Source organism: Streptomyces mangrovisoli (genome assembly GCF_000974985.2).
GTDB lineage: Bacteria > Actinomycetota > Actinomycetes > Streptomycetales > Streptomycetaceae > Streptomyces > Streptomyces mangrovisoli.
Genome location: NZ_LAVA02000088.1, coordinates 1 through 54,802, shown reverse-complemented (window position 1 = coordinate 54,802; position 54,802 = coordinate 1). Strand labels below are relative to the sequence as shown.

The window sequence follows — 54,802 nt, the reverse complement described above, 5'->3', positions numbered from 1 at the left end:
CCCCGACCCGCACCCGCACCGGCCGACACCCGAAAGGAACCCCTGATCACCGTGACGGCGATTCCGAGCTTCACCGGCGACGCGAGCCCCTACGGCGGCGGCGACCCCTACGCGGACTACCGCACCGCCGACTTCCCCTTCACTCGCCTGCCCGACCTCGCCGACCGGCGGCTGGGCGCCGGGGTGGTCGCCGCCAACGACGAGTTCTTCGCCCAGCGGGAGAACCTCCTGGTGCCGGGGCGGGCCGCGTTCGACCCCGAGCACTTCGGGCACAAGGGCAAGGTCATGGACGGCTGGGAGACCCGGCGCCGGCGCGGCGCCTCGGCCGGCCGGCCCTGGCCGACGGCGGACGACCACGACTGGGCGCTGGTCCGGCTCGGCGCGCCGGGCGTGATCCGCGGCATCGTCGTCGACACGGCCCACTTCCGCGGCAATTACCCGCAGGCCGTGTCGGTCGAGGGCACGTCCGTGCCCGGCTCCCCGTCCCCGGAGGAGCTGCTGTCCGGCGAGGTGAAGTGGACGACCCTCGTGCCGCGCACCCCGGTCGGCGGCCACGCGGCGAACGGTTTCGTCGTGGCGGTGGAGCAGCGCTTCACCCACCTCCGGGTGAACCAGCACCCCGACGGCGGCATCGCGCGCCTGCGGGTGCACGGCGAGATCGTGCCCGACCCGGCGTGGCTGGCGGCGCTCGGTACGTTCGACGTGGTCGCCCTGGAGAACGGCGGCGCGGTCGAGGACGCCTCCGACCTCTTCTACTCGCCCGCCACCAACACCATCCAGCCGGGCCGCTCGCGGAAGATGGACGACGGCTGGGAGACGCGCCGCCGCCGCGACCAGGGCCACGACTGGATCCGCTACCGGCTGGCGGCCCGGTCCGTCATCCGTGCGGTGGAGATCGACACGGCGTATCTGAAGGGCAACAGCGCGGGCTGGGCGTCGGTCTCGGTACGGGACGGCGACGAAGGCGGGGCGGAGGAGGGCGGCTGGCTCGAGATCCTGCCCCGCACCCGCCTCCAGCCCGACACGAACCACCGCTTCGTGCTCCCTGAACCGGCCGTCGGCAGCCACGCGCGCGTGGACATCTTCCCGGACGGCGGCATCTCCCGCCTGCGCCTGTACGGCACCCCGACCGAGGAGGGCGCGGCACGCCTCACGGCCCGCCACCGGGAACTGGGCGGCTGAGCCGGGAATCACACGATCGGGGCGGTCCGGCCGGAACTCTCCGGCCGGTTTCCCGCGTTCCCCTGCCGTGACCCTTCAGCAAGAGATCGTCGGCAACGCCATGCAGATGGCGGTCGTCAACCTGAACCCCGGCCAGAGCGTGTACTGCGAGGCGGGCAAGTTCCTGTTCAAGACGACGAACGTGACCATGGAGACCCGGCTGAGCAGCCCCTCGGGCAACGGCGGGCAGCCGCAGGGCAGCGGCGTCGGCGGAATGCTGCGCCAGGCCATGGGCACCGCCATGCAGGTCGGTCAGCGCATGCTCGCGGGAGAGTCGGCGGCGTTCCAGTACTTCTCGGCCCAGGGCGGCCAGGGCACGGTCGGCTTCGCGGGGGTGCTCCCGGGCGAGATGCGCGCGCTGGAACTGAACGGCACGCGCGCGTGGTTCGCCGAGAAGGACGCCTTCGTCGCGGCCGAGTCCTCGGTCGAGTTCGGCATCGCGTTCCAGGGCGGCCGCACCGGCATGAGCGGCGGCGAGGGCTTCATCCTGGAGAAGTTCACCGGGTACGGCACGGTGATCATCGCCGGCGCGGGCAACTTCATCGACCTCAACCCGGCCGACTTCGGCGGTCGCATAGAGGTCGACACGGGCTGCGTGGTCGCCTTCGAGGAGGGCATCCAGTACGGCGTCCAGCGCGTCGGCGGCCTCAACCGGCAGGGCCTGATGAACGCCGTGTTCGGCGGCGAGGGCCTCTCCCTGGCCACCCTGGAGGGCAACGGACGGGTGATCCTCCAGTCGCTCACCATCGAGAGCCTCGCCAACGCCCTGCGGAAGGCCCAGGGCGGCGACAAGCAGGGCCCGACGGGCGGGCTGTTCTCCACGCACGCGGGGTGACGCCGGCCCCCGGGCCGCCCCCGCGCACCACCGCCGCGCCGCCCGGCGGACCGATGAGTTGCGGGTGCCGACGGGGTCTGAGCTGATGGCAGTAGACCCCTTCCCGAGACGAGGCACCGCCATGGGCAAGCTCACCTCCACGATCTTCGTCACCCTCGACGGCGTGTACCAGGCCCCCGGCGGCCCGCAGGAGGACACCCGGGGCGGGTTCACCCACGGCGGCTGGAGCTTCACCTACGGCGACGAGGACTTCGGGCGCTTCGTCGGCGAGGTGTTCCGCCGGGCCGGCGCCTTCCTGCTCGGCCGCCGCACCTATGACATCTTCGCCGGGTACTGGCCGGGGATGACCGACCCCGCCGACCCGATCGCCGGACCGCTCAACGCGCTCCCCAAGTACGTCCCCTCGTCCACCCTGACCGACCCCGCCTGGAACGGCACCACCGTGCTCGGCGGCGACCTGGCCAAGGAGGTCGCCGCGGTCAAGGAGCGCACGGACGGCGAGCTCCAGCTGCACGGCAGCGGAGCCCTGCTCCGCTCCCTGCTGGAGCTGGGCCTGGTGGACACGGTGCACCTGATCACCTTCCCGGTGGTGCTCGGCACCGGGCTGCGGCTGTTCCCGGAGGGCACGGCCCCGATGGCGTTCCGGCACACCGGCGGACGGATCACCTCGGCGGGCGTCTCCATCCAGTCGTACGACCGCGCGGGGCGCCCGGAGTACGGGGACTACTCGGCGCCGGACGCGTCGTAGGAAGGCGGACCGGCCCCGGAGCCGACCGCAGGTTAACTTCCCGAGAACTCATCGGGCGGGACGGAAAAAGCGCTCGTTTTGTCATTGACATGCCATCGTCTACGCGCGTCATCATAGGGCCATGAGATTCCCCCCACGTATCTCCCGCATCGGCGCGGCCGCCGCGCTCCTCTCGGCCCTCGTGGTCGGCGGCACCGTCACGGTCACCACGGCGAACGCGGCCGTGAGCTCGGTGGGCAGCATCTGTTACAGCGACCTGCCGACCCAGGCGTACGACACCCTCGATCTGATCGCGTCGGGAGGCCCGTTCCCGTACTCGGAGGACGGCGAGGTCTTCCAGAACCGCGAGGGCGTCCTGCCGAAGCAGTCCACCGGGTACTACCACGAGTACACGGTCAAGACCCCCGGCTCCTCCACCCGCGGCGCCCGCCGCATCGTCACCGGTGAGGAGTACGAGGAGGACTACTACACGGCGGACCACTACGTCACGTTCGACCTGATCGACTTCGGCTGCTGATCCCACGCCGCCGAGGACGTCCTTCGAGCGCACCTCCGGAACGACTCGCCCCGCGGACACCCCCACACCGTCCGCGGGGCGAGTCGTGTCCGCGTGCGGCGCGAGCGACGTCGCCCGCGCCGCGACCGAAGTCGCGGGCGGTGCGACTTTCGTCGCCGGGGGCGCCTCCTCGGTCGCCGGTCCGCTCCGGAGGGAGGTGCCGACGACGTCCGCCGCATAGATTTGTCGACTGTGAGTGACCACGACACGGCACGGATCCCACCGGTCTTCCCGCACCGGCGGTGGCTGCTGCCGTCCGCGGTGGTGGCCGAGCTCGACGCCGGGGCGGACGGCGGAGCCGGACCCGGCGGGCGCCCCCGGCGCACCGCCCGCGACTGGGTCGTCGACTTCTCCTGCTTCGCGCTGGCCGTCGTGGCGGGCCTGCTCGCCGCCGACTCGCTGGCGCGGGAACCGCGCGTGCCGCACGCCCTCGCCGTCGCCGACCAGGCCCTCGGCGGGCTCGCCTGCCTCGCGCTGTGGCTGCGCCGCAGCCGGCCGGTCCAGCTCGCCGTCGCGCTGCTCCCGGTCGGCCTCGTCTCGACCACCGCGGGCGGCGCGAGCCTGATCGCGCTCTTCACGCTCGCCGTGCACCGGCCCTTCCGGTACGTCGCCTGGATCGGCGGCTGCTCGCTCGCGCTGATCCCCGTCTTCTTCTGGCTGCGCCCCGACCCCGACCTGCCGTACCTGGGCGCCGTGCTGTTCACGGAGCTGTTCACGCTCTCGGCCATCGGCTGGGGCATGTTCGTCCGGTCCAAGCGGCAGCTCATGCTCAGCCTGCGCGACCGGGCCCGGCGCGCCGAGACGGAGGCGCTGCTGCGGGCCGAGCGGGCGCAGCGGCTCGCGCGGGAGGCCATCGCCCGCGAGATGCACGACGTGCTGGCGCACCGGCTGACCCTGCTCAGCGTGCACGCCGGGGCCCTGGAGTTCCGGCCGGACGCGCCCCGCGAGGAGATCGAGCGCGCCGCCGGTGTCATCCGGGAGAGCGCGCACGAGGCCCTCCAGGACCTGAGGGAGATCATCGGCGTCCTGCGCGCGGGCGAGGGCGACGAGGCGGGCCGCCCGCAGCCCACGCTCGGCGCGCTGGACGCGCTGGTCGCCGAGTCCCGCGAGGCCGGCATGAAGGTCACCCTGGACAGCCGGGTCGCCGACGCCGCCGCGGTCCCCGCCTCCGTCGGCCGCACCGCCTACCGCATCGCCCAGGAGGCCCTGACCAACGCCCGCAAGCACGCCCCGGGCACGGAGGTCACGGTCACGGTGAGCGGAGCATCCGGCTCCGGTCTGGACATCGCGGTCCGCAACCCGGCCCCCGAGGGCGAGGTCCCGCCCGTGCCCGGTTCCGGCCAAGGCCTGATCGGCCTGACCGAGCGCGCCCACCTGGCCGGCGGCCGGCTCGACCACGGTCCGACGGCGGACGGGGGGTACGAAGTCCGGGGACGGCTGCCGTGGGGGTGAGCGCGGTGGGCGAGGGCGGGGGCGGGTCGGGGGCGCGGACGGGGGCGCTGATCGGGGTGGCCGCGGCCAGGGGCGCGGGCCCGGGCGGGGGCGCTGATCGCGGCGGTCGCCTCCGCCGCTCCGGGCCGGCGTGGTTTCGTAGGCCCATGGCCGACACCCGACCCGAGAGCGGATCCGAGTCCCGATCCGAGAGCGGATCCGAGTCCCGATCCGAGAGCGGATCCGAGTCCCGATCCGCGGCCGTATCCGAGTCGCGATCCGAGAGCGGATCCGAGTCCCGATCCGAGATCAGACTGCTGCTCGTCGACGACGACCCACTGGTGCGGGCCGGGCTGTCCCTGATGCTGGGCGGCGCGGGGGACGTCGAGATCGTCGGCGAGGCGGGCGACGGCGCGGAGGTGCCGGAGCTGGTCGACCGCACCCGGCCGGACGTCGTCCTGATGGACATCCGGATGCCCGGTACGGACGGCCTGACCGCCACCGAGCGGCTCCGAGCCCGCCCGGACGCCCCGCAGGTCGTGGTGCTGACCACCTTCCACGCCGACGAGCAGGTGCTGCGGGCGCTGCGCGTGGGCGCCGCCGGGTTCGTGCTCAAGGACACCCCGCCGGCCGAGATCCTCGACGCCGTGCGCCGGGTCGCGGCCGGGGACCCGGTGCTGTCGCCCGCGGTCACCCGCCGGCTGATGGCGCACGTCGCGGACGGCGCGGCCGACACGCGCCGCTCCCGCGCCCGTGAGCGGCTGTCCGTCCTGAGCGACTGCGAACGCGAGGTCGCCGTCCGTGTCGGCCGGGGCCTCACCAACGCCGAGATCGCGGCGGAGGTCTACCTGAGCGTGGCCGGCGTCAAGACCCATGTCTCCCGCGTCCTCGCCAAGCTGGACCTGGGCAACCGTGTCCAGATAGCGCTGCTGACGTACGACGCGGGACTTCTGGAGGACGAGAGCGGGCACTGATCCCGTGCGCGGCTCGTTGCAGAGGAGAACGTCCGGGACCGGGGACGCATCGGGACCGGGCCGGCAGCGGGACCGGGCGGTTTTCAGGACCGTGCAGGCATCGTGACCAGGGGGCAGGGACAGATGACCGACGTGATCGACCTCGCCGAGTTCGGCGACGCGTTACGCAACGACCCGCATCCGGTGTACGCCCGGCTGCGGCGCCTCGGACCGGTGCACCGCGTCCGGCTGGCCGACGTCGACCAGCTCGGCGAGACCTGGCTGGTCGTGGGGTACGAGGAGGCGCGCGCCGCGCTCACCGACCCGCGGCTCGCCAAGGACACCCGCAAGCTCGGCGTGCTCTCGCGCGACGACGAGCTGCTCGGCCGCCACATGCTGCTGTCCGACCCGCCCGAGCACACCCGGCTGCGCGCGCTGGTGGCGCGCGAGTTCACCATGCGCCGGGTGGAGGCGCTGCGGCCGCGGATCGAGCGCATCACGGACGACCTCCTCGACGCCATGCTGCCGCGCGGCCGGGGCGACCTCGTGGAGGAGTTCGCCTACCCGCTGCCGATCACCGTGATCTGCGAGCTGCTCGGGGTCCCCGAGTTCGACCGCGCCGAGTTCCGCACGCTGTCCACGGAGGTGGTGGCGCCGACCAGCGCGCAGAACGCGACGGAGGCCTTCACCCGGCTCGCGGAGTATCTGAGCGAGCTGATCGAGGACAAGCGGTGCTCCGGGCCGCGCGACGACCTGCTCAGCGATCTGATCCGCACCACGACGCAGGACGGCGACCGGCTCTCCGCGGAGGAGCTGCGCGGCATGGCCTTCCTGTTGCTGATCGCGGGCCACGAGACCACGGTCAACCTGATCACCAACGGCGTCCACGACCTGCTGTCCCACCCGGACCAGCTCGCCGCGGTGCGGGCCGATCCGCGGCTGCTCGGCCCGGCGGTGGAGGAGACGCTGCGCCACGAGGGCCCGGTGGAGAACGCGACCTTCCGCTTCGCCGCCGAGCCGCTGGAGATAGCGGGCACCAAGATCGGGCAGGGCGAGATGGTGATGATCGGGCTCGCCGCGGCCGACCGGGACGCGGCCCGTTTCCCGGACCCCGACCGCTTCGACGTCCACCGCGACCCCCGCGGCCACCTCGCCTTCGGCCACGGCCTCCACTTCTGCCTCGGCGCGCCGCTCGCCCGCCTGGAGGCCCGTACGGCGATCGGCGCCCTGCTGCACCGCGCCCCGGACCTCGCCCTCGACGGCCCGCCCGGCGCATGGCTCCCCGGAATGCTGATGCGGGGCCTGCGGGCGTTGCCGGTGCGGTGGTAGCCCTCACGGCGGGGAGCGGGGAGCGGGGAGCGGGGAGCGGTGGCCCGAGCCGGCCGGGTCGACGAAGTGGCCCCGCCATGAGGTGGGGCCAGAGCCCGGCATCACCCGAACGCCCAGACCCCCGCCCCCGGCACCGCGGCCCCCGGGACCTCCGCCAGGGCGATCGCCCTGCGTTCCCGGCGGGACATCTCGCAGGCCTCGGCGACCCGCAGGGCCTGGAGCGCCTCGCGGCCGTCGCACGGGTTGGCCCGCTCACCGCAGACCACCTCGACGAAGGCCGCCATCTCGGCCTCGTAGGCCGGGGCGAACCGCTCCAGGAAGCCGGTCCAGGGCTTGTCCGCGGCGGGCGGCCCGGCCGGCTCGGTGGAGGCGATCGGCGTGCGGTCGTCGAGGCCGACCACGATCTGGTCCAGCTCGCCCGCGAGTTCCATGCGGACGTCGTACCCGGCGCCGTTCAACCGGGTCGCGGTCGCGGTCGCGATCGTGCCGTCGTCGAGGGTGAGGACGGCCGCGCCGGTGTCGACGTCGCCCGCGTCGCGGAACATCAGCGGCCCCGCGTCCGACCCGGTGGCGTACACGTCGACGATCTCGCGGCCGGTGATCCAGCGCACCGCGTCGAAGTCGTGGATCAGCGAGTCCCGGAACAGCCCGCCGGACAGTGTCAGCCACGCGCGCGTCGGCGGCGACTGGTCGGAGGTCGTCGCCCGGACCGTGTGCAGCCGGCCGAGCCGCCCGGCCCGCACGGCCTCCCGGGCGCCCATGTGACCCACGTCGAAGCGCCGCTGGAACCCCATCTGAAGGATCGTTCCCGCGCTCTCGACCTCGGCAAGAGCCTGCAACGTGCCCGGCAGGTCCAGCGCGATGGGCTTCTCGCAGAAGACCGGCAGCCCCGACCGCGCGGCCCGGCCGATCAGTTCCGCGTGCGCCGACGTCGCCGTGGTGATCACCACGGCGTCCACCCCCCAGGCGAAGATCTCCTCGACACTGGGTGCCGCCGTCTCCCCGAGACGGTGGGCGAGTTCCTGGGCGCGTCCCTGGTCCGCGTCCGTGAGAATCAGCGAACCCACGTCCCGGTGACGGCTCAGTGTGTTCGCATGAATGGTGCCGATGCGGCCCGTACCGATGACCCCGATGCGCATGAAGACAAAGTGAGGTCCGAGGACACGCCCTGTCAATGCGTATGTCCGGACAATCGAACTACACAACTTCCCGTCAACCGGCCACGGGGCTACGCTCGGCCCGTGGTGAAACCAGAAGTGGACCCGGTCGTGCAGCTCGATCTCAGCGTGGACCGCAGCTCGCCGGTGCCGCTGTACTTCCAGCTGTCGCAGCAGCTCGAGGCCGCGATCGAACACGGTGCGCTCACCCCGGGCAGTCTGCTCGGCAACGAGATCGAGCTGGCCGCCCGCCTCGGCCTGTCCCGCCCGACCGTCCGCCAGGCGATCCAGTCACTGGTGGACAAGGGCCTCCTGGTGCGCCGCCGCGGCGTCGGCACCCAGGTCGTGCACAGCCAGGTCAAGCGCCCCCTGGAGCTCAGCAGCCTCTACGACGACCTGGAGGCGGCCGGCCAGCGCCCCGCCACCAAGGTCCTCGTCAACACCGCGGTCGCCGCCTCCGCGGAGGTCGCCGCCGCGCTCGGCGTGCCGGAGGGCGGCGAGGTGCACCGGATCGAGCGGCTGCGGCTCGCCCACGGCGAACCGATGGCGTATCTCTGCAACCATCTGCCGCCCGGTCTGCTCGACCTGGACACCGCGCAACTGGAGTCCACTGGCCTCTACCGCATGATGCGCGCCGCCGGAATCACCCTGCACAGCGCCCGCCAGTCCATCGGCGCCCGCGGGGCCGGCCCGGCCGAGGCCGAGCGGCTCGGCGAGACCGAGGGCGCCCCGCTGCTGACCATGCGGCGCACGACGTTCGACGACACCGGCCGCGCGGTGGAGCACGGCGACCACACCTACCGCCCGACGCGCTACTCCTTCGAGTTCCAGCTGCTCGTACGGCCTTGACGCGCGCCGTGTGAATCTTGGCCGAAACCCGCCGTTCACCAAACGGTGTAAGTCTCAATGTCAGGACAACCGAACCGGGGTCCGCGGGCGCCCCGAAGACCCTCCGGAGGATCTCCGCAGGCCCTCCGGAGATCCTGCGACGACCTGCCGTACGACCCGCCGTACGACCGCTCCGCGGCCTTTGACCACGCCCGTACTTATCTCGCCCGTACGCCACCCGACGCGAGGGTGAGGCACAATCGGGGCTTGATGAGCACCTACCGCGACCTCACCGCCCCCATAGGCTCCCGACGGGCCCCCGTGCTGCGAACGGTGGGAACGAGGGAACGCCGGTCACACCTGACGGCACCCCGTGTCCCGACCGTCGGCATCGACATCGGCGGCACCAAGGTCATGGCGGGCGTCGTCGACGCCGACGGCAACATCCTGGAGAAGCTCCGCACGGAGACCCCGGACAAGTCCAAGAGCCCCAAGGTCGTCGAGGACACCATCGTCGAACTGGTCCTGGACCTCTCCGACCGGCACGACGTGCACGCGGTGGGCATCGGGGCGGCCGGCTGGGTCGACGCGGAGCGCAACCGCGTGCTCTTCGCCCCGCACCTGTCCTGGCGCAACGAACCCCTGCGCGACCGCCTCTCCGAGCGCCTGTCGGTCCCGGTCCTCGTCGACAACGACGCCAACGCCGCCGCCTGGGCGGAGTGGCGCTTCGGCGCGGGCCGCGGCGAGGACCACCTCGTCATGATCACCCTGGGCACCGGCATCGGCGGCGCGATCCTCGAGGACGGCCAGGTCAAGCGCGGCAAGTTCGGCGTCGCGGGCGAGTTCGGGCACATGCAGGTCGTGCCCGGCGGCCACCGCTGCCCGTGCGGCAACCGCGGCTGCTGGGAGCAGTACAGCTCAGGCAACGCGCTGGTGCGCGAGGCCAGGGAGCTGGCGGCCGCCGACTCCCCGGTGGCGTACGGGATCATCGAGCACGTCAAGGGCAACGTCGCCGAGATCACCGGCCCGATGATCACCGAGCTGGCCCGCGACGGCGACGCGATGTGCGTGGAGCTGCTCCAGGACATCGGCCAGTGGCTCGGCGTCGGCATCGCCAACCTCGCCGCGGCCCTCGACCCCTCGTGCTTCGTCATCGGCGGCGGTGTCAGCGCCGCCGACGACCTGCTCATCGGCCCCGCCCGGGACGCCTTCAAGCGCCAGCTCACCGGGCGCGGCTACCGTCCGGAGGCCCGCATAGTGCGCGCCCAGCTCGGCCCCGAGGCCGGCATGGTGGGCGCCGCCGACCTGGCGCGCCTGGTCGCTCGCCGCTTCCGCCGCGCCAAGCGGCGCCGGGTGGAACGGATCGAGCGCTACGAACGCTACGCCGAGGCGCGCCGCAGGAGCCGGGACACCGCATGACCGCATCACTTCCCCACCAGTCCGTCCACGTCAACGGCCCGCACCGGCCCGCCGAGGGCCGCCGCCACCGCAACCGGCGCAGGGCGCTCACCCTGCTCATCATCGGGCTGCTGATCGGCGTGCCCGCGGGCTATCTGGTCATCTCCGGCTACCAGAGCCGCAACAGCGGCAAGGACAAGGAGTCGGCGTACTCGGCGACCGGCCTCACCGCGGGCTGGCCCTCGAAGGTGCAGCGCCGGCTCTACCAGGTGCCGATCCCGCACCCGGCCGACCCGGTCGCCTACTACGAGACCAACAACTGGAAGACCAGCCGCCTCTACGTCCAGTTCCAGACCTCGCAGGCCGGACTGGACAGCTTCCTCGAAGGGCTGAACCTCGACCGGGACGACCTGAAGAAGGGCCACGTCACCATCAGCGCCCGCGACCAGAAGATCACCGGCTGGGCGTTCCCCGTGCCCAGCACCTGGTACGGCCTGGTCAAGCACGGCAAGAACCCGGCGCCCACCGAGGACATCGTGGTCAACCAGTCCGACCCGGCCAACCCGACGGTGTACGTCGTCTCCCGCACCGTCCCCTGACGGAGCGCGCGAGCCGCCCCGTCCGGGAGGCCTCGCGCGCGGCCGGCGGCGGCCGTGACACCGTCGCCGCGACCGATTGTCAGACCCCGCCCGTAGAGTCGAGGACGACTGGACCCACGAGAGGGCGGGAGGTGACAGAACGTATGAACGGCACGACGGGATGGCTGCCGCGCGCACAGGCGGCGGGCGCGGCGGGGACGGCCACGCGGACGCCGGGGGAGGCCCCCGCGACGGCCGCACGGGCGCCGGGAGAGGCCCCCGCGCGCGCCGTCGCGCAGGACGTCCCGGTGCGGCTCGCCGCCGTCTTCCTGCCCGCGCCGCTGCCGCGTGAGGGGCGGATCGCCTTCTGGGATCCCGACGGCGACCCCCTGCCCGCCACGCCGGGCACCCCGTCCGCCTCCCTCACCGTCGTACGACCGCACGGCGCGGGTGTCCGTCGTCGCGAGGCCCCCGCGCTGACCCTGCCCGTCGGTGACGCGCTCCCCCTCCTCGTCCGCGCCCGGCACGACCCGGCCGCCCACCCCGCCACCGCCTGCTGGGGCGCCGCCGCCCTGCACGCGCTGCGCCTGACCGCGCGCGGCCGCCTGCTGCCCGGCCTGACCCCCGCGGGCACCGACGCCTGGCGCGCCGGCCCGCTCGACCGCGACGACATCGCCCATCTGCGCGCCGTCGCCGCCGCCCTCCCGCCCGAGGGGCACGCCGTCCCGCTGCCCGGCCCCGGACCGCTGCGGCTGCCCGCGCCCGAAGCGCTCGTGCGCGCCTTCCTGGACGCGGTCGCCGACACCCTGCCCCGCACCCCCGCGGCGCCGTACACCTGCGGAAAGCCCTTCGCGGCCGTCCCGGCGCAGCGGCTGCCCGACGCCGCGGCCTGGGCCGCGGAGGTCGCCGCGGGCATGGACGCGGGGGTCCGCGTCTCGCTCCGCCTCGACCTCACGGCGTACGACCTCTTCGACGACGACCCCGACGACGGCGCCGTGCGCTCCGCGGGCGCCGCGATCGTCCAGGTGCACAGCCTCGCCGACCCGACCCTGGTCGCCGACGCGAGCTCGCTGTGGGCCGGGGAGGCCGACGCCGCGTTCGGGCCCCGCGCCCGGGTGGACGCCGCCCTCGCGGTACGGCGCGCGGCCCGGGTCTGGCCGCCGCTGGACCGGCTCGCCGACCAGGACGTCCCGGACGTGCTCGCGCTCTCCGGCGCCGAGCTCGGCGAGCTGCTCGGCGTCGCCGCCACCCGGCTCGCCGCGGCCGGCGTCGCCGTGCACTGGCCCCGCGACCTCGCCCAGGACCTCACCGCCGCCGCCGTGGTCCGGCCCGCGCCCGGCTCCGCCACGGACGGCACCGGCTTCCTCGACAGCGAGGAGCTGCTCCGGTTCCGCTGGCAGCTCGCCCTCGGCGGCGACCCCCTCACCGAGGCCGAGATGGACGTGCTCGCCGAGGCCCACCGGCCCGTCGTGCGGCTGCGCGACCAGTGGGTGCTGGTCGACCCCGCGCTGGTCCGCAAGGCCCGCAGGCGCGACCTCGGGCTGCTGGACCCCGTCGACGCGCTCTCGGTCGCCCTCACCGGCACCGCGGACGTCGACGGCGAGAGCGTCGAGGCCGTGCCGACCGGCGCGCTGGCCGCGCTGCGCGACCGGCTCACGGCCGGACTACGCCCCGCCGAACCCCCCGCCGGCCTGCGCGCGACCCTGCGCGACTACCAGCTCCGCGGCCTGGCCTGGCTCGACCTCATGACCTCCCTCGGCCTCGGCGGCTGCCTCGCCGACGACATGGGCCTCGGCAAGACGGTCACCCTCATCGCGCTGCACCTCAAGCGGGCCAGGACCGAGCCGACGCTCGTCGTCTGCCCCGCCTCCCTGCTCGGCAACTGGCAGCGGGAGATCCGGCGCTTCGCCCCCGAACTGCCCGTGCGCCGCTACCACGGCGCCGAGCGCAGCCTGGACGACGTCGAGGGCGGCTTCGTCCTCACCACCTACGGCACCATGCGCTCCGCCGCGCCCACCCTCGCCGCACACTCCTGGGGCCTGGTCGTCGCGGACGAGGCCCAGCACGTCAAGAACCCCTACTCCGCGACCGCGAAGGCGCTGCGCACCCTCCCGGCACCCGCGCGCGTGGCGCTCACCGGCACCCCGGTCGAGAACAACCTCTCCGAACTGTGGGCCCTGCTCGACTGGACCACCCCGGGGCTGCTCGGCCCGCTCAAGTCCTTCCGCGCCCGGCACGCCCGCGCGGTGGAGAACGGCGAGGACGCGGAGGCCGTCGAGCGCCTGTCCCGCCTGGTCCGCCCGTTCCTGCTGCGCCGCAAGAAGTCCGACCCCGGCATCGTCCCCGAACTCCCGCCGAAGACCGAGACCGACCACCCGGTCGCCCTGACCCGCGAACAGGCCGCGCTCTACGAGGCGATGGTGCGCGAGTCGATGCTCGCCATCGGCACCGCGGAGGGGATCGCGCGCCGCGGGCTGGTGCTCAAGCTGCTCGGCGCCCTGAAGCAGATCTGCGACCACCCCGCGCTGTACCTCAAGGAGGAGCCCGGCACGGGCGGCGGAGCGGACCGGCAGGCGGCCCGCTCCGGCAAGCTCGCCCTGCTCGACGAACTGCTGGACACGGTGCTGGCGGAGGACGGCTCGGTGCTCGTCTTCACGCAGTACGTCCGCATGGCCCGGCTGATCACCGCGCACCTGACGGAGCGCGCGATCCCCGTCGACCTGCTGCACGGCGGCACGCCCGTCCCGGAGCGGGAGCGCATGGTGGACCGCTTCCAGGACGGCGCCACCCCGGTCCTGGTGCTCTCCCTGAAGGCCGCGGGCACCGGCCTGAACCTCACCCGCGCCGGGCATGTCGTCCACTACGACCGCTGGTGGAACCCGGCGGTCGAGGAGCAGGCGACCGACCGCGCGTACCGCATCGGCCAGACCCAGCCGGTGCAGGTCCACCGCCTGGTCACCGAGGGCACGGTCGAGGACCGCATCGCCGAGATGCTCGTCGCGAAGCGCGCCCTGTCGGAGGCGGTCCTCGGCTCCGGCGAGGCGGCCCTCACGGAGCTGACGGACCGTGACCTCGCGGACCTGGTCTCCCTGCGGAGGCCGACATGACCGAGGCCCCCACCCCGGCCTCCCACCCGGAGGAGGCCCCCGGCACCCCCGGCGACCCCTCGTCCCGCCCTGCGGACGCGGCCCGCCGCGCCCTACGAGCAGCCCGCGCACGGTCCGCGGGAGAACGCCGCGCCACCGACGCGGACACCTCGGCGGCGCCGGGCGAGGCTCAGTGGGCGCCCGACGCGGGGGAGTGGCTGCCCCGGTCGGATGAGCGTCCCGAGAGCGTCGCCGAGGCGGCCGAGGACGCCACCGGTGAGTTGGGTGAGGGGAGTTCGCGGGCGGGCGGCGGCGCGGGCCCGTCCGACGAGGACGCGCACGCGTCCCCGCGGCAGCGCCCCGGGGACGCGGCCCGCGCCGCACTGGCCGCCGCGGCGGCCGGCCTCGCCGACGTCACGCGCCCGGCGCCGGACCGTGCCCCTGCCGGACCGCGTCCCGGACCGGACCGTGCCCCCGCCGGACCGCGTCCCGCCGACCTCGCGCGCGCGGCGCTCGGTTCCGCCGGCGCGGCCGCCGCTCGCAAACGCGACGCCGCGTACGTGCCACCGGATCCCGCCGAGCAGCCCGCCGGCGGATCCGCCGTGCCGCTCGCGCCGGACGCGGGGGCCGCGGGCACCGCGCCGAGCTCTGCCGCCCCTGCCGCCGCTCCCGGCCCTGCCGACTCCGCCCACATGCCCCCGGCTCCCGCCGCGCGAGAATCCGCCGAGACCGAGACCGAGACCGAGACCGAGACCGAGACCGAGACCGAGACCGAAGCCGAGACCGAGACCGAGACCGAAGCCGACTCCGGGACCGAAGACGGGACCGAAGCCGGGGCCGACATCGTGAGCGCGTCGGCGCGACCCGCCGACGCGGCCCGTGCCGCGTTGCGGCGGGCCGTGGCCGGGCGGCGTGAAGTGGTCCACGAGGCGCGCGCCGACGGTCCGGCCCCGGCCCTCCGGAAGGCAGCCGGGACCGGCTCGCCCGCGCCTCGGGGAACGGCCGACTCCGGTGCGCCTGAAGGGAGTTCCCGCTCGGCCACGGGCGGTTCCCGGTCAGGTCGCCACGGTGCCCCCCGTCGCGACCGCGCGAACGCCGTCGGCCCCGCGCCCGCGGGTGAACCGTCCGCGTCCGCCGCCGCGCGGGCGGCGATCGACCGGGGGCCCGGTGGGAAGTCGGCGGGCGGTGCCTCGGTGGTTGCGGCGGTCGGCTCCGTCCCCGAGCCGCCCGCGTCGGGCACCCTCGGCGACCGCGACCGCGACCGTGACCGTGACCGCGACCGCGACCGCGACCGACACCGCGACCGCGACCGCGACCGACACCGTGACCGCGACCGCGACCCCGGTGACGCGGCCGGGGATGTCGCCCATGACCGGTCCGCCCCCGTCGGCGCCCCCGCCCGCTCCCTCTCCATGGCCTCACCCCGTCGCGACGGGGATCTTCGGCGTACCTTCCCCGCGTTCCCGGGGCGGCCGGCCCGGAAGGGGGCCTTCGCCGAGAGCTGGTGGGGCAACGCGTGGGTGGAGGCGCTCGAACAGGGAGCCCTGGACGTCAAACGGCTGGCGCGCGGGCGGGGGTACGCGGAGGGCGGGCGGGTGGACGCCATCACCGTGACGCCGGGGCTCGTGCTCGCCTACGTGCAGGGCAGCCGCGCCCGGCCGTACCGCGTACAGGTGCGCCTGCGCACGCTCGGGGACGGCGACTGGGAGCGGTTCCTGGACGCCGTCGCCGACCGGCCCGCGGACATCGCCGCGCTGCTCGACAAGGACATGCCCCGCACCCTCGCCGACAGCAAGGTCTCCCTGCTCCCCGGCCCCGGCGACCTCGCGCCGCAGTGCAGCTGTCCCGACTCGGGCCACCCCTGCAAGCACGCGGCGGCCCTCTGCTACCAGACCGCCCGCCTGCTCGACGCCGACCCCTTCGTGCTGTTCCTGCTCCGCGGCCGCGGCGAGCGCGAGCTGCTCGACGCGCTGTCCCGGCGCAACGCCTCCCGGCAGGCCCGCGCCGCCCAGGAACAGCGGCCCGCCGAACTGCCCGGCGTACGGGCGAGCGAGGTCCTCGCGGCGCGCCGACTGCCGCCGCTGCCGCCGCCGTTGCCCGCCCCCGCGCACCCGGAACAGCCGCCCGTGTACCCGGCGGCGCCCGGCGGTCCCGACCCCTTCGCGCTGGACCAGCTCGCCACCGACGCGGCCGCCCGCGCCCATGCCCTGCTCACCACCGGCCGGGACCCGGTCGGCGAGCTGACGCTGTGGCAGGACGCGGTCCGGCTCGCGGCCGCCCGCCCCGGCTCCGGGCTGACCGCAGCCACCCGCGCGCTCTACGCCACGCTCGCTGCCGCGGCCGACCGCACCCCCGCCGATCTCGCGCGCGCCGTGGCCGCCTGGCGGCAGGGCGGGCTCGCGGGTCTGGCCGTACTCGAAGAGCCGTGGGACCCGCCCGCCGGGCGGTTCGACCGGGCCCGCCCGCTGCTCCTGGCCGCCGACCTGCCGGCCTTCCGCCCCTGGCGCAACCGGCTCACCCACCCGGCCGGCCATGTCCAACTCCGCTTCGGACAGGAAGGGTTGTGGTACGCCTACGAGTCCGAGCCCGGTCAGGACGACTGGTGGCCCCGCGGCACTCCCGACCTCGACCCGGTCGGCGCCCTCACCGGCCTCGGCACCCCCGGCGACTAGCCGAACTCGCGCGGTACCGGCCCCGGTTCACAGGAAGCGGCGGATCGGGGTGACCGCCGTCTCCTTGACGCGCTGGAGGAGGGCGCGCCGGCGCCAGCGGCCCGGCTCGATCCGCACGCTGCGCCGCGCGTCCTCGTCGAAGTCGCGGTCGAGCGTCGCCGTGAACGTCTCGTCCAGGACCGCGAGCATGACCTCCTCGTCGTGGTCCATGGAACGCCGGTTGAAGTTCGTGGACCCGATCAGCGCGGCGACCGAGTCGACCGTGATGATCTTGGCGTGCATCATCGTCGGCCGGTACTGGAGGATGCGCACCCCCGCCTCCAGCAGCCGCGCATAGTGCTGCTGGCCCGCCAGTTGGCACGCGCGCTGGTCGGTGTGCGGGCCGGGCAGCAGGATCTCCACGCGCACCCCGCGCCGCGCGGTTCGGCACAGCAGGTCCACGAAGTAGGCGTCGGGCGCGAAGTAGGCGGTGGCGAGCCGGAACCGCTCCTCGGCGGAGGTGAGCATCACCCGGATCAGGGTCTGCATGTCCTGCCAGCCGATGCTGGCCGAGCCCCGCACCACCTGCACGATCGAGGTGCCGGTCTGCTCGTGCCCGGTGAACCGGTCGCGGTCGTCGAAGAGTTCGTCGTGGCACTCGGCCCAGTTCTGCGCGAACGCCGCCGCGATGCCGTCCACGGCCGGCCCGCGCACCTGGACATGGGTGTCGCGCCACTCCCCGGGCCCGCGGGCGTCGCCGCACCACTCCTGCGCGATCCCGACCCCGCCGGTGAAGGCGGTGTGCTCGTCCACGATCAGCGCCTTGCGGTGGCAGCGGTGGTTCTGCTTGAACGGCGACAGCAGGAACGGCTTGCGGAACCAGGCCACTTGGACACCGGAGACGTCCATCAGGTCGAGCAGCTCCCGCTCGATCTGCTGCGCGCCGAAGCCGTCGAGCAGCAGCCGTACGCGCACCCCCGCGCGGGCGCGGTCGGCGAGGGCGGCCGCGAAGTCGCGGGCGATCTGCCCGCGCCAGTACACGAAGGTCATCATGTCGATCGTGTACCGCGCGGAGCGGATCGCGCCGAGCATCGCGGGGAAGATCTCGTCGCCGTTGCGCAGCGGCAGCAGCGCGTTGCCCTCGGTCGCGGCCACGCCGATCAGCCGTTCGAGCCGCCGCCGCAGCCGCGCCGTGCGCGCCCCCGCGTCGGACTCGGCGACCGGCTCGGTACCGTCGGCGGGGACGGCAGGCACGTCGTCCAGGATCACCCCGAAACCCCCTTCGTCAGTGTTTTCTGGTCACCCGTCACGGCCGGCCACCCGGCACGGCCGTTCTCCGGTCATCCGTCACCGTCACGGGTGCGTCCGGGAACCGGTCTCCCCTGCCTCACCGCCGACGGCCGCGCGCCGTCCAGCCGCCCCCGACACCCCCGAAGTGCAGGGCCAGCAGGGCCAGTCCGAGGAGCATCACATTGGTCGAGGTGAAGACGTCGTTGGTCGACAGATCGGCGGCGTTGATCAGGAACGCTATGAAGAACAGGACTGCCGAGACGATGGCCAGCACAGGGGCCTCCAGGTGGTCGGGTCAGGTGGGTCGCCGACGCCGTACGCCGTACGACGGGCTGCCCAGCGGATGCCCGGCGCGGACGGGTACACACCCGGGAGGCGTCGGGAACGGTCACCGAAGGACCAGAGGATCCGCGCGAGGCCGTCACGAGATGGACGAACTGCGCGCACTTCCTACCCGAACACGTGGGAAATCACGAGATGTGAGAGCGTGCAGGGCGTGAGCGAGACACCGACCACCACTTTGCACCACCGTGTCGACGGGCCGGACGACGCCCCGGTCCTGATCCTCGGTCCCTCACTGGGCACCACCTGGCACATGTTCGACCGGCAGATACCGGAACTCGCCCGGCAGTGGCGGGTCGTCCGGTTCGACTTCCCCGGGCACGGCGGCGCGCCCGCCCACCCCGCGCACTCCGTCGCCGACGTCGCCACCCGGCTGCTGGCCACCCTCGACGGGCTCGGCGTCCAGCGTTTCGGCTACGCGGGCTGCGCCCTGGGCGGCGCGGTCGGCATCGAGCTGGCGCTGCGCCACCCCGAGCGGGTGGCCTCCCTCGCGCTGATCGCCGCCTCACCGAGGTTCGGCACCCCCGACGAGTTCCGGCAGCGGGGCGTGGTGGTCCGCAGCAACGGGCTCGACCCGATCGCGCGGACCGCGCCCGAGCGGTGGTTCACGGCCGGGTACGCGGCCGCGCAGCCCGCGATCACGGAGTGGGCCGTGCAGATGGTCCGCACCACCGACCCCGGCTGCTACATCGCGGCCTGCGAGGCGCTCGCCGCGTTCGACGTGCGCGCCGAGCTGGGCCGGATCGGGGTGCCGACGCTGGTCCTCGTCGGCTCGGAGGACGCGGTCGCCGGCCCCGCCGAGGCCCGCACCCTGGTCGCCGGGATCCCGGACGCCCGGTTGGCCGTCGTACCGGGAGCGTCCCATCTGGTGCCCGTGGAGCAGCCCGCGGCCGTCACCGACCTGCTGGTCCGGCACTTCTCCACGGCCTGGCAGCCCGGGTTCGTCGAGTCGTCCACCGGACAGATCGCGATGGCGGGGGCCTTCGCGGCACCGGTCGCGGGCCCGGTCACCGGCACGTTCATGGGGCCGGCGACGGGCACCTTCACGGGGGCGGCCGCGGCCATCTCCGCGGGGCCGGCCGCGGGCACCTCCATGGGGCCGGTCACGGCCACGGACGGCCTCGCGGCACCGTTCCCGGGCGCCCTGACCGGGGCGGCGACGGGCACGCTCGAAGAGACGGCACCCATTCCGTTCGCCCGGGCGACACCCGTTCCTTTCGCCGGGCCGCCCTCAGGGCCGTTCGCCGATCCGGCCCCCGGACGTTTCGCCGGGCCGGCCTCCGGGCCCTTCGCCCCGCCGTCGTCCGGGCCGTTCGCCGGGGCCGCACCGGGGCCCTTCGCCGGGCCGGCACCGGACGCCTATGCCGGGGGCGGGCCGGGCGCCTTCGCCGGGGCGGACCCCGCGGACGTCGCGAGGCCGGTCCCGGCCGACCCGCCGCAGTGGGCGCCGCCCGTCGCGGAGATCGGCCCGGCTCCCGACCGTCCGGCGTCCGCGGAGTCGTCGGACCGGTACGACACCGGGCTCAAGATCCGCCGCGAGGTGCTCGGCGACGCGCACGTCGACGAGGTGCTGGAGCGGGCCGACGACTTCTCGGCGGACTTCCAGGACCTCGCCACCCGCTACGCCTGGGGCGAGATCTGGGACCGGCCCGGCCTGGACCGGCGCACGCGCAGCTGCGTGACGCTGACCGCGCTGGTCGCGGGCGGACACCTGGAGGAACTCGCCGCGCACACCCGCGCCGCCCTGCGCAACGGGCTCACGCCCGCCGAGATCAAGGAGGTCCTGCTGCAGGCGGCGGTGTACTGCGGCCTGCCCGCGGCGAACCGCGCGTTCCGGGTGGCGCAGGAGGTCGTACGCGAGGAGACCACGCCGGCGGAGTGACGGCCCGCCGGAACCGCGACGGACGGGCGATCGCCTTCCGGGCGCCCTCGGGTGTCCTCCGGGGTCCTCGGGGCGTTCGCCGGACCTCCTCGGGGCGTTCGTCGGGCGTCCTCCGGGCGTCCTCCGGGCGTCCTCCGGGTGGTACGAGCACCAGGCTTGCGGCCGCCGCGCGGCGGCCCGCGGGGGCAGGATGGGAAGCATGAAGCTCACGAAGAAGTCGCACGCCTGTGTCCGCCTGGAGAAGGACGGCCGGACGCTCGTCATCGACCCCGGGATGTTCAGCGAGGAGGACTCGACGGCGGGCGCGGACGCCGTCCTCGTCACGCACGAGCACCCGGACCACTTCGACGAGGGGCGGTTGCGGACGGCCCTGGAGACCAACCCGGCCGCGGAGATCTGGACGCTGCGGTCCGTCGCGGAGCAGATCTCCGCGGCCTTCCCCGGCCGGGTGCACACCGTCGGGCACGGCGACACGTTCACCGCCGCCGGTTTCGACGTCCAGGTCCACGGCGAGCTGCACGCGGTGATCCACCCGGACATCCCGCGGATCACCAACGTCGGCTATCTCCTCGACGGCGGCCGGGTCTTCCACCCCGGCGACGCGCTCACCGTCCCCGGCCAGGCCGTCGAGACGCTGATGCTCCCGGTGCAGGCCCCGTGGAGCAAGATCTCCGAGGTGATCGACTACGTCCGTGAGGTCAAGCCGCAGCGGTCCTACGACATCCACGACGCGCTCCTCACCGACCTGGCCCGGCCGATCTACGACCGCCAGATCGGCGCCCTCGGCGGCGCCGAGCACCTGCGGCTGACCCCCGGGGCGTCGGCGGACGTCTGACGGGACACCGGCCGGAGCGTCCGCCGGGCACGGGCCGGGCACGGGCCGGAGCGTCCACCGGGCACGGGCCCAGCACGGGCCGGGCACGGCCACGGGCCGGAGCACCCGCCGGGCACCGGCCCGGGCACCCGCCTGGCCCTGCCAGGCACCGGCCCGGGCACCCGCCCGACGGCCCGCGCGTCCCGGCGCGCGGCGGCGTTGTCGTACCCGCCCGGTAGGTTGTCAGGCATGCGCATCGCGACCTGGAACGTCAACTCGATCACCGCCCGTCTGCCGCGGCTGCTGGCCTGGCTGGAGAGCAGCGGCACGGACGTGCTGTGCCTCCAGGAGGCCAAGATCGCCGAGGCCCAGTTCCCGTTCGACCAGCTGCGCGAGCTGGGCTACGAGGCGGCGGTGAACGCGACCGGCCGGTGGAACGGCGTGGCGGTGCTCTCCCGCGTCGGCCTGGCCGACGTGGTCAAGGGCCTGCCCGGCGACCCGGGCTACGACGGCGCCGAGGAGCCCCGGGCGGTCTTTGCCACCTGCGGCCCGGTCCGCGTCTGCTCGGTGTACGTGCCGAACGGCCGCGAGGTGGACCACCCGCACTACGCCTACAAGCTCCGGTGGTTCGAGGCGCTGAAGGCCGCCGTCGCGGGGGACGCGGCGGGCGGCCGGCCCTTCGCGGTGCTCGGCGACTACAACGTGGCGCCGACCGACGACGACGTGTACGACGTGGCGGCGTTCGAGGGCCTCACCCATGTCACCCCGGCCGAGCGCGCGGCCCTCGCGTCGCTGCGCGAGGCGGGCCTCGCCGACGTGGTGCCGCGCCCGCTGAAGTACGACCACCCGTACACGTACTGGGACTACCGCCAGCTGGCCTTCCCCAAGAACCGCGGCATGCGGATCGACCTGGTCTACGGCAACGAGCCGTTCGCCAAGGCGGTCACCGACTCCTACGTCGACCGTGAGGAGCGCAAGGGCAAGGGCGCCTCGGACCACGCGCCGGTCGTCGTGGACCTGGACGTCTAGTGCTGTGACCGGAAAGGTCTGCGAGCCGGTGAACCTTTCCGGTCGCAGCACCGGCCCGGCCCGGAAGGCGACACGACACCCCCGTCCTGGCTGTGGTGCGCACGGGGGTGCGAATGCCACGCTGAACCCATGAACTTCTCCTTCCTGGGCAACCGGCACGGCAGGAGCGGTGACGCGGCGCCGCCCGCCTCCTCCGAGGGCATCGCGTCGCTGCTGGCGGAGTGCGAGCTGCTGCGCTCCCAGGCGTCCGGCGCGGGCGTCGGGCTCGACGACTCGGTGGCCTCCCTGGAGGCCCTGGACCAGTTGCTGCCGCGCTGGCGGGACGACGAGGAGAGCCTGCCCTGGCTGGGCAACGACGCGGGCCTGTATCTGGGCACCGTGATCGTGCGCACCGTGCCCGGGGCGAGCTGGGAGATCCTCCCCGGCAGCCGGCTGGTGGTGCGGCTGGAGTCCGGGCGTGAGTTCGACGTGGTGGCGGCCGGCCAGGAGTGGGCCGCGAGCGGCGCGCCGGAACTGTCCCAGGTGTACGCCGAGGTCGCTGAGGCCTGAGGCCTGAGGCGGAGGCCTGACGCGGAGGCCTGAGGCCTCAGGCGGAGGCGGGCCCGGAGCCGACCGGGCCGTGAGCCGACCCGGCCACCGGGCCGACCCGCGGCAGGTCGGCCGGCACATAAGGTTGCCGTAAATACGGCTTATGCCCGAAAAGTGCGTGTCGTTCTCTCGCTCCCTGAGGAGCTGGATAGTTTGCGGCGACCAGGACACAGCGGAGAGTGGGTAGTGCTGCGCATGGCCGTCGATCCCTCGATCGAACCACGTGATGTCGACACGCGCGGTGCCGAGCCGTATGTCGTGGTCCGGGACCGCGTCCCCCGCGGCTGTCCCGCGGGGGTTCTGCCGCCCCGGATCGTCAGGCGCTGAGCGGACCCGGGCGGCGGCAGCCGGTGATCACTGCTCGCGCAGCGGAACGGACACGTACGACGGGTCGTCCGCGGGCGAGGAGAAGGTCAGCTGTGCGCCGGACGGGTTGTGCTCGATGTAGAGCGGGTCGACCGTGTCCACGACCAGGGCCAGCCGGTGGCCCGCCGGGACGTCGTACGCCGTGGAGAACAGATCCAGGTCCACGTCGAACGATTCACCCGGCGTCCGCCCGTGCCAGGTGTAGGGCGCGTGGGAGACCAGCTTGCCGAGGCCGAGCGGGCCCACGTCGTACAGGTAGGCGACGAGGGTGCCGCTCTCCTTGGTCGGCGTGAGGGTGGTGTGGAACTTCGGCGTGCCCCGCACCAGTTGGGCGGTGCCGTACTTCTCCGACTTCCACACCGCGGCCCAGCGGCGCGGCAGCAGCGGGATTTCGGCCATCGGCGGGAGCTGGGCGATCTGGTCGAGGATGCTGGAGAGGAAGACGACGCCGCCGTCCGCCCCGGAGTCCACGTTCGCGTGGATGGTGGTGGTGCCCTGGAGTGCGAACTTGCGGCGGGTCGCGCCGACCGCCTTCCAGTCGGGATAGCTCTCGTAGCCGCCGCCGTCACGGGACTTGAGCTCCACCGGCTGCTCCCGGTCGATGCCGTTGTCCTGGCCGCGCAGATAGTGGTCGAACCACTGCACGGTGTCCGTCCACACGTCGTTGGGCAGGCCGAACAGCCCGGTCAGCTCGGCGGTCGCGTGGTCGCCGGAGCGGAACTCCAGCCGCTTGGGCCCGGTCAACTGCTCGTAGAAGTCGGCGTACTGGTTGGGCGGGAAGATCGAGTCGCCCCAGGCGTTCGCCAGCATGACCGCGGTGTGGTTCTTGTTCAGCTCGTCGACATACGTCTCGGGGGAACGTTTCTTCCCCCAGGCCTCGATGTCCTGCTCGTGAGAGAGGTCCGAGGAGTAGAACTCGTCGAAGACCTGGCGGACCTCGGGGCTCTCGCGGCCGACCACCGCGCCGACGCCGTCGAGCAGCGCGGCGGCCTGGAGGTGCTGGGTGCGGCCCGAGTAGATCGAGTCGATCAGGTCGGCCCAGCCGCTGAGCGCGGCGACCACCTTGATCCGCTTGTCGTGCTCGGCGGCGAGCAGGCTGATCCCGGCGCCGTAGGAGACGCCGGCCATGCCGATGCGGCCGGCGTCGGCGGGGGTGTTGGCCAGCGCCCAGTCGATGACCTTCGACGCGTCCGCCCAGTCGGGCGGTCCCGCCACTTCTATCTGGCCGCCGGACTGCCAGAAGCCGCGCACGTTGTAGGTGAGCACGATGTAGCCGGCGTCGGCCAGCTTGCGGGCCTGGGCGAGATACTCGATCTGCGGCAGGCCCCAGCTCGTGGGGAGCACGATCAGCGGGTAGCGGCGGCCGCCGTCGGCGCCGGCCGGTGTCACGACGTTCGCCTTGAGCACCGTGCCGCCGTCGCCGGTGATGTCGACGTAGCGTACGGCCGGGTCGGCGGCCTGGGCGGCCGGTGCCAGGCCGATCACCGTGCCGGCGATCAGGGCCGCCGAGACGGCGCCGACGGCGGAGGTGCGCAGCGTGTTGCGGGCGAGTCTCACGGGTCACTCCTCACAGGCGTGAAACAGCAAAGTGACCCGACGGTAGCCTCGTCGCCCTACCGGAAGTAACCCGTCGGTAAGTTACGTACGAGTAAAGGTTGTTGAACGGTCCCTGACACAAGTGGCCTGATTCAGCTGCCGGTTGCCCGGCCCTCGGCCGTACCCGACGAACTCCGGGACGACCGGCGCGACGGGCGGGGGGCGGGCACCGTCTCGCTCTCCGGCAGCGGCGTCTGCGCCGCGCGCGTCACGTCGCCCACCAGCTCGACCACATCCGGACCGTACGCCTGGGAGTTGACCACCTTCAGCAGCAGCACGAAGGAGTTGCCGTTGTACTTGCGGTACAGCCGCTCGTGGTTGCGGGCCAGATAGCGGGTCGCCGCCTGGTTGGTGATCGCGCGCTGGCCGCAGAAGAGGAACACCGGCCGCGACTCCCGGCGTTCACCGGCGGTCAGCCGCGCGAGGATCACGTACTCGCCCTTGCCTGAATCCAGTTGGTAGCTCTCGGTGCCCACCTGGAACGCGCCACGGTCCGGGCCGGGGTCGGCGTCCACGTTGACCCGTACACCGGGCAGCAGGGACGAGAGATGCGCCGCCATACGGCGGTTGGAGGCGGGCCCGCCCACGCAGAACTCGGTCCGCTCGCCGAACCCCTGCTGGGCGGCGTCGTGCGCGACGACCTGGGCGTGCGCGTTGCAGTCCTTGATCAGGGCGGAGAGCTCCAGGAGCGCGAACACGTCGTGCCGCATCACCGTGAGTTCGGGGCCGCCCGCCTCGCGGTTGACCACCAGCAGCGACTCGGAGTTGTCCGGCAGTCCGAAGAACGCCTGCTTGCGGCGGAGCTTCCGCTTCCACAGATAGGTCCGGGCGAGCCAGCCCAGCGCGGCACTGATGCCGGCCGCGACCACGCCCAGGACGATGTTGCGCACGTCGTCGTTCATAGGCGCGCATGGTAGCGGGCGGACGCGTCTGGTACGTACCGGTGTTCGACGGGTGGTGTTCGTGACGGTGGGGTGAGAGGAGCCTGAATCGGCCTGTCGGGGCCGGAGCGTTGTCGTTACGCTGCGCGAACGGTCTCGGGCTGGAGGTTCTGATGCGTCGTCCCGGCGTGCGGATGCGTCGTCCCGTCATGCGTCGTCCTGCGACGAGTCTTCCCGCGCTGCGTCGCCCAGTGCTGCGGAAGCTGGCCTGCCTCGCGGCGGTGTCCGCGGTGGTCTCGGTCGGCGCCGCCGCCCCGCCGGGCGCGAGATCCGCGGCGACCCCCGCCAAGTCCCCGGTGGCCACCGGATACGGCGGCGCGGTCGCGAGCGTCGACGCGGACGCCACCGCGGCCGGGATCGAGGTGCTGAGGAAGGGCGGCAACGCCGTCGACGCGGCCGTCGCCACCGCCGCCGCGCTCGGCGTCACCGAGCCCTACTCCTCGGGCATCGGCGGAGGCGGCTACTTCGTCTACTACGACGCCGCCACCCGCTCGGTGCACACCATCGACGGCCGCGAGACGGCCCCCTCCACCGCCGGCTCCGACCTCTTCCTGGAGAACGGCAAACCCCTCGCCTTCGCCGACGCCGTCAGCAGCGGGCTGAGCGTCGGCACCCCCGGCACGGCCGCCACCTGGCAGACGGCGCTGGACCGTTGGGGCACCCGCAGCCTCGGCACGGTCCTGAAGCCCGCCGAGCGCGTCGCCCGCGACGGCTTCACCGTCGACGACACCTTCCGCTCGCAGACCGCCTCGAACGAGACCCGGTTCCGCTACTTCCCGGCCACCGCCGAGCTGTTCCTGCCCGGCGGGCAGCTCCCGGTGGTCGGCTCGACCTTCAAGAACCCCGAACTGGCCCGCACCTACGAGGAACTGGGCCGCAAGGGCATCGGCACGCTCTACGGCGGCGACCTCGGCAAGGACGTCCTGGCCACCGTCGACCACCCGGCCGTGAACCCCGCCTCGAACTGGAACGCACGCCCCGGCAAGCTGGCCACGAAGGACCTCACCGCCTATCGCGCCAAGCTGCAGGCGCCGACGAAGACGTCCTACCGCGGCCTCGATGTGTACTCCATCGCGCCCTCCTCCTCCGGCGGCACCACGGTCGGTGAGGCCCTCAACATCCTGGAGCGGACCGACCTGTCGAAGGCGAGCGAGGCGCAGTACCTGCACCACTTCATCGAGGCCAGCCGGATCGCGTTCGCCGACCGCGGGCGCTGGGTCGGCGATCCGGCCTTCGAGGACGTACCGACCAAGCAGCTCCTGTCCCAGCACTACGCCGACTCGCGCGCCTGCCTGATCAAGGACGACGCGGTGCTCACCAGCCCGCTCGCCCCCGGCGACCCGCGCCACCCCGCCGACTGCGCCTCCTCGGGCACGGCGGCCCCGACGACCTACGAGGGCGACAACACCACCCATCTGACCGTCGCCGACAAGTGGGGCAACGTCGTCTCCTACACGCTCACCATCGAGCAGACCGGCGGCAGCGCCATGACCGTCCCCGGGCGGGGCTTCCTGCTCAACAACGAGCTGACGGACTTCTCCTTCGCGCCCGCCAATCCGGCCGTCCACGACCCGAACCTGCCCGGCCCCGGCAAGCGGCCGCGGTCCTCCATCTCGCCGACCATCGTGCTCGACCGGCACGGCCTGCCGGTCGTCGCCCTCGGCTCGCCGGGCGGCGCGACCATCATCACCACCGTGCTCCAGACGCTGACCGAGTTCCTCGACCGGCGGCTGCCGCTCGTCGACGCGATCGCCGCACCGCGCGCGAGCCAGCGCAACGCCGCCACCACCGAACTGGAGCCGGGCCTCTACAACAGCGACGTGAAGAAACAGCTGGAGGCCATCGGGCACTCCTTCACGCTGAACCCGGAGATCGGCGCGGCGACCGGCGTGCAACGCCTCGGCGACGGCCGCTGGCTGGCCGCCGCCGAGACCGTACGGCGCGGCGGCGGCTCGGCGATGGTGGTGCGCCCGTCGCCGTAGCGGCGGCCGTACCGGATGCGACCGGGGCCGGCGCCTCCGTACGGGATGCGACGGGTACCGGGGCCGCCGTATGGGACGCGGCCCGGCGTCACAACTCCGGTGCGGGGGGCGCCTCCTGGGTGGGTGATGCGTCCTGGGCGGGCGGAGCCTCCTGGGCGGGTGGTGCCTGCCGGGTGCGGAAGGCGAGCCGTTCGTCCTCGACGTCGACCGTGACCCGGCCGCCCTCGCCGAGGCCGCCTTGCAGCAGCAGCCGGGACAGCTGGTTGTCCACCTCCCGCTGGATGGTGCGGCGCAGCGGGCGGGCGCCGTACTCGGGCTGGTAGCCGTGTTCGGCGAGCCAGCCCACCGCGGCGTCCGTGAACTCCACCGAGACCCCCTGCGCGTGCAGCATCCGCCGGGTCTGCTGGAGCAACAGCTCGGTGATCTGGCGCAGTTGTTCCTCCGACAGCTGGCGGAAGACCACGATCTCGTCGATCCGGTTCAGGAACTCCGGGCGGAAGTGCTCGCGCAGCGGCCGCAGGATGCGCTCGCGCCGCGCCGCGTCGTCCGCCTCCGCGCCGCCCGGCCCGAAGCCGATGCCGCTGCCGCGCCGGGTGATCGCCTCGGAGCCGAGGTTGCTCGTCATCACCACGACCGTGTTGGCGAAGTCCACCGTGCGGCCCTGGGAGTCGGTCAACCGCCCGTCGTCCAGCACCTGGAGCAGGATGTTGAAGACGTCCGGATGCGCCTTCTCCACCTCGTCGAGCAGCAGCAGCGAGTACGGGTGGCGGCGCACCACCTCGGTGAGCTGCCCGGCCTCCTCGTGCCCCACGTATCCCGGCGGCGCACCGACCAGCCGGCTGACGGTGTGCCGCTCCTGGTACTCGCTCATGTCGAGCCGGACCATCCGCTCCTCGCTGCCGAACAGCGCCTCCGCGAGCGCGCGGGCCAGCTCCGTCTTGCCGACGCCGGTCGGCCCGAGGAACAGGAAGCTGCCGATCGGCCGGTCCGGGCTCGCGAGCCCGGCGCGCGAGCGCAGCACGGCCTCGGAGACCACGGCCACCGCCTCCTCCTGGCCGACCACCCGCTCGTGCAGATGCTCCTCCAGGCCCAGCAGACGCTCCTTCTCCTCCTGGGTGAGGCTGCTGACCGGGATGCCGGTCTGCCGCGACACCACCTCGGCGATGGCCTCGGGGGTGACCTCCAGATCGAGCCCCTCGTCGGCCCGGCCGTCGCCGCTCGCCTCGGCGAGGCGCTTCTTCAGCTCCCCGATCCGGTCCCTCAACTGGGTGGCCTGCTCGTACTGTTCGTCCGCGACCGCCTGGTCCTTGTCGCGGGTGAGCTGTTCGACCTCGCGTTCCATCGTGCGGACGTCGCTGCCCTTGGCGCGGGCGCCCAGCCGTACCCGCGCGCCCGCCTGGTCGATCAGGTCGATCGCCTTGTCGGGCAGCCGCCGGTCGGTGAGATAGCGGTCGGACAGTTCCACCGCCGCGACCAGCGCCTCGTCGGTGTACCGGATCTGGTGGTGGGCCTCGTAGCGGTCGCGCAGTCCGCGCAGGATCTCGACGGTGTCCGCGACGGACGGCTCGGGCACCAGGATCGGCTGGAAGCGGCGGGCCAGCGCCGCGTCCTTCTCGATCTTGCGGTACTCCTCCAGCGTCGTCGCGCCCACCACGTGCAGCTCGCCGCGGGCCAGGGCGGGCTTGAGGATGTTGCCCGCGTCCATGGAGCCGCCCTCACCGCCCCCGCCCGCACCGACCACGGTGTGCAACTCGTCGATGAACACGATGAGTTGATCGGAGTGTTCGCGGATCTCCTGCACGATGGTGTTGAGCCGCTCCTCGAAGTCGCCGCGGAACCGGGTGCCCGCGACCACCCCGGTGAGGTCGAGGGAGACCACCCGGCGGCCGTGCAGCACGTCCGGGACGTCCCCGTCCTCGATCCGCTGCGCCAGCCCCTCCACCACGGCGGTCTTGCCCACCCCCGCGTCGCCGATCAGCACCGGGTTGTTCTTGCCGCGCCGGGAGAGCACCTCGATGGTCTGCTCGATCACGTCCTCCCGGCCGATCACCGGGTCGATACGGCCCTGCCGGGCCAGGTCGGTCAGGTCGCGGCCGTACTTGTCCAGGGTCGGCGTGTCGGCGGGCCGGGGCCGCTCGGGCCGGCCCTGCGCGGCCTCCGGGGGCTCCGGCGGCAGCGCGCCGGGGGAGAAGCGCGACGAGTGCAGGATGTGGCCCGCCGCGGAGTCGGGGTTGGCCGCGAGCGCGCTCAGCACGTGCTCGGGGCCGATGTAGCCCGCCCCGCTGGCCCGTGCCAGCTCGTGCGCGTCCAGCAGCGCCCGTTTGACGGCCGGGGTCAGGGACAGCGAGGTCGGCGGCGGCAGTTCGCCCGGCGGCAGCTGTACGGGCCCCGAGCGCTCGTCGATCTCCGTCGCCAGCGAGTCGGGGTCGGCGCCGGCGCGGCTGAGCAGGCTCCGCGTGGGCTCGGCGGAGAGCGCGGCCCGCAGCAGATGCTGGGTGTCCAGATCGCGGCTGCCGTGCTCGGCGGCGTACATCGCGGCGCCGCGCACGAGCTCCCGCGCGGGCTGACTCAGCAGGCGTCCGATGTCGATCTGGCGCGGGCCTTGGCGCTGACCGCTGAAGAAGCGGGCCAGGAATTCGCCGAAAGGATCGGGTCCGTAGCCTTCAGGCCCTGTGAAGCCGCTGGTCATGGCGTTCCGTTCCCTCGATCGTGCCGGCTGGGACGCGGGTGCCCGCGCCGTGCCGGGCACACGGGCCGGGCCACACCTGAGGGCCGCTCACGGCCCGGATTCCACGATGGCACGACCCGCGGGGCGGGGCATGTCCGCCACCGTTCCGGCACCGCACGGAGACTGCCCGCGGCGACGTCGTGGCTTGTCGGTCCCCTGAAAGGGGCGCGGGGAACGGCGCGAACGCCCCTCACCGGCCCGCAGACGCATTCCAGGGGCGCGGGGAACTGCGCGACAGGCCCCCACCGGCCGCACGGTGTCCCGCACCCCCGGGGCCGTCACCTGGCCGTCAGCACGCGCGGCCCGGACTCCGTGATCGCCACCGTGTGCTCCACGTGCGCGGCCCGGGAGCCGTCGTTGGTGCGCAGGGTCCAGCCGTCCGCGGCGGCGTGGTAGCCGTCGTCGCCGCTCGCGATGAGCATCGGCTCGATGGCGAGGACCATCCCGCGGCGCAGCGGCATCCCGCGGCCGGGCCGGCCCTCGTTCGGCACGCCCGGGTCCTCGTGCATGTGGCGCCCGACGCCGTGGCCGCCGAACCCGTCCGGGATGCCGTAGCCGCCGGCCCGGCAGACCGTGCCGATCGCGTGCGCGATGTCGCCGATGCGGTTGCCGACCACCGCCGCCTCGATGCCCGCGGCCAGCGCGCGCTCGGCGGTCTCGATCAGCCGCAGGTCCGCCGGGCGCGGGGTGCCCACCGTGAAGCTGATCGCGGAGTCGCCGACCCAGCCGCCGAGTTCGGCGCCGAAGTCGAGGGAGACGAGGTCGCCGTCGCGCAGCCGGTAGCCGTCCGGGATGCCGTGCACGATCGCGTCGTTCACCGAGGCGCACACGACGCCGGGGAAGGGCGTGGGCGCGAACGACGGGCGGTAGCCCAGGAAGGGCGACGTGGCGCCCGCCTCGCGCAGCACCCCGTGCGCCAGCTCGTCCAGCTCCAGCAGGGAGACGCCCACGTCGGCGGCGTCCCGCACCGCCGTGAGGGCGCGGGCCACGACCTGTCCCGCCTCGTACATCGCGTCGATCGACGCGTCCGTCTTCAACTCAACCATGCCAATTACTATACCGGTATTAGAATGACGGCATGGTGCGCACCCCTCTCACTCCCGAAGAACGCGAACGCGGCGAGCGGTTCGGTCGTCTGCTGCGCGAGGCGCGCGGCGGCCGGAGCATGGCCGAGGTCGCGGCCTGCGCCGGGATCTCCGCGGAGACGCTCCGCAAGATCGAGACCGGCCGGGCCCCGACGCCGGCGTTCTTCACGGTCGCCGCCCTGGCCACCGCCCTCGGCCTGTCGATGGACGAGCTGGCGGGCCGGTGCGCGCCCGTGGTGGCCTGAGGCCCGCCCCCGCGCCCTCACGCCGAGGGCCGTCCCACGTGCGCGGATGTGCGGTCGATGTGCGCCGTGACGCCCTGAGGCCTGTTCCGCACGCTCCGTGGGTGCTCGCACATCATCCCGTTATGGGATGGTTTGCGGGCATCGGATGTGTGCGGGCAGTGGTCCCCAGGTGTGCGCACGGTGATCTCGAATCCACTCCGAGAGCAGACCGTATCCCACTCGTAACAAAACTGGTGTTCGCTACGGAGCAGAGTGTTCCGGTCTTGTGGGAGTTGAGCGATGACGGTGGAACAGCTCCCGGGGCGGGTTCGGGAGTTCGCGAGTTACCTGGACGGCCTGCTGGCACGCCTCGACCAGGGCGGTGGCTGGTGCGGGATCTTCTGGCAGCGTGACCCCGACGGTATGCAGGCGTACCGCGAGGGTCGGGACGTGCCGCCGTGGGACGTGCTGGAGGCACTGCTCCAGGATCTCGCCACGGCGTACGGCACGGCCGCCGTGGCGCCCGAGGCGCAGCGCGCCCGGTCGCTGCACGCGGCGGCGCTCGCCGTCCACGACACGCGGCCCGGCGGCCGCGAGGCCCTGATCGAACGGCTGGACGCGACCCTGCGCGAGCAGCGGCAGGCGGCCGAGCGGCAGGCCGGCATCGGCCGGTCCCTGGCCGCGGCCGGCAACCGGGACGAGGCCGAGTCGCTCCGGCTCGACCTCGCCTGGGCCCGGGACGACCACGAGCGCGCCACGGCCCGCTGCGCCGAGCTGCGCGCGCGGATCGAGCGCCTGGGCCACCGGGCGACGTCCGCCCCGGCGCCCGGCTCGCGGGACATCGCCGCGACCCGCTCCGGCGAGGGCGCCACGCGGCCCGCCGACGGCGGCCCCAGGGCGCCGCAGCGCCCCGGCGAGCGTTCCGCGCGCCCCGCCGACGCCCGGCCCGCCATGCCCCGGCAGCGCGACGCCGGGTCCTCGCCCGCCGGCGAGAGCGCCGCGAGCGGCCCCGACGGCGGCACCTCCGGCCCGGTGCGCATGTTCACCTGGCGCGACCGGCAGCGGGCCTTCGGCGGCGACCCGGACCGGGTCGAGGAGGACGACTGGAGCGGCCAGTCCGCGGACGCGCGCGGCGACCGGTCCCCGGACCGCCGCGGCGGCGAGTTCCCGGGTGCCCGCGGCGGTGACTTCGCGGACCCGCGCGGAGGCGACTTCCCCGACACACGGGGCACGGCACGGCCCGGCTTCGGGGGTGCCGGCGGGCACGACTCCGCGCCCGGCGGCGTCGCCCCGGCGCCCGCGCTGACGGGCTCGGTCCCCGTCGCCCCGGTCTCCCACCGGGCCGTCGAACCCGGCGATCCGGCCGACTTCACCGCGCCCGACGAGCTCGCGGACCCCTTCGACCCCGAGCAGTCCGCGCCCAAGCAGCGCAGGCGGCGCCGGGTGGGCGCGCGGTTCGCGGGGCTCACCCCGGAGGCCGCCGCGGACGGCGACGAGCAGGACCAGGACGCCTCGGCCGCGCGCCGCGGCCCGCGCGGCCCGCGGTTCTCCGTGGGCGGCGCCCGCTCGGAGCCCCGCGCCCTGTCGCAGGCCGCGGAGCCCGCCGCCGCGGTGCCGCAGGAGAGCTCGGACGCGCAGGTCGTCGCGCAGGCCGTCGCCACTCTGGTACGGCTGCGGGGCGAGGGCCGCACCGGCGAGGCGCACGCCCTGCTGGTGGAGGCCGCCCACTGGCCCGCCGCCCGGCTGCCGCTGCTCGCGGCGGAACTGGACGCCGCCGGCCTCGGAGCCGAGTGGGTCACCCTCCTGTGGGAGGCGGCCTCGCTGCCCGCCGAGAACGTGGTCGCCGCCGCGGACGAGCTGGTCGCGGCCGGGCGGGCGGCGGACGGACAGCAGATCCTGCGCCAGGGTGTCGTACGTCCGGCGGAGGAGATCGGCGCGGGCGTGCTCGCCCTGCTCGCCGAGGGCCGGATGCGCGAGGTGCGCGCGTTGCTCGACGCGTACGTCCGGGTGCGCACGCCCGAGGAGGCGGCCCGCAGCGTCGCCGCCGACCCGCAGCGGCTCGTGCCGCTGCTGCTGGAGGCCGCCAAGGACGTCTCGGACGTACGCCACTGGGACCTCCTGCACGCCCTGAGAGTGGCCGGCCACACCGCCTGACCGGTGGGCCGGTCGGGCCGCCCTGGGGAGGGCGGCCGACGGCGAGACCGGCCGTCCGGGCATCACGCACCCGGACGGCCGGTCGACCGACCTCTGACTGACGCGGCCCGAGCCGGGCCGGAGGCCCCCAAGAGGCCCGGACCCTCGCTTCCGGATCCGCCCGGGGAAGACCGCGACCTGGTCCGGTGGACCACCCGGCGCGCACCCGGGGGAGACTGCGGCCCCGTACCGCCGACGGCGCGGCGCTCGCCGGACACCCGCCCCAGTGCCCCCGTGCGGCCCCGTCGTGGCCGATCGCGCAGTTCCCCGCGCCCCTAGGGGCTTGGGCACTGCCCCACCAAGACGCCCGAGGAACCGCGCGAGCACCCCCCACCGGCCCGCGGCCGGACTCGAGCCACGGGTGCCCGCCCCTCAAGGGGCGCGAGGAACTGCGCGAGCACCCCCCACCGGCCCGCGGCCGGACTCGAGCCACGGGCGCCCGCCCCTCAAGGGGCGCGAGGAACTGCGCGAGCACCCCCCACCGGCCCGCGGCCGGACTCGAGCCACGGGCGCCCGCGCGGGCCCCCGCCCCTCAAGGGGCGCGGGGAACTGCGCGAGCACCCCGTACCGGCCCGCGGCCGGACCCCGGCGTCACCCTCACGAGTGGTGCCGACGGGGCCCGAGGCCGCCCCGCGCTCGCCCATGGGAGTGTGAAACGCGATCGACTTCGCGGGTTAACGACGATGGTCTTGGCAAGGCCGTCGCGGAGGCTTACGTTCGTCCCTCTACGGCCTGTGTCTACGGGCGTAGAGGCTCTGACGTCCCGTCGAAGGAGCAGCTCATGGCCAACGTCGTCCGCGCCGCTCTGGTCCAGGCCACCTGGACCGGCGACACCGAGTCCATGGTGGCGAAACACGAGGAGCACGCCCGCGAGGCCGCCCGCCAGGGGGCCAAGATCATCGGGTTCCAGGAAGTGTTCAACGCTCCCTACTTCTGCCAGGTCCAGGAGCCCGAGCACTACCGCTGGGCGGAACCGGTGCCCGACGGGCCGACCGTGCGCCGGATGCAGGACCTCGCCCGCGAGACCGGCATGGTCGTCGTGGTCCCCGTCTTCGAGGTCGAGCAGTCCGGCTTCTACTACAACACCGCCGTGGTGATCGACGCCGACGGATCCGTCCTCGGCATCTACCGCAAGCACCACATCCCGCAGGTCAAGGGGTTCTGGGAGAAGTACTACTTCCGCCCCGGCAACGTCGGCTGGCCGGTCTTCGACACCGCCGTGGGCCGGATCGGCGTCTACATCTGCTACGACCGCCACTTCCCCGAGGGCTGGCGCCAACTCGGCCTCAACGGCGCTCAGTTGGTGTACAACCCGTCCGCCACCTCGCGCGGCCTGTCCGCCTACCTCTGGCAGCTCGAACAGCCCGCGGCCGCCGTCGCCAACGAGTACTTCGTCGCCGCGATCAACCGCGTCGGCCAGGAGGAGTACGGCGACAACGACTTCTACGGCACCTCCTACTTCGTCGACCCCCGTGGCCAGTTCGTCGGCGAACCGGCCAGCGACAAGGCCGAGGAACTCGTCGTACGGGACCTGGACTTCGGGCTCATCGACGAGGTGCGCCAGCAATGGGCGTTCTACCGGGACCGCCGCCCCGACGCGTACGAGGGGCTGGTCGAGCCGTGAACGAGCTCTACGGCCGCCACCGCCGCGTCCTGCCCGACTGGCTGGCCCTCTACTACGACGACCCGATCGAGATCACCCACGGCGAGGGCCGGCACGTCTGGGACGCCGACGGCAACAGGTACCTGGACTTCTTCGGCGGCATCCTCACCACGATGACCGCGCACGCCCTGCCCGAGGTCACCAAGGCGGTCAGCGACCAGGCCGGGCGCATCCTGCACAGCTCGACCCTCTACCTCAACCGGCCGATGGTAGAACTGGCCGAACGCATCGCCAAGTTGAGCGGCATCCCGGACGCCCGGGTGTTCTTCACCACCTCCGGCACCGAGGCCAACGACACCGCGCTGCTGCTCGCCACCGCCTTCCGGCGCAGCAACACGATCCTCGCGATGCGCAACAGCTACCACGGCCGTTCCTTCAGCGCGGTCGGCATCACCGGCAACCGCGGCTGGTCGCCCACCTCGCTGTCGCCGCTCCAGACGGTCTACGTGCACGGCGGCGTCCGCACCCGGGGGCCCTTCGCCCACCTCGCGGACGACGAGTTCATCGCCGCGTGCGTCGCCGACCTGACCGACCTGCTCGGCCACACCCGCCCGCCCGCCGCCCTGATCGCCGAGCCGATCCAGGGCGTCGGCGGCTTCACCTCCCCGCCCGACGGCCTCTACGCCGCCTTCCGCGAGGTGCTGAAGGAGCGCGGCATCCTGTGGATCGCCGACGAGGTGCAGACCGGCTGGGGCCGCACCGGCGACCACTTCTGGGGCTGGCAGGCGCACGCCCGCAGTGGCCCGCCGGACATCCTGACCTTCGCCAAGGGCATCGGCAACGGGGCCTCCATCGGCGGTGTCGTCGCCCGCGCCGAGATCATGAACTGCCTGGACTCCAACAGCATCTCGACGTTCGGCGGCACCCAGATCACCATGGCGGCGGGCCTCGCCAACCTGACGTACCTGCTGGAGCACGACCTCCAGGGCAACGCCCGGCGCGTCGGCGGGCTGCTCATCGAGCGGCTGCGGGCCGTCGCCGCGCAGCTGCCCGGGGTGCGGGAGGTCCGCGGCCGGGGCCTGATGATCGGCGTCGAACTGGTGAAGCCGGGCACCGACGAGGCCGACCCCGAGACCGCGGGGGCCGTCCTGGAGGCGGCGCGTGCCGGCGGGCTGCTCATCGGCAAGGGCGGCGGCCACGACACCAGCGCGCTGCGGATCGCCCCGCCGCTGTCCCTGACCGTCGCGGAGGCCGAGGAGGGCGCCGCCATCCTCGAACACGCGCTGAGGAGCACGCAGTAGCCGAACGCCCGAGCGAGGGAAGACCGTCATGACCACCACCTCGTCGTCAAAGGCCCCGTACCTCCCGGAGTCCGTGGAGCCCGCCCTGTCGGTCCGTCAGGTGCTGGGCCTGGAGCGGGTGCTCGCCGGGGAGCCGGAGGTGGTGGCCGGCGCGGGCCATCTCGACCGGCCCGTGCGCTGGGTCCATGTCGCCGAGGCCGCCGACGTGGGCGTCATGCTCAGCGGCGGCGAGATGGTGCTCACCACGGGCGTCCTGCTCGCCGGGGACGACGGCCGCCAGGCCGAGTACATCCAGTCCCTGCACCGCGCCGAGGCCGCCGCCGTCGTGCTCGGCCTCGGCCGGGCCTTCCCCGCCCCGCCGGACGTCATGCGGCGGGCCGCCGAACGGTGCGGGCTGCCCATGGTCGTCCTGCACCGCCCCTTCCCCTTCGCCGAGTTGACCGAGGAGGTCCAGTCCCGGCTGGTACGGCGGAAGTTCGCCGCGGTCAGCCTCTCGGAGACCGTACGCACCGCCCTCACCGGCCTGATCACCGCGGGCGCGCCGCTCCAGGCCCTGCTCGACGAGGTCGCCCAGCACAGCGCCTGCCCGGTCGTCGTCACCAACCTCGCCCACCGGGTCCTCGCCACCGCGGGTGAACGGCCCGCCGTGGACGACGTGCTGCGCGACTGGGAGCGCATCGCCCGGCAGGCCGGAGGCAACGAGGGCGACGGCTGGATCCGCGCCGAACTCGGCGGGCGCGGCGAACGCTGGGGCCGGATCATGCTCTGCGGCCACCGCGGCGACTCCGCCACCGGCCGGCTGCTCGCCGACCGCGCCGCCGAGGCGCTGGTGCTGCACCGGATGCTCGGCGGATCCGCCCACACCTGGGAGGAGCAGTCCGCGCAGGGCCTGCTCACCGACTTGGTGAGCGAGGCCGTCCCGGCGCGCCAGTTGCTGCCCCGGGCGCGCGCCGCCGGCCTGCCGGTCAACCGGCGCACCTTCGTGCCGCTCGTCGTGCGCGGTGCCCCGCCCGACCGGCTCGACCGGGTCCTGAGACTGCTGGGCCTGCCCGGCCTCGCCGCCGAACTCGCCGACGGCGTCACCGCGGTGCTGCTCAGTCTCGCCCGCGACCAGGACGCCGACGCGCTCACCGCGCACTTCGCCACCCGGCTGCGCGCCGGCCCCGACGCCGCGGACCCCGTGGCCGTCGCCGCGGCCGGCCCCCGCACCGCCTGGGACGACGTGCCCGCCGGGCTGCGCGAGGCACGGCACGTCGCCGACGCCGTGGCCGACTCCTCGGCGGCCCGCGACCTGCCCGCGGTCGTACGCCTGAAGGACGTACATCTGCGGGGTCTGATACGGCTGTTGCGGGACGACCCGCATGTGCAGTCCTTCGCTGAGAGGGAGTTGGACGGGCTGCTGTGCGCGGCCGGTGACGACCTGCTGTCCGTGCTGCGCACCTATCTCGCCAGCGGCCGCAACAAGTCCCGTACGGCGCAGCTCCATCACGTCTCGCGCCCCGCCCTGTACCGCCGCCTCGAAGCGATACAGACCCGGCTCGGCGTGGACCTCGACGACTTCGAGCAGGCGGCTTCGGTGCATATCGCGCTGCTCGCCCACGACGCCCAGCAGGGCTGACCCGCGGACCCCGCGCAACAGCAGTGAAACACGTGACGACCTGGGAAAACGGTGGTGAAACATGGGTGGACGAGGACGTGACACCGTGGCACGCCGTACGCCCGCAGACGTGACACGGTGCAACTCAACCCGGGCTCCCGGGCTTTCTAGGCTCGCCGCACACCGAGCGACCGGAGGTCCCGATGAGCCAAGTGATCCGTGCCGCCCTCTTCCAGACCGCCTGGACCGGCGACAAGGAGTCGATGATCCAGGTGCACGAGCAGGCGGCCCGCGACGCGGCCGCCCAGGGCGCTCACGTGCTGTGCTTCCAGGAGCTGTTCTACGGACCGTACTTCTGCCAGGTCCAGGACAAGGCGTTCTACGAGTACGCCGAGCAGATCCCCGAGGGGCCGATCGTGCGCCGCTTCCAGGCGCTCGCCCGCGAGCTGGGCATCGTACTGATCCTGCCGATGTACGAGGAGGAGCAGCCCGGCGTGCTGTACAACACGGCCGCCGTGCTCGACGCCGACGGCTCCTACCTCGGCAAGTACCGCAAGCACCACATTCCCCAAGTCCCCGGCTTCTGGGAGAAGTTCTACTTCCGTCCGGGCAACAGCGGTTGGCCCGTCTTCGACACCGCGGTCGGCCGGATCGGCGTCTACATCTGCTACGACCGGCACTTCCCGGAGGGCTGGCGGGCCCTCGGGCTCGCGGGCGCCGAGATCGTCTTCAACCCGTCCGCCACCTCGCGCGGACTCTCCCGCTACCTCTGGCAGTTGGAGCAGCCGGCGGCGGCCGTCGCCAACGAGTACTTCGTGGGCGCCATCAACCGGGTGGGCGTGGAGGACCTCGGCGACAACGACTTCTACGGCACCTCCTACTTCGTCGACCCGGAGGCCCAGTTCGTCGGCGAGGTGGCGAGCGACAAGGAGACCGAACTCGTCGTCCGCGACCTCGACCTCGCCAAGCTGCGCGAGGTCCGGGACCGCTGGCAGTTCTTCCGGGACCGCCGCCCCGACGCCTACGGCCCCCTGACCGCGCCGTGAACAGGTACGTCACTCCATCTGCAACCCCCTGACAGGGGCGCGGGGAGCCGCGCGAACAGCCACCGGCGACCGGTTCCCGACCACGATCCGCAACCAGCCCCGACCACGACCCAGCGGAGTCATGAAATGAGCATCCGTACCGTGATCCGCGGTGGCCTCGTCGTCACCGCGTCCGACGAGCTCCACGCCGACGTCCTGATCGAGGACGGCCGTATCGCCGCCCTCGCCTCCACCGGCACTCCCGCCGCCGACGCCTGGACGGCCGAACGCACCATCGACGCCACCGGCAAGTACGTCATCCCGGGCGGCGTCGACGGCCACACCCACATGGAGATGCCCTTCGGCGGCACCTACGCCGCCGACACCTTCGAGACCGGCACCCGGGCCGCCGCCTGGGGCGGCACCACCACCATCGTCGACTTCGCCATCCAGAGCGTCGGCGGCGCCCTGCGCGAGGGTCTCGACGCCTGGCACGCCAAGGCCGAGGGCAACTGCGCCATCGACTACGGCTTCCACATGATCGTCTCCGACGTCAACGAGAACACCCTGAAGGAGATGGACCACCTCGTGGAGGAGGGCGTCACCTCCTTCAAGCAGTTCATGGCCTACCCGGGCGTCTTCTACTCCGACGACGGCCAGATCCTGCGCGCCATGCAGCGCGCCGCCGACAACGGCGGCCTGATCATGATGCACGCCGAGAACGGCATCGCGATCGACGTACTCGTCGAACAGGCCCTCGCCCGCGGCGAGACCGATCCGCGTTTCCACGGCGAGGTCCGCAAGGCCCTCCTCGAGGCCGAGGCCACCCATCGCGCCATCAGGCTCGCCCAGGTCGCGGGCGCCCCGCTGTACGTCGTGCACGTCTCCGCGATGGAGGCCGTCGCCGAACTCGCGCGCGCCCGCGACGAGGGGCTGCCCGTCTTCGGCGAGACCTGTCCGCAGTACCTGTTCCTGTCCACCGACAACCTCGCCGAGCCCGACTTCGAGGGCGCCAAATACGTGTGCAGCACGCCGCTTCGCCCCCGCGAGCACCAGGCCAAGCTGTGGCAGGGGCTGCGCACCAACGACCTCCAGGTCGTCTCCACCGACCACTGCCCCTTCTGCTTCGTGGGCCAGAAGGAGCTCGGCCGCGGCGACTTCTCCAAGATCCCCAACGGGATGCCGGGCGTGGAGAACCGCATGGACCTGCTCCACCAGGCCGTCGTGGACGGGCACATCAGCCGCCGCCGCTGGATCGAGATCGCCTGCGCCACCCCGGCCCGCATGTTCGGCCTCTACCCGAAGAAGGGCACCATCGCGCCGGGCGCCGACGCGGACGTGGTCATCTACGACCCGGCGGCCGAACAGGTGCTGTCCGCCGAGACCCACCACATGAACGTCGACTACTCGGCCTACGAGGGCAAGCGGATCACCGGCCGCGTGGAGAGCGTGCTCTCGCGCGGCGAACTCGTCATCACCGAGCGGGAGTACACCGGACACGCAGGTCACGGCGTCTACACCCCGCGCTCGACCTGTCAGTACCTCAACTAGGAGTGGCGCCCATGGACTTCGGACTCGTCCTGCAGACCGACCCACCGGCCTCGAAGGTCGTCGACCTGATGAAGCGCGCCGAGCGCAACGGGTTCACGTACGGCTGGACCTTCGACTCCGCGGTGCTCTGGCAGGAACCCTTCGTCATCTACAGCCAGATCCTCGCCCAGACCGAGACGCTGACGGTCGGCCCGATGGTCACCAACCCGGGCACCCGCACCTGGGAGGTCACCGCCTCCACCTTCGCCACCCTCAACGACATGTTCGGCAACCGCACGGTCTGCGGCATCGGCCGCGGCGACTCCGCGATGCGGGTCGCCGGCCGCAAGCCCAACACGCTGGCCCGCATCAGCGACGCGATGAAGGTCATCCGCGCCCTCGGCAGCGGCGAGGAGGCCGACCTCGGCGGCACCGTCGTCAAGTTCCCCTGGATCAAGCCCGGCGCGCGGCTGCCCGTGTGGATGGCGGCGTACGGCCCCAAGGCCCTGAAGATGACCGGCGAGGAGGCCGACGGCTTCATCCTGCAGCTCGCCGACCTCTACCTCACCGAGTACATGGTGAAGGCGGTCAAGGACGCCGCCGTCGCCGCCGGACGCGACCCGTCCGAGGTCACCATCTGCGTCGCCGCGCCCGCCTACGTCACCGAGGACGACTCGCCCGAGGCGCTCGCCCACGCCCGCGACCAGTGCCGCTGGTTCGGCGGCATGGTCGGCAACCACGTGGCCGACCTGGTCTCCAAGTACGGCGAGCACTCCGCGCAGGTGCCCGACGAACTCACCGAGTACATCAAGTCCCGCGAGGGCTACGACTATGCGCACCACGGGCGCAGCGGCAACCCGGACACCCAGTTCGTGCCGGACGAGATCGTCGACCGGTTCTGCCTCATCGGGCCCGCCGAGGCGCACATCGAGAAGCTGAACGCCCTGCGCGAGCTCGGCGTCGACCAGTTCGCCGTCTACGACATGCACGACGCGCAGGAGAGCGTCATCGACGCCTACGGCACGAAGGTCATCCCGGCCGTCAACGGCTGAACACCCCCCGTCCGGCCTGCAGTCGGACCCTCAGGCACCCCCTTCCCGCCGTCCCGGGAAGGGGGCCCGGACGCCCTGCACACCGCACCATCTCGTCCAGGAGCGCACCCCCCTCGGCACGCACCCGCACGGCCTTTCCACCCGTCCCCATCTCCTCGATTGGCCTGCCCATGACCGACACCGCTCCCACGGCGATACCGCCGGCCTCCCAAGTCACCCTGCCCGACGGGCGCGTGGAGCTCACGCCCGGCGCCCCGGCGCCGAGCGGCCCCTACGCCAACGCGGACCTGCTCCCCGTACCCGTCGCCAAGCGCACCTGGACGACGTACAACTTCTCCGCGCTGTGGGTCGGCATGGCCCACAACACGGCGTCCTGGACGCTGGCCTCCGGCCTGATCGCCGTCGGCATGGACTGGAAGCAGGCCGTCCTCACCATCGCGCTGGCCAACCTGATCGTGCTGGTGCCGATGCTGCTCACCGGGCACGCGGGCCCCAAGTACGGCATCCCGTTCCCGGTCTTCGCCCGCGCCTCGTTCGGCGTGCGCGGCGCCAACCTGCCCGCCGTCGTGCGGGCGTTGGTGGCGTGCGGCTGGTTCGGCATCCAGACCTGGATCGGCGGCGAGGCGATCTACTTCCTGGCCGGCAAGCTCATCGGCGACAGCTGGGCGAACGCCTCGCAGATCGGCGGCTACGCCTGGACCATGTGGCTGTCGTTCGCGCTGTTCTGGGTGCTCCAGGTCGCCATCATCCACCGCGGCATGGACACCATCCGGCGGTTCGAGAACTGGGCGGCGCCGTTCGTGCTCGTCGGCGCGTTCGTGATGCTGATCTGGATGAGCGACAAGGCCGGCGGCCTCGGCCCGCTCTTCGACCAGCCCTCGCAGCTCGGCTGGGGCGCCGACTTCTGGAAGCTGTTCGCGCCCTCCCTGATGGGCATGATCGGCTTCTGGTCGACGCTGTCGCTCAACATCCCCGACTTCACCCGCTACGGCAGGAGCCAGAAGGCGCAGACCTGGGGCCAGGCGCTCGGCCTGCCCACCACCATGACGTTGTTCGCGTTCCTGTCCGTCCTGGTCACCTCCGGTTCGCAGGCCGTGTACGGCAAGCCGGTCTGGGACCCGGTACAGCTCGCCGCCAAGACGGACAACGTGGTCGGCCTGCTGTACGCGCTGGTGACGGTGCTGGTCGCCACCCTGTCGGTCAACATCGCCGCCAACCTGGTCTCCCCGGCCTTCGACTTCTCCAACATCGCGCCGCGCAGGATCAGTTTCCGCACCGGCGCCCTCGCGACCTGCGTGCTCGGCGTGCTGATCTTCCCGTGGAAGCTGTACTCCGACCCGCAGGGCTACATCTTCACCTGGCTGGGCCTGGTCGGCGGACTGCTCGGCACCGTCGCGGGCATCCTGATCGCCGACTACTGGATCCTGCGCCGCGGTTCCCTCGACCTCGCCGACCTGTACCGCACGGGCGGCCGCTACTGGTACGACGGCGGCTGGAACTGGCGGGCGGTCGTCGCGTTCGTGGTGGGCGGCGTCCTGGCCGTCGGCGGCGCCGACTTCCACCCGCTGATCGACGGCCGCCCGATCCCCGCCCTGTCGTCCCTGGCCGACTACGGCTGGGCGGTCGGCCTCGGCACCTCACTGGTGCTGTACGTCGCCCTGACCCTGCTCGTCCCCGACAGCCCGAGCACCCCCGGCGAGCCGTCCGTCCCCGACGAGCAGCAGGAGCAGGCCGTCTGACGGTCCGTCAACCGTAAGGAGTCCGGAGGCCGCGGGAGGGCGGCGGCGGTCAGCTGGTGCTGCTGCCGCTGCCCTTCAGTGCGGCCACCGCGTCCTTGGCGGCCTTGATCGCACCCTTGTTGATCACATCGGTGCTGGGCGCCTTCTTCGTCTCGAAGTCGCTGCCGTTGTAGGTGATGGTGACCAGCGCGTTGGAGATCTGCGCGATCACCACGCCCTCACGGGTCTGCTGCTTGTCCTCGGTGGTGAGGTTGACCACCGAGTACGCGGTGTCGCCGAGCCCCGGCACCGCGCCGCCACCGCTCTTCTCGGCGGTGCGCTGCTTGTACTCCTTCGCCGCGGCCGCCTGCGAGTCGGTGATCTCGAAGGAGACGTCGAGCCAGCGGTAGTCGAAGCCCTTCAGCGCGTTCCAGGAGCAGGTGCGGCGGATCTTGTTGTCCGTCGACGGGATCTCCTTGCCCGCCGTCTTCGCCCCCGGCACAAGGGACTTGATGTTCGCGACCGCCACACTGGTGCACGGCGCGGGCGCGGTGCTGAACGCCTTCGCGGACGGCGCGGCCGACGACGAGGGAGTGGTGGAGCCGGAGTCGTCCTGGCTCCCGGACTGGGTCTGCTGGGACGCAGAGGCCTCGCTCGTGGCCGGCGCCGGGGCGAACGGCCCAGACGTCAGCGCCCAGCCCGCCACGGCCAGCACGGCGACCGGGGCTATGCGCGCGGAAAGAGTGAGCGGCAAAGGAAGATCACGCACGGGCGCACTTCTCGGTGGGGGACGGTGTGCGGAGCGGGTCCGCACTGCGGACGGGGACGCCAGTGTCACATGACTGCCCGTGAGACGGAAGCCCGAACTCGCTCTGTACCGGGGCGGTCACGGTGGCTTTCCAATCTCGCGAAGAATGTGCGCATTTGTCCTTGCCGGGGCCTGCGGAGTCTGCGGGGTCGCGTCGGGCGATGGATGGCCCAGGGGTCCCCGTGCGGCGGTCGGCGGGCGGCTGTCCCGGTGGCGTCCCCGTCTCGGTCGTCTGCAGATCCTTCACATTTCTCTCACCTTTGGAAGTCTCTGCGACATGTACTTCCACCTGCGAGAACGCGTCCGTGCAGGCATCAATGGAGGGGGAAAGCGATCGCAAAGATGTGAAGATCATTTACAATTCCTTCACATTCTGTTTAGGATCACGCCACTTCTTTCAAGATCCCGTCGCGTGGGGCGGCGGGACGTATGTGGGGGTCTGCATCCATGAGCACTCGAACCGTCGTCGCCGTCGCCGCCGAGGCAGCTGATCGGCCCGGGCTCGCTGTCCTGCAAGGCGTCCACTGCCACCACCTCCACCTGCACGGGCACCGACGAGATCCTCCCGGGTTACAGCCTGACGAACTCCCTGGCCGGATCCTGGAAGGTGGACGTCGCGGCGTACGGCAAGGACTACGACTTCTACGGCGACGATGCGTACTCCGTCGTGAAGATCCAGCGCGCCGCGCGTCTCACGGTCAAGGCTTCCCCCAACCCGGTCAAGAAGGGCAAGGCCCTCACCGTCACGGGCGGCCTGACCCGGGCGGACTGGAACACCCAGAAGTACGCCGGCTACTCCGGCCAGTCGGTCAAGCTGCAGTTCCGCAAGATAGGCACCAGCACCTACACCACCGTCAAGACGGTGAAGTCCGCGAGTGCCGGCGCCCTGAAGGCCGCCGTGACCGCTTCCGTGGACGGCTACTGGCGCTGGTCCTATGCGGGCAACTCCACCACCGGCACCGTCAAGACCGCCGGCACCTACATCGACGTGAAGTAGTTCCGGCGCGGCCGCCGACCGCGGCACCGGGCCCTCCGGCGGGGCCCGACGCCGCGGCCGCGACGGGCCTCGGTGCTGCGCGCACGGCCTGTGTCGCCCGGGCGGACATGTGAAGGCCTTTCAGGCGGGTGCGATCGTGCCGTCGGGTGGTTCCGGCGGCGTCGCACCGCCACGTATCCGCTGACCAGAGCCGTCTCGGCGACACATGTACATTGCATGATCCACTCAGGGCTGCTATCAATTGCCCCACGAATTCTTTACTGGTTCTTCACATCATGAAGAACTGTCAGGTTCGGTGCTCAGGGTGCGGCCGTATCGCCAGGCCGCATGCCGTAGGCCGGTTCCCCCCGCCGGCGTCCGGACCCCGTGACGTGTCCGGGTGCCGGGGGAGTTCGCGCGATGTCCGTCTCCAGGCCCTCGGGCCGCTAGTCCTCCAGGGAAAGCAATGAGTACCTGTCCGTCCTGCGCTCAACCGATAGCCGCGGGCCACGCCTTCTGCAGCAACTGCGGGGCACCGGCTTCGCCCGCCGCGCCGGCAGCCGCGCCGGCAGCCGCGTCGGCGCCGCCGATGCCGACTGCCCCGCCTGCGCCGGGGATTCCGCAGGCCCAGGCGGCGCCGGCGGCCCCCGGGCAGCCCGGTGCGACGGTTCCCGGCCGGCTGTCCGTCTGGTTCAGCCGGATCCGGCCCGACCAGCAGTCGGCCAAGGCCGCGGCCGCCGCTGCCCTGTCGGCTCTGGGCTGTCAGCTCGGCCTGCTGTTCCTCCTCATCGCCATCGCCGCCCAGTTCCTGCCCGACGAGAACTCCGGCACGGTGGGGGACTGGATGACGGCCGCGGTGTGGGTGGCCGCACTGGCCCTTCGAGGGACGCTCGGCCTGTCGGTCGAGGGGGGCGGAGACTCCGGATCGAGCGACGGACTGGGCGGCCTGGTGTCCGGGGCTGTCTCCGGCCAGGCGGAGATCGACCTCACCCTGCAGATGCTGACGCTCACCTGCACCGCCCTGTTCGCGGTCTGGTGGTTCGCCCGGAGCGCCGAGCGGCGAGCGGCAGTGGACACCTGGGCCCGGGTGGCGGGCCGCTCCGCCACCGGTGCTCTGGTCTACGCCGCCGTCCTGAGCGTGCTGGCCCTGGCCACGCACTCGTCGTCGGTCTTCGGTATGAAGACCGAGGAACTCGGTTCGGTTTCGGTCGACTTGGGCGTCGGTCTGTGGCCGCTCCTCCCGTACGCGGCCGTCTTCGTCTTCCTCGCCGACTTCGCCGCCCGTGCCGGTGTGCGCCGTACCGTCCTGGGCGCTCTGCCGGGCGGGTTCACCGGCCGGCTGCACCAGTGGCGCTCCCCCTTCCTCGCCGCGGGCACCGCGAGCGCGATCCTGCTGGGCCTCGCCGCTCTGACGGCGCTGGGCCTCGCGCTCTTCGGTGACACCGACGAGATGGGCGCCGGCGCCTCGTTCGCCCTCGTGCTGCTCGTCCTCGTCAACTTCGCGGTCTGGTTGGCCGGTCTGGCGATGGGCGTCACGGTCGGAAACTCCCTGAACGGTTCCGCCGGCGTCCACTCCTTCTTCGGCGGCGATGACACCAGCCAGCTGAAGGAGACCAAGGCAGGCCTGTTCTCCGGGAACATGCCCGGTGCCGCATACCTGCTGCTGCTTGCCGTCGCCCTGGTCGTGATCGTTGCCGCGGTGCGTCACGCGCTGGCCCACGATCCCCGCGAACGCATGCTGAGCGGCCTGTGGAGGTTCGCCGCCGCCATGGCGGTCCTGTGGACCCCGCTCGCCGTCATGTCCGGGCTGGACATGGCAGTCGACGGCGATGTCAGTGTCGGCGAGGGATTCTTCGGCGGCAGCGGCAGTGCACACGGTTCCGTGTCGGCCGGCCTGAGTGTCTTCGGCGCACTGCTCGTGGCGCTGCTGTGGGGCGGGCTGCTGCTCGCCGCGGCGCAGTTCCTGACCCGGCCGGTGCTGAGCGCCTTCCCCGCCGCGGCCGCGTGGGTGCTGCGGATCCCCGGCCTGCCCGTGCATCCGCAGTGGGCCGCGCTGCTCGCCGACGCCGCGCACCGCAAGGGCCGCCCGGTGCCGCCCCGGCTGATGAGCGCGCTGACCGAGCCGCTGGCCTGCCCGCCGCTGGCCACCGACGCGAAGTGGGCGCGCTTCACCGGTGTCGGCCTGATCATCGCCGTCGTCGTCGGCGGTGGTGGCACGGCCGCCTGGGCCGTCGTGGACTCCCAGGTCTACGGCCCGGAGGCGGCCGCCGAGGACTACCTGCAGGCCGTCGCTGACGGCCGCGCCGACGACGCCCTCGAACTCCAGGGTGGCCCCACCTCCGGCCGGCTGCTGACGAAGGCCGCGCTGGACACCCAGCGCAGGGCGGCCCCGCTGACCGATGTGAGTGTCGAGAAGGTGGACGAGTCCGGGACGTCGGCCACCGCCACCGTCAGCTACAAGGTGGACGGCAAGAAGTACGAGAGCGAGCTGCGGCTGATCACCGGCGACGACGACAAGCACCTCGGTCTGTGGCGGCGCTGGAAGGTCGTGGACGGCCTGGCGCAGGTCGAGGTGACCGCGTCTCCGCTGCTGCACGAGGCCAAGGTCAACGGTGTTCAGGTGCCGTTGCAGGACGGCTCCGCCGAACTCACCGTCTTTCCCGGCACGGTGACCGTCGAGGGCGTGGACTCCGGCTACGTCGCCGCGGACGGCGGAGGCTCGGTCGTGGTGGGGCCGGGCGATACCGGAAGCCCCGACAGCCTGGACGCGGCCCTCACCAGTGCGGGTGAGCAGGCCGCGCAGGAGGCCGTGAACACCGCGCTGACCCAGTGCGCGCAGAGCACGGACCTCGAGCCCGACGACTGCCCGCTGAGCCCGGACAGTCACTACAGCTACTTCTACTCCAGCGACGTGGCTGAGGACGTCCAGTGGAGCCAGCAGTCGCAGCCGGAGCTCCAGACCGAGATGGCCGAGGACGGAACCGTCACCGCCAGCGGCAACCTGGACTTCAAGGTCAACTGGGTCAACGTCGACTCGTATGAGGGCGACAAGACGAAGGAGAAGGACACCTGCACCGCGTCCTTCTCGGCCACCGTCGACTTCTCCGGGGACACGCCCAGCGTGACGTTCTACTCCGGCTACGGCGACTGACCGCCTCCGGCGGCAGCCGGCGTCCCCCGATCTGACGGCCGAAGGGCGCGGTGCGACGAGAACTCGCCGCACCGCGCCCGCCGTTGCCGAAAACCCCGCCGCGGCGGCGTGCCTCGCGCGCCCCTGGAAGCCGCGGCCTTCCGAGGAGCAACACGATGAACATGGACAAGACGTCGTTCGAGACCACTCCCGGCACCCCGGCAGCGGCCGCAGCAGCGCCCGGCCCGGCTCCGGCGCAGGCTCCGGCGGCTCCGGCGCAGGCTCCGGTCCCGGTCCCGGCACAGGCCCCGGGCTTCGGGCCGGCTCCGGCCGTGCCCGCCGCATACGCCGCGCCCGGATACGCCGCACCCGTGGTCCCCGCCCCCGCGCCGGGCTACGCGATGTACGCGGCACACGCCGTGCCGAAGGAACTGCGCGTGGGCGCGGGAGTGCGCTTCGTCGCCCAGTTGCTGAATGTCCTGCTGATATTCGTCACCCTGGGCATCGGCTGGCTCGTCTGGGCCATGATCACCTGGTCCACCGACGCGGCGAACCCGGCCCAGAAGCTCATGGGCCTGACCCTGGTCAAGAAGGACACCGGTGCCCGGCTGACCTGGGGCGACATGTTCGTCCGCAACTTCCTGCTGGGCGGGCTGGTGATGGGCTTCCTCAGCACGATCACGCTGACGATCGCCCTGTGGGTCAACCTGTTCAAGATCTTCGGCAGCGAGAAGCAGAACCTGGTGGATTCCATGGCCGGTTCGGTCGTCGTCAGGCGTGCCGCCTGAGGATCGGCCCCGCCGTCCGACCAGGGCGTACCGGTCCACCGGTACGCCCTGGTCGGACGCGTCTGCGGCCGCGCCCGCGCGGAGAGCGCCGAGACCGGGTGCCCTGAACAGGCGTCAGGACCAGCGCCTTTGCCCGTACGCCGGACGCACGTGGCCAGGGCGTCACGAGTGCTGTTGGATGGGTCGACCGGCAGACGCAGACACCGAGGTCGCAGATGGAGTTCACCACTCGTCCCACGCTCCAAGGCACCTTCGGCATGGTGTCCGCCACGCACTGGCTCGCCTCGCAGTCCGCGATGGCGGTGCTGGAGGACGGCGGCAACGCCTACGACGCCGCCGTGGCGGGGGCGTTCGTCCTGCACGTGGTCGAACCGCACCTCAACGGGCCCGGTGGCGAGGTGCCCATCCTGCTCGCCCCGGCCGGCGGCCCGGTGCGGGTGCTCTGCGGGCAGGGTGTCGCGCCCGCCGGGGCCACCGTCGCCCACTACACCTCCCTCGGCCTGGACCTCGTACCCGGCACCGGGCCGCTCGCCGCCGCCGTGCCCGGCGCGTTCGACGCCTGGATGCTGCTGCTGCGCGACCACGGCACCAAGCCCCTCGCCGACGTCCTCAAGTACGCCATCGGGTACGCCGAGCACGGACACCCGCCCGTCGAGAACGTCGGCGCCACCGTCGAGACCGTACGCGAGCTGTTCGAGACGGAGTGGACCTCGTCCGCCGCCGTCTACCTGCCGGGCGGCCGCTCGCCCGAACCCGGCCGCCTGCTGCGCAACCCCGCCCTCGCCGCCACCTGGACCCGGCTGCTCGCAGAGGTCGCCGGGGCGGGCGACCGGGAGGCGCAGATCGAGGCCGCGCGGGAGGTGTGGCGCACCGGGTTCATCGGCGAGGCCCTGGTGCGGCAGGCCGGCCGGCCCACCCTCGACACCAGCGGCGAGCGCCACACCGGCACCCTCACCGCCGCCGACCTGGCGGCCTGGTCGGCGACGTACGAGGACCCGGTGTCGTACGACTGGAACGGGTGGACGGTGTGCAAGGCCGGGCCCTGGAGCCAGGGACCCGCCTTCCTTCAGCAACTCGCCCTGCTGCCCGACGAGTTGCCCGCCCCGGGAAGCGCCGCGTACCTGCACCTGCTGATCGAGGGCTGCAAGCTCGCCATGGCCGACCGGGAGGCATGGTACGGCGACGCGGCCGAGGTGCCGCTCGCCGACCTGCTCTCCGCCGAGTACAACGCTGCCCGGCGCGCGCTGGTCGGGGACGACGCGTCGTACGACCTGCGGCCCGGCGCCCCCGGCGGCCGGCCGCCGCGGCTCGCGGCCCTGGCCCACCGGGTGGCCGTCGCGGCGCCGGGGTTCGATCCGATGGGGGCCGGGGAGCCCACCGTGGCGAAATTCCCGGCCTCGCGGGTGCCGGGCGGGCCCGCCGCCCCGCAGCGCCCGCACCGTCTCGGCCCCGGTGAGCCCGATGTCCGCGCCGACGGTGCCACCCGCGGCGACACCTGCCACCTCGACGTCGTCGACCGCTGGGGCAACATGGTCGCCGCCACCCCCAGCGGCGGCTGGCTCCAGTCCAACCCCGTCGTGCCGGAACTCGGCTTCCCGCTCGGCACCCGGCTCCAGATGACCTGGCTGGAGGAGGGACTGCCCAACTCCCTCACCCCGGGCCGCCGCCCCCGCACCACCCTCACCCCGTCCCTCGCCCTGCGCGACGGCGTCCCCGTGCTCGCGTTCGGCACGCCCGGCGGCGACCAGCAGGACCAGTGGCAGCTGCACTTCTTCCTCTCCGTCGCGCTGCGCGGCCGGGTCCGGGGCGGCTACGACCTCCAGGGCGCCGTCGACGCGCCCAACTGGCACAACGACTCCTTCCCCGGCTCCTTCCACCCGCGCGGGATGCGCCCCGGCAGCGTCACGGTGGAGTCCCGCACCGACCCCGAGGTCGTGGCGGAGCTGCGGCGGCGCGGCCACGAGGTCACGGTGGGCGACCCCTGGTCCGAGGGACGGCTGTGCGCGGTGGCCCGGGACCCGGAGACCGGCATCCTGTCCGCCGCCGCCAATCCGCGGGGGATGCAGGGGTACGCCGTGGGGAGGTGAGCGGGAGGTGAGCGGGAGGTAAGGGGGAGGCGAGTGGGGCGGCCGTGCCTGCGCGGGCCGGGCGGGTACGTGCGGGGCGGGCGGGTGCGGGGGCGGCCGTCCGGAGCCGGGATTTCATGCCGATTCCACCCGGCGTGCACCGGCCCGGCAGGGATTGTCAGTGGCGCATGCTCTCATGGGGGCATGATCGAAGAGACGGAAACCATCGAAGAGTTTCTCGCCCGGAGCTCGGCCCGAGTCGAGGAGGCGGTCCGTGCGGCCGCCGCGGCCGAGATCATGCCCCGCTTCCGCAAGCTCGCCGCGCACGAGATCGACCAGAAGAGCGGACCGCACGACCTGGTCACGGACGCCGACCGGCTCGCCGAGCGGTACCTCACCGAGGCGCTCCGCGCACTGCTGCCCGGCTCGGTCGTCGTCGGCGAGGAGGCGGTGCACGCCGACCCGGCGACGTACGAGGCGATACAGGGCGACACCCCGGTCTGGATCGTCGACCCGGTCGACGGCACACGGCAGTTCGTGCACGGCGACACCGGCTTCTGCACGCTCGTCGCACTCGTCCACCACGGCATCGTCCGCGCGTCCTGGACCTACGCCCCGGCCCGCGAGCTCATGGCAACGGCCGTACGGGGCAAGGGCGCCCGCCTGAACGGCGAGCCGCTGCGCTCCGGCGCGCCCACGCCCGGCCGGGACCTGGAGATAGCCACCTCGCACCCCGACTACACCACGGACGACCAGAAGCGCGCGCTGCGCGCCCTGTGGACGGACGGCGTGGCGCCCCGCCCCTGCGGTTCGGCCGGCCTCGAGTATCTCGCCGTCGCCCGGGGCGAGTTGGATTCGACGGCCTTCTCCTGGGAGGCGGCCTGGGATCACGCCGCGGGCCTGCTGCTGGTCGAGGAGGCGGGCGGCGCCCATCTGACGCTCACCGGCGACCCCTTCCGCGTCACGGGCGGCAACGCCCTGCCGTTCACGGCCGCCCGGGACCTGGCGACGGCCCGCAGGGTGGTGGGGCTGCTGTCGGCGGCGTAGGCACGGGCGGTGGGTGCGCGCACACGGTGGGTACGGGTCGGTGCGTACCGGCGCGGGTACGTGCCCGCCGCCCCGCCTTCCCGTCCCCGCCCCGCCTTCCCGTCCCCGTCCCCGTCTCCCCGCCACGGCCTCCTCGTCCCCGCCTCCCCGGCCCCGGCCCGCCCCCGCGCTCCGGCCGGGCCGGACCCCCGGCATATCCTGATCCGAGTGGCCATCGGCTGACGAAGGAGTCCGAAGGTGCCGTCGATGCTCGATGCGGTCGTGGTGGGAGCGGGGCCGAACGGACTGACGGCTGCCGTGGAACTGGCCCGGCGCGGCTTCTCCGTGGCGCTCTTCGAGGCGCGGGAGACCGTCGGCGGGGGAGCGCGCACCGAGGAGCTCACCCTGCCCGGCTTCCGCCACGACCCGTGTGCCGCCGCCCACCCGCTCGGCGTCAACTCGCCCGCGTTCCGGGCCCTTCCGCTGGAGCGGTACGGCCTGGAGTGGCTGCACGCCGAACTGCCCATGGCGCACCCGTTCCCGGACGGCACGGCCGCCGTGCTGGCCCGTTCGGTCGCCGAGACGGCCGCCTCCTTCGGGCCGCGCGACGCGGGCGCGTACCGCAGGCTGGTGGAGCCATTCCTGCCCCGATGGGACACGCTGGTACGGGACTTCATGTCGCTGCCGACGACCGCGCTGCCCCGCGACCCGCTCACCCTCGCCCGCTTCGGACTGACCGGACTGCCGCCCTCCACGCTGCTGATGCGCCGCTTCCGCGACGAGCGGGCCAAGGCGCTCTTCTCCGGCCTCGTCGCCCATGTCATGGCACCTCTCGGCGGCCTCGCGACCGGCGCGGTCGGACTGGTCTTCGCGCTCGCGGCGCACGCGCGCGGCTGGCCGGTGGCCCGCGGCGGTTCGCAGGCCATCTCGGACGCGCTCGCCGCGTATCTGAAGGACCTCGGCGGCGCCATCCACACCGACTACCCCGTCAAGCGCCTCGACGACCTGCCGCCCGCCCGCGCCTACGTCTTCGACACCTCGCCCACCGCGCTGGCCCGGATCGCCGGCTTCGGCGGCCACTACGACCGGTTCCGCTACGGCGCAGGCGTCTTCAAGATCGACTACGCCCTGGACGGGCCGGTCCCGTGGACCGCGCCGGAGGCCCGCATCGCGGGCACCGTACAGGTCGGCGCGAGCAGCGCCGAGATCGGCCGCGCCCTGCGGGCCGCCTCCCGCGAGGGCCGCGCGCCCGACCCGCCGTTCCTGATCACCGTCCAGCCGGGCGTCGCCGACCCCACCCGCGCCCCCGCCGGGCAGCAGGTCTTCTGGGCGTACGGCCACGTGCCGAACGGCTGGACCGGCGACCTCACCGACGCCGTGGAACGCCAACTGGAGCGTTTCGCACCGGGGTTCCGCGACCGGGTGCTCGCCCGCGCCACGGCCGGACCGCCCGAGCTCGCCGCCCGCAACGCCAACTACGTCGGCGGGGACATCGGCTGCGGCGCCGCCTCGGGGCTCCAGCTGCTGCTGCGCCCCAAGCTGTCCCTGTTCCCCTACGCCACCCCGCACCCGGCGGTCTTCATCTGCTCCTCGGCCACCCCGCCGGGACCCGGCGTGCACGGCATGTCCGGGCACAACGCCGCCAAGGCGGTGTGGCGGATGCTCCGCCGCCAGGACCCGTATCACGGCGCGCTTCGGCGCGCAGGGAGGCCGTCGTGACCACCATCACGCTCCACCAGGGCGACATCACCCGGCAGACCGTCGACGCGATCGTCAACGCGGCGAACTCCTCGCTGCTCGGCGGCGGCGGGGTGGACGGCGCCATCCACCGGCGCGGTGGCCCCGCCATCCTGGAGGAGTGCCGCAAGCTGCGCGCCTCGCACTACGGCAGGGGCCTGCCCACGGGCCGGGCGGTGGCCACCACGGCCGGCGCGCTGGACGCCCGCTGGGTGATCCACACCGTCGGCCCGGTCTGGTCCGCCACCGACGACCGCTCCGAACTGCTCGCCTCCTGCTACCGGGAGTCACTGCGCGTGGCCGACGAACTGGGCGCCCGCACGGTGGCCTTCCCGGCGATCTCGACGGGCGTCTACGGCTGGCCCCTGGACGACGGCGCCAGAATCGCCGTCGAAACCGTCCGCACCACCCCCACGAGCGTCACGGAGACCCGCTTCGTCCTCTTCGACCGGCGCGCCTACGACATCTTCACCGCAGCGACGACCTGACGGGCGCCCCCTCGGGGGCGCGGGGACTCCCAGAACCCGGCTGACCGACCACCCCCAGAAGGGGCGCGCGGATCCCCAGAACCAGGCTGACCGACCACCCCCTGAAGGGGCGCGGGGAACTGCGCG

Annotated in this window: 41 protein-coding genes; 33 read left to right on the top strand and 8 right to left on the bottom strand. The window is 73.3% G+C overall.

Translation table 11 applies throughout. The features are described from left to right. Nucleotides 1-51: 51 nt before the first annotated feature. From alc to WN71_RS30745, 7 genes are all read left to right on the top strand, one after another. Entirely contained in the window at nt 52-1,182 is a 1,131-nt protein-coding gene (gene alc / locus WN71_RS30775) for an allantoicase (RefSeq protein WP_046582122.1), read from the top strand. A gap of 67 nt (nt 1,183-1,249) precedes the next feature. Further along, nucleotides 1,250-2,056 carry an AIM24 family protein gene (locus WN71_RS30770; RefSeq protein ID WP_079178239.1) on the top strand — a complete coding sequence of 269 codons (807 nt, stop codon included), beginning with the start codon at nt 1,250-1,252 and terminating at the stop codon, nt 2,054-2,056. A gap of 121 nt (nt 2,057-2,177) precedes the next feature. Then, nucleotides 2,178-2,804, top strand: coding sequence for a dihydrofolate reductase family protein (locus WN71_RS30765; RefSeq protein WP_046582123.1), 627 nt, complete (start codon nt 2,178-2,180; stop codon nt 2,802-2,804). A gap of 121 nt (nt 2,805-2,925) precedes the next feature. Then, nucleotides 2,926-3,321 carry a guanyl-specific ribonuclease gene (locus tag WN71_RS30760; protein ID WP_046582125.1) on the top strand — a complete coding sequence of 132 codons (396 nt, stop codon included), beginning with the start codon at nt 2,926-2,928 and terminating at the stop codon, nt 3,319-3,321. A gap of 222 nt (nt 3,322-3,543) precedes the next feature. Then, nucleotides 3,544-4,812 carry a sensor histidine kinase gene (locus WN71_RS30755; protein WP_079178238.1) on the top strand — a complete coding sequence of 423 codons (1,269 nt, stop codon included), beginning with the start codon at nt 3,544-3,546 and terminating at the stop codon, nt 4,810-4,812. Nucleotides 4,813-4,958: 146 nt separating this feature from the next. Beyond that, nucleotides 4,959-5,765, top strand: coding sequence for a response regulator transcription factor (locus tag WN71_RS30750; RefSeq protein WP_079178237.1), 807 nt, complete (start codon nt 4,959-4,961; stop codon nt 5,763-5,765). A gap of 123 nt (nt 5,766-5,888) precedes the next feature. Next, nucleotides 5,889-7,073 carry a cytochrome P450 family protein gene (locus tag WN71_RS30745; RefSeq protein ID WP_206300184.1) on the top strand — a complete coding sequence of 395 codons (1,185 nt, stop codon included), beginning with the start codon at nt 5,889-5,891 and terminating at the stop codon, nt 7,071-7,073. A 101-nt stretch (nt 7,074-7,174) separates the two neighbouring features. On the opposite strand, the gene WN71_RS30740 is transcribed toward WN71_RS30745, so the two are convergent. Further along, the gene (locus tag WN71_RS30740) at nt 7,175-8,212 is read right to left on the bottom strand and encodes a Gfo/Idh/MocA family protein (RefSeq protein ID WP_046582128.1); all 1,038 of its coding nucleotides are present in this window, start codon (nt 8,210-8,212) and stop codon (nt 7,175-7,177) included. Between the two features lie 129 nt (nt 8,213-8,341). Between WN71_RS30740 and WN71_RS30735 the strand changes: the two genes are divergently transcribed. The 5 genes from WN71_RS30735 (at nt 8,342) to WN71_RS30715 (ending at nt 16,792) form a co-directional block, all read left to right on the top strand. Continuing rightward, entirely contained in the window at nt 8,342-9,079 is a 738-nt protein-coding gene (locus WN71_RS30735) for a GntR family transcriptional regulator (protein ID WP_107469817.1), read from the top strand. 249 nt (nt 9,080-9,328) lie between these two features. Next, nucleotides 9,329-10,477, top strand: a complete 1,149-nt coding sequence (locus WN71_RS30730) for an ROK family glucokinase (RefSeq protein WP_046582131.1) — start codon at nt 9,329-9,331, stop codon at nt 10,475-10,477. Beyond that, on the top strand, nt 10,474-11,055 hold the full coding sequence (locus WN71_RS30725; RefSeq protein WP_046582133.1) for a hypothetical protein: 582 nt from the start codon (nt 10,474-10,476) through the stop codon (nt 11,053-11,055). Before WN71_RS30730 ends, WN71_RS30725 begins: the two co-directional genes overlap by 4 nt. 143 nt (nt 11,056-11,198) lie before the next feature. Next, on the top strand, nt 11,199-14,141 hold the full coding sequence (locus WN71_RS30720; protein ID WP_079178236.1) for a DEAD/DEAH box helicase: 2,943 nt from the start codon (nt 11,199-11,201) through the stop codon (nt 14,139-14,141). After that, a complete protein-coding gene (locus tag WN71_RS30715) occupies nt 14,138-16,792 on the top strand; it encodes an SWIM zinc finger family protein (protein WP_240529824.1) in 2,655 nt (884 codons plus the stop codon). Before WN71_RS30720 ends, WN71_RS30715 begins: the two co-directional genes overlap by 4 nt. 27 nt (nt 16,793-16,819) lie before the next feature. On the opposite strand, the gene WN71_RS30710 is transcribed toward WN71_RS30715, so the two are convergent. Together WN71_RS30710 and WN71_RS41185 are read right to left on the bottom strand one after the other, a co-directional pair. Beyond that, on the bottom strand, nt 16,820-18,025 hold the full coding sequence (locus WN71_RS30710) for a phospholipase D-like domain-containing protein (RefSeq protein ID WP_107469816.1): 1,206 nt from the start codon (nt 18,023-18,025) through the stop codon (nt 16,820-16,822). A gap of 133 nt (nt 18,026-18,158) precedes the next feature. Further along, complete coding sequence (locus tag WN71_RS41185) at nt 18,159-18,335, bottom strand: hypothetical protein (protein WP_107469815.1); 177 nt, start codon at nt 18,333-18,335, stop codon at nt 18,159-18,161. 222 nt (nt 18,336-18,557) lie between these two features. Here WN71_RS41185 and WN71_RS42970 point away from each other — a divergent pair, with 222 nt between their 5' ends. From WN71_RS42970 to WN71_RS30685, 4 genes are all read left to right on the top strand, one after another. Further along, a complete protein-coding gene (locus tag WN71_RS42970) occupies nt 18,558-20,285 on the top strand; it encodes an alpha/beta fold hydrolase (RefSeq protein WP_240529823.1) in 1,728 nt (575 codons plus the stop codon). Nucleotides 20,286-20,484: 199 nt separating this feature from the next. Further along, nucleotides 20,485-21,120, top strand: a complete 636-nt coding sequence (locus WN71_RS30695) for an MBL fold metallo-hydrolase (RefSeq protein WP_046582135.1) — start codon at nt 20,485-20,487, stop codon at nt 21,118-21,120. Nucleotides 21,121-21,348: 228 nt separating this feature from the next. Beyond that, nucleotides 21,349-22,128 (top strand): exodeoxyribonuclease III, encoded by a 780-nt coding sequence (locus WN71_RS30690; protein WP_046582138.1) that lies wholly within the window; start codon nt 21,349-21,351, stop codon nt 22,126-22,128. Nucleotides 22,129-22,257: 129 nt separating this feature from the next. Further along, on the top strand, nt 22,258-22,677 hold the full coding sequence (locus WN71_RS30685; RefSeq protein WP_046582139.1) for a DUF6278 family protein: 420 nt from the start codon (nt 22,258-22,260) through the stop codon (nt 22,675-22,677). Between the two features lie 393 nt (nt 22,678-23,070). On the opposite strand, the gene WN71_RS30680 is transcribed toward WN71_RS30685, so the two are convergent. Together WN71_RS30680 and WN71_RS30675 are read right to left on the bottom strand one after the other, a co-directional pair. Beyond that, nucleotides 23,071-24,639: a CocE/NonD family hydrolase gene (locus WN71_RS30680; RefSeq protein ID WP_046582140.1), complete on the bottom strand. Its 1,569-nt coding sequence runs from the start codon at nt 24,637-24,639 to the stop codon at nt 23,071-23,073. 131 nt (nt 24,640-24,770) lie between these two features. Beyond that, the gene (locus WN71_RS30675; RefSeq protein WP_206300183.1) at nt 24,771-25,580 is read right to left on the bottom strand and encodes a hypothetical protein; all 810 of its coding nucleotides are present in this window, start codon (nt 25,578-25,580) and stop codon (nt 24,771-24,773) included. Between the two features lie 218 nt (nt 25,581-25,798). Here WN71_RS30675 and ggt point away from each other — a divergent pair, with 218 nt between their 5' ends. Beyond that, the gene (ggt, locus tag WN71_RS30670) at nt 25,799-27,601 is read left to right on the top strand and encodes a gamma-glutamyltransferase (RefSeq protein WP_046582296.1); all 1,803 of its coding nucleotides are present in this window, start codon (nt 25,799-25,801) and stop codon (nt 27,599-27,601) included. Nucleotides 27,602-27,689: 88 nt separating this feature from the next. Here the strand turns inward: ggt and WN71_RS30665 are convergent, their stop codons facing one another. Next, a complete protein-coding gene (locus tag WN71_RS30665) occupies nt 27,690-30,290 on the bottom strand; it encodes an ATP-dependent Clp protease ATP-binding subunit (protein WP_046582142.1) in 2,601 nt (866 codons plus the stop codon). Between the two features lie 317 nt (nt 30,291-30,607). Then, entirely contained in the window at nt 30,608-31,375 is a 768-nt protein-coding gene (gene map, locus WN71_RS30660; protein ID WP_046582144.1) for a type I methionyl aminopeptidase, read from the bottom strand. Nucleotides 31,376-31,407: 32 nt separating this feature from the next. On the opposite strand from map, the gene WN71_RS30655 reads away from it, so the two are divergent. From WN71_RS30655 to WN71_RS30615, 9 genes are all read left to right on the top strand, one after another. Beyond that, nucleotides 31,408-31,659, top strand: coding sequence for a helix-turn-helix domain-containing protein (locus WN71_RS30655; protein ID WP_046582146.1), 252 nt, complete (start codon nt 31,408-31,410; stop codon nt 31,657-31,659). Between the two features lie 279 nt (nt 31,660-31,938). Further along, the gene (locus tag WN71_RS30650; protein WP_046582148.1) at nt 31,939-33,792 is read left to right on the top strand and encodes a hypothetical protein; all 1,854 of its coding nucleotides are present in this window, start codon (nt 31,939-31,941) and stop codon (nt 33,790-33,792) included. An 820-nt stretch (nt 33,793-34,612) separates the two neighbouring features. Further along, complete coding sequence (locus tag WN71_RS30645) at nt 34,613-35,455, top strand: nitrilase-related carbon-nitrogen hydrolase (RefSeq protein WP_046582150.1); 843 nt, start codon at nt 34,613-34,615, stop codon at nt 35,453-35,455. After that, a complete protein-coding gene (locus tag WN71_RS30640; RefSeq protein ID WP_046582153.1) occupies nt 35,452-36,735 on the top strand; it encodes an aspartate aminotransferase family protein in 1,284 nt (427 codons plus the stop codon). The genes WN71_RS30645 and WN71_RS30640 overlap by 4 nt, the downstream gene beginning before the upstream one ends. 28 nt (nt 36,736-36,763) lie before the next feature. Next, the gene (locus tag WN71_RS30635) at nt 36,764-38,353 is read left to right on the top strand and encodes a PucR family transcriptional regulator (RefSeq protein ID WP_046582155.1); all 1,590 of its coding nucleotides are present in this window, start codon (nt 36,764-36,766) and stop codon (nt 38,351-38,353) included. Between the two features lie 182 nt (nt 38,354-38,535). After that, on the top strand, nt 38,536-39,378 hold the full coding sequence (locus tag WN71_RS30630) for a nitrilase-related carbon-nitrogen hydrolase (protein ID WP_046582157.1): 843 nt from the start codon (nt 38,536-38,538) through the stop codon (nt 39,376-39,378). 126 nt (nt 39,379-39,504) lie between these two features. Further along, nucleotides 39,505-40,908, top strand: a complete 1,404-nt coding sequence (gene hydA, locus WN71_RS30625; protein ID WP_046582159.1) for a dihydropyrimidinase — start codon at nt 39,505-39,507, stop codon at nt 40,906-40,908. An 11-nt stretch (nt 40,909-40,919) separates the two neighbouring features. Further along, complete coding sequence (locus tag WN71_RS30620; protein ID WP_046582161.1) at nt 40,920-41,939, top strand: TIGR03842 family LLM class F420-dependent oxidoreductase; 1,020 nt, start codon at nt 40,920-40,922, stop codon at nt 41,937-41,939. A gap of 170 nt (nt 41,940-42,109) precedes the next feature. Then, nucleotides 42,110-43,678, top strand: coding sequence for an NCS1 family nucleobase:cation symporter-1 (locus WN71_RS30615; RefSeq protein WP_046582163.1), 1,569 nt, complete (start codon nt 42,110-42,112; stop codon nt 43,676-43,678). A 49-nt stretch (nt 43,679-43,727) separates the two neighbouring features. Here WN71_RS30615 and WN71_RS30610 read toward each other — a convergent pair whose 3' ends face one another. Further along, nucleotides 43,728-44,426 carry a hypothetical protein gene (locus tag WN71_RS30610; RefSeq protein ID WP_046582165.1) on the bottom strand — a complete coding sequence of 233 codons (699 nt, stop codon included), beginning with the start codon at nt 44,424-44,426 and terminating at the stop codon, nt 43,728-43,730. A 646-nt stretch (nt 44,427-45,072) separates the two neighbouring features. On the opposite strand from WN71_RS30610, the gene WN71_RS30605 reads away from it, so the two are divergent. The 7 genes from WN71_RS30605 to WN71_RS30575 all read left to right on the top strand — a co-directional run bounded on the left by WN71_RS30605 (nt 45,073) and on the right by WN71_RS30575 (nt 54,676). Continuing rightward, on the top strand, nt 45,073-45,462 hold the full coding sequence (locus WN71_RS30605; RefSeq protein ID WP_052742896.1) for a hypothetical protein: 390 nt from the start codon (nt 45,073-45,075) through the stop codon (nt 45,460-45,462). A 568-nt stretch (nt 45,463-46,030) separates the two neighbouring features. After that, nucleotides 46,031-48,592 carry a hypothetical protein gene (locus tag WN71_RS30600; RefSeq protein ID WP_052742897.1) on the top strand — a complete coding sequence of 854 codons (2,562 nt, stop codon included), beginning with the start codon at nt 46,031-46,033 and terminating at the stop codon, nt 48,590-48,592. A gap of 155 nt (nt 48,593-48,747) precedes the next feature. Further along, the gene (locus tag WN71_RS30595) at nt 48,748-49,359 is read left to right on the top strand and encodes an RDD family protein (RefSeq protein ID WP_052742898.1); all 612 of its coding nucleotides are present in this window, start codon (nt 48,748-48,750) and stop codon (nt 49,357-49,359) included. Nucleotides 49,360-49,574: 215 nt separating this feature from the next. Further along, nucleotides 49,575-51,446, top strand: a complete 1,872-nt coding sequence (locus tag WN71_RS30590) for a gamma-glutamyltransferase family protein (protein ID WP_046582170.1) — start codon at nt 49,575-49,577, stop codon at nt 51,444-51,446. 183 nt (nt 51,447-51,629) lie between these two features. Then, on the top strand, nt 51,630-52,472 hold the full coding sequence (locus tag WN71_RS30585) for an inositol monophosphatase family protein (protein WP_046582171.1): 843 nt from the start codon (nt 51,630-51,632) through the stop codon (nt 52,470-52,472). A gap of 246 nt (nt 52,473-52,718) precedes the next feature. Further along, the gene (locus WN71_RS30580; protein WP_046582302.1) at nt 52,719-54,170 is read left to right on the top strand and encodes a phytoene desaturase family protein; all 1,452 of its coding nucleotides are present in this window, start codon (nt 52,719-52,721) and stop codon (nt 54,168-54,170) included. Next, the gene (locus WN71_RS30575; protein WP_046582173.1) at nt 54,167-54,676 is read left to right on the top strand and encodes an O-acetyl-ADP-ribose deacetylase; all 510 of its coding nucleotides are present in this window, start codon (nt 54,167-54,169) and stop codon (nt 54,674-54,676) included. Before WN71_RS30580 ends, WN71_RS30575 begins: the two co-directional genes overlap by 4 nt. The last annotated feature ends 126 nt before the right edge of the window (nt 54,677-54,802 follow it).

What these genes read in the sequence shown, in the direction of transcription:
- WN71_RS30765 (WP_046582123.1), top strand. Translation starts at nt 2,178, where the DNA reads ATGGGCAAGCTCACCTCCACGATCTTCGTCACCCTCGACGGCGTGTAC.
- WN71_RS30760 (WP_046582125.1), top strand. Translation starts at nt 2,926, where the DNA reads ATGAGATTCCCCCCACGTATCTCCCGCATCGGCGCGGCCGCCGCGCTC.
- WN71_RS30750 (WP_079178237.1), top strand. Translation starts at nt 4,959, where the DNA reads ATGGCCGACACCCGACCCGAGAGCGGATCCGAGTCCCGATCCGAGAGC.
- WN71_RS30745 (WP_206300184.1), top strand. Translation starts at nt 5,889, where the DNA reads ATGACCGACGTGATCGACCTCGCCGAGTTCGGCGACGCGTTACGCAAC.
- WN71_RS30740 (WP_046582128.1), bottom strand. Translation starts at nt 8,212, where the DNA reads ATGCGCATCGGGGTCATCGGTACGGGCCGCATCGGCACCATTCATGCG.
- WN71_RS30730 (WP_046582131.1), top strand. Translation starts at nt 9,329, where the DNA reads ATGAGCACCTACCGCGACCTCACCGCCCCCATAGGCTCCCGACGGGCC.
- WN71_RS30725 (WP_046582133.1), top strand. Translation starts at nt 10,474, where the DNA reads ATGACCGCATCACTTCCCCACCAGTCCGTCCACGTCAACGGCCCGCAC.
- WN71_RS30720 (WP_079178236.1), top strand. Translation starts at nt 11,199, where the DNA reads ATGAACGGCACGACGGGATGGCTGCCGCGCGCACAGGCGGCGGGCGCG.
- WN71_RS30715 (WP_240529824.1), top strand. Translation starts at nt 14,138, where the DNA reads ATGACCGAGGCCCCCACCCCGGCCTCCCACCCGGAGGAGGCCCCCGGC.
- WN71_RS30695 (WP_046582135.1), top strand. Translation starts at nt 20,485, where the DNA reads ATGAAGCTCACGAAGAAGTCGCACGCCTGTGTCCGCCTGGAGAAGGAC.
- WN71_RS30690 (WP_046582138.1), top strand. Translation starts at nt 21,349, where the DNA reads ATGCGCATCGCGACCTGGAACGTCAACTCGATCACCGCCCGTCTGCCG.
- WN71_RS30685 (WP_046582139.1), top strand. Translation starts at nt 22,258, where the DNA reads ATGAACTTCTCCTTCCTGGGCAACCGGCACGGCAGGAGCGGTGACGCG.
- WN71_RS30675 (WP_206300183.1), bottom strand. Translation starts at nt 25,580, where the DNA reads ATGAACGACGACGTGCGCAACATCGTCCTGGGCGTGGTCGCGGCCGGC.
- WN71_RS30665 (WP_046582142.1), bottom strand. Translation starts at nt 30,290, where the DNA reads ATGACCAGCGGCTTCACAGGGCCTGAAGGCTACGGACCCGATCCTTTC.
- map (WP_046582144.1), bottom strand. Translation starts at nt 31,375, where the DNA reads ATGGTTGAGTTGAAGACGGACGCGTCGATCGACGCGATGTACGAGGCG.
- WN71_RS30655 (WP_046582146.1), top strand. Translation starts at nt 31,408, where the DNA reads ATGGTGCGCACCCCTCTCACTCCCGAAGAACGCGAACGCGGCGAGCGG.
- WN71_RS30650 (WP_046582148.1), top strand. Translation starts at nt 31,939, where the DNA reads ATGACGGTGGAACAGCTCCCGGGGCGGGTTCGGGAGTTCGCGAGTTAC.
- WN71_RS30645 (WP_046582150.1), top strand. Translation starts at nt 34,613, where the DNA reads ATGGCCAACGTCGTCCGCGCCGCTCTGGTCCAGGCCACCTGGACCGGC.
- WN71_RS30635 (WP_046582155.1), top strand. Translation starts at nt 36,764, where the DNA reads ATGACCACCACCTCGTCGTCAAAGGCCCCGTACCTCCCGGAGTCCGTG.
- WN71_RS30630 (WP_046582157.1), top strand. Translation starts at nt 38,536, where the DNA reads ATGAGCCAAGTGATCCGTGCCGCCCTCTTCCAGACCGCCTGGACCGGC.
- hydA (WP_046582159.1), top strand. Translation starts at nt 39,505, where the DNA reads ATGAGCATCCGTACCGTGATCCGCGGTGGCCTCGTCGTCACCGCGTCC.
- WN71_RS30620 (WP_046582161.1), top strand. Translation starts at nt 40,920, where the DNA reads ATGGACTTCGGACTCGTCCTGCAGACCGACCCACCGGCCTCGAAGGTC.
- WN71_RS30615 (WP_046582163.1), top strand. Translation starts at nt 42,110, where the DNA reads ATGACCGACACCGCTCCCACGGCGATACCGCCGGCCTCCCAAGTCACC.
- WN71_RS30600 (WP_052742897.1), top strand. Translation starts at nt 46,031, where the DNA reads ATGCCGACTGCCCCGCCTGCGCCGGGGATTCCGCAGGCCCAGGCGGCG.
- WN71_RS30595 (WP_052742898.1), top strand. Translation starts at nt 48,748, where the DNA reads ATGAACATGGACAAGACGTCGTTCGAGACCACTCCCGGCACCCCGGCA.
- WN71_RS30590 (WP_046582170.1), top strand. Translation starts at nt 49,575, where the DNA reads ATGGAGTTCACCACTCGTCCCACGCTCCAAGGCACCTTCGGCATGGTG.
- WN71_RS30585 (WP_046582171.1), top strand. Translation starts at nt 51,630, where the DNA reads ATGATCGAAGAGACGGAAACCATCGAAGAGTTTCTCGCCCGGAGCTCG.
- WN71_RS30580 (WP_046582302.1), top strand. Translation starts at nt 52,719, where the DNA reads ATGCTCGATGCGGTCGTGGTGGGAGCGGGGCCGAACGGACTGACGGCT.